The organism is Castellaniella caeni NBRC 101664 (assembly GCF_001592225.1).
GTDB classification, from domain to species: domain Bacteria; phylum Pseudomonadota; class Gammaproteobacteria; order Burkholderiales; family Burkholderiaceae_B; genus Castellaniella; species Castellaniella caeni.
The window spans coordinates 1-55,644 of record NZ_BCWN01000018.1; the positions used below are offsets into that span (position 1 = coordinate 1).

The 55,644-nt window shown below is 64.9% G+C and carries 55 protein-coding genes, 1 other RNA gene and 1 pseudogene (1 of these 57 only partly in view); 30 read left to right on the top strand and 27 right to left on the bottom strand.

What is annotated here, in order from left to right:
- Positions 1-84 precede the first annotated feature (84 nt).
- Positions 85-573 (bottom strand): Lrp/AsnC family transcriptional regulator, encoded by a 489-nt coding sequence (locus tag CCA01S_RS11270; protein WP_373278671.1) that lies wholly within the window; start codon positions 571-573, stop codon positions 85-87.
- A gap of 139 nt (positions 574-712) precedes the next feature.
- Between CCA01S_RS11270 and hppD the strand changes: the two genes are divergently transcribed.
- Both hppD and CCA01S_RS11280 read left to right on the top strand, forming a co-directional pair.
- The gene (gene hppD / locus CCA01S_RS11275) at positions 713-1,816 is read left to right on the top strand and encodes a 4-hydroxyphenylpyruvate dioxygenase (protein ID WP_066458504.1); all 1,104 of its coding nucleotides are present in this window, start codon (positions 713-715) and stop codon (positions 1,814-1,816) included.
- A 201-nt stretch (positions 1,817-2,017) separates the two neighbouring features.
- On the top strand, positions 2,018-2,995 hold the full coding sequence (locus CCA01S_RS11280) for a nucleoside recognition domain-containing protein (protein WP_066458659.1): 978 nt from the start codon (positions 2,018-2,020) through the stop codon (positions 2,993-2,995).
- A 91-nt stretch (positions 2,996-3,086) separates the two neighbouring features.
- On the opposite strand, the gene msrA is transcribed toward CCA01S_RS11280, so the two are convergent.
- Positions 3,087-3,617 carry a peptide-methionine (S)-S-oxide reductase MsrA gene (gene msrA, locus CCA01S_RS11285; protein ID WP_232305086.1) on the bottom strand — a complete coding sequence of 177 codons (531 nt, stop codon included), beginning with the start codon at positions 3,615-3,617 and terminating at the stop codon, positions 3,087-3,089.
- A 72-nt stretch (positions 3,618-3,689) separates the two neighbouring features.
- Positions 3,690-4,019, bottom strand: a complete 330-nt coding sequence (locus tag CCA01S_RS11290; RefSeq protein ID WP_066458661.1) for a c-type cytochrome — start codon at positions 4,017-4,019, stop codon at positions 3,690-3,692.
- A gap of 285 nt (positions 4,020-4,304) precedes the next feature.
- Between CCA01S_RS11290 and lgt the strand changes: the two genes are divergently transcribed.
- Positions 4,305-5,099 carry a prolipoprotein diacylglyceryl transferase gene (gene lgt, locus CCA01S_RS11295; RefSeq protein ID WP_066458509.1) on the top strand — a complete coding sequence of 265 codons (795 nt, stop codon included), beginning with the start codon at positions 4,305-4,307 and terminating at the stop codon, positions 5,097-5,099.
- On the opposite strand, the gene CCA01S_RS11300 is transcribed toward lgt, so the two are convergent.
- The 5 genes from CCA01S_RS11300 to CCA01S_RS11320 form a co-directional block, all read right to left on the bottom strand.
- A complete protein-coding gene (locus CCA01S_RS11300; RefSeq protein ID WP_066458512.1) occupies positions 5,038-5,784 on the bottom strand; it encodes an SIMPL domain-containing protein in 747 nt (248 codons plus the stop codon). The genes lgt and CCA01S_RS11300 overlap by 62 nt on opposite strands.
- Before the next feature lie 214 nt (positions 5,785-5,998).
- Positions 5,999-6,180: non-coding RNA, 6S RNA (gene ssrS / locus CCA01S_RS11305), on the bottom strand.
- A 48-nt stretch (positions 6,181-6,228) separates the two neighbouring features.
- The gene (locus tag CCA01S_RS11310) at positions 6,229-6,537 is read right to left on the bottom strand and encodes a cell division protein ZapA (RefSeq protein ID WP_066458515.1); all 309 of its coding nucleotides are present in this window, start codon (positions 6,535-6,537) and stop codon (positions 6,229-6,231) included.
- Between the two features lie 3 nt (positions 6,538-6,540).
- Entirely contained in the window at positions 6,541-6,942 is a 402-nt protein-coding gene (locus CCA01S_RS11315) for a hypothetical protein (protein WP_066458518.1), read from the bottom strand.
- 15 nt (positions 6,943-6,957) lie between these two features.
- Positions 6,958-7,539 carry an RNA pyrophosphohydrolase gene (locus CCA01S_RS11320; protein WP_066458521.1) on the bottom strand — a complete coding sequence of 194 codons (582 nt, stop codon included), beginning with the start codon at positions 7,537-7,539 and terminating at the stop codon, positions 6,958-6,960.
- Between the two features lie 67 nt (positions 7,540-7,606).
- Between CCA01S_RS11320 and CCA01S_RS11325 the strand changes: the two genes are divergently transcribed.
- From CCA01S_RS11325 to CCA01S_RS11365, 9 genes are all read left to right on the top strand, one after another.
- Positions 7,607-9,340 (top strand): proline--tRNA ligase, encoded by a 1,734-nt coding sequence (locus CCA01S_RS11325; RefSeq protein WP_066458524.1) that lies wholly within the window; start codon positions 7,607-7,609, stop codon positions 9,338-9,340.
- Positions 9,341-9,406: 66 nt separating this feature from the next.
- On the top strand, positions 9,407-9,832 hold the full coding sequence (ybgC, locus tag CCA01S_RS11330; protein WP_066458526.1) for a tol-pal system-associated acyl-CoA thioesterase: 426 nt from the start codon (positions 9,407-9,409) through the stop codon (positions 9,830-9,832).
- A 2-nt stretch (positions 9,833-9,834) separates the two neighbouring features.
- Entirely contained in the window at positions 9,835-10,509 is a 675-nt protein-coding gene (tolQ, locus tag CCA01S_RS11335) for a protein TolQ (protein WP_066458529.1), read from the top strand.
- A 1-nt stretch (position 10,510) separates the two neighbouring features.
- A complete protein-coding gene (tolR, locus tag CCA01S_RS11340) occupies positions 10,511-10,945 on the top strand; it encodes a protein TolR (RefSeq protein WP_066458532.1) in 435 nt (144 codons plus the stop codon).
- Positions 10,946-10,973: 28 nt separating this feature from the next.
- Positions 10,974-12,131: a cell envelope integrity protein TolA gene (gene tolA / locus CCA01S_RS11345; protein ID WP_066458537.1), complete on the top strand. Its 1,158-nt coding sequence runs from the start codon at positions 10,974-10,976 to the stop codon at positions 12,129-12,131.
- Positions 12,132-12,144: 13 nt separating this feature from the next.
- The gene (gene tolB / locus CCA01S_RS11350; protein ID WP_066458540.1) at positions 12,145-13,452 is read left to right on the top strand and encodes a Tol-Pal system beta propeller repeat protein TolB; all 1,308 of its coding nucleotides are present in this window, start codon (positions 12,145-12,147) and stop codon (positions 13,450-13,452) included.
- Positions 13,453-13,489: 37 nt separating this feature from the next.
- Complete coding sequence (gene pal, locus CCA01S_RS11355) at positions 13,490-13,984, top strand: peptidoglycan-associated lipoprotein Pal (RefSeq protein ID WP_066458543.1); 495 nt, start codon at positions 13,490-13,492, stop codon at positions 13,982-13,984.
- A gap of 92 nt (positions 13,985-14,076) precedes the next feature.
- Positions 14,077-14,763, top strand: a complete 687-nt coding sequence (ybgF, locus tag CCA01S_RS11360) for a tol-pal system protein YbgF (protein ID WP_066458549.1) — start codon at positions 14,077-14,079, stop codon at positions 14,761-14,763.
- On the top strand, positions 14,760-15,608 hold the full coding sequence (locus CCA01S_RS11365; RefSeq protein WP_232305090.1) for an alpha/beta fold hydrolase: 849 nt from the start codon (positions 14,760-14,762) through the stop codon (positions 15,606-15,608). The genes ybgF and CCA01S_RS11365 overlap by 4 nt, the downstream gene beginning before the upstream one ends.
- Before the next feature lie 89 nt (positions 15,609-15,697).
- On the opposite strand, the gene CCA01S_RS11370 is transcribed toward CCA01S_RS11365, so the two are convergent.
- The gene (locus CCA01S_RS11370; RefSeq protein WP_180984205.1) at positions 15,698-16,219 is read right to left on the bottom strand and encodes a copper chaperone PCu(A)C; all 522 of its coding nucleotides are present in this window, start codon (positions 16,217-16,219) and stop codon (positions 15,698-15,700) included.
- A 96-nt stretch (positions 16,220-16,315) separates the two neighbouring features.
- On the opposite strand from CCA01S_RS11370, the gene CCA01S_RS11375 reads away from it, so the two are divergent.
- Positions 16,316-16,774, top strand: coding sequence for a PaaI family thioesterase (locus CCA01S_RS11375; RefSeq protein WP_066458559.1), 459 nt, complete (start codon positions 16,316-16,318; stop codon positions 16,772-16,774).
- A 38-nt stretch (positions 16,775-16,812) separates the two neighbouring features.
- Here CCA01S_RS11375 and CCA01S_RS11380 read toward each other — a convergent pair whose 3' ends face one another.
- The 7 genes from CCA01S_RS11380 to ahpC all read right to left on the bottom strand — a co-directional run bounded on the left by CCA01S_RS11380 (position 16,813) and on the right by ahpC (position 25,049).
- On the bottom strand, positions 16,813-17,895 hold the full coding sequence (locus CCA01S_RS11380) for a BMP family ABC transporter substrate-binding protein (RefSeq protein ID WP_066458561.1): 1,083 nt from the start codon (positions 17,893-17,895) through the stop codon (positions 16,813-16,815).
- Positions 17,896-17,972: 77 nt separating this feature from the next.
- Positions 17,973-18,890, bottom strand: a complete 918-nt coding sequence (locus CCA01S_RS11385; protein WP_066458563.1) for an ABC transporter permease — start codon at positions 18,888-18,890, stop codon at positions 17,973-17,975.
- Between the two features lie 31 nt (positions 18,891-18,921).
- A complete protein-coding gene (locus CCA01S_RS11390) occupies positions 18,922-19,992 on the bottom strand; it encodes an ABC transporter permease (RefSeq protein WP_066458667.1) in 1,071 nt (356 codons plus the stop codon).
- Positions 19,985-21,562 carry an ABC transporter ATP-binding protein gene (locus CCA01S_RS11395; RefSeq protein ID WP_066458565.1) on the bottom strand — a complete coding sequence of 526 codons (1,578 nt, stop codon included), beginning with the start codon at positions 21,560-21,562 and terminating at the stop codon, positions 19,985-19,987. Before CCA01S_RS11395 ends, CCA01S_RS11390 begins: the two co-directional genes overlap by 8 nt.
- A gap of 275 nt (positions 21,563-21,837) precedes the next feature.
- Positions 21,838-22,473 (bottom strand): leucine efflux protein LeuE, encoded by a 636-nt coding sequence (gene leuE / locus CCA01S_RS11400; protein ID WP_066458567.1) that lies wholly within the window; start codon positions 22,471-22,473, stop codon positions 21,838-21,840.
- Positions 22,474-22,686: 213 nt separating this feature from the next.
- On the bottom strand, positions 22,687-24,261 hold the full coding sequence (gene ahpF / locus CCA01S_RS11405) for an alkyl hydroperoxide reductase subunit F (protein WP_066458569.1): 1,575 nt from the start codon (positions 24,259-24,261) through the stop codon (positions 22,687-22,689).
- 224 nt (positions 24,262-24,485) lie between these two features.
- Entirely contained in the window at positions 24,486-25,049 is a 564-nt protein-coding gene (gene ahpC / locus CCA01S_RS11410) for an alkyl hydroperoxide reductase subunit C (RefSeq protein ID WP_066458571.1), read from the bottom strand.
- Positions 25,050-25,412: 363 nt separating this feature from the next.
- Between ahpC and CCA01S_RS11415 the strand changes: the two genes are divergently transcribed.
- Both CCA01S_RS11415 and CCA01S_RS11420 read left to right on the top strand, forming a co-directional pair.
- Positions 25,413-27,059, top strand: coding sequence for a methyl-accepting chemotaxis protein (locus tag CCA01S_RS11415; RefSeq protein ID WP_066458573.1), 1,647 nt, complete (start codon positions 25,413-25,415; stop codon positions 27,057-27,059).
- 54 nt (positions 27,060-27,113) lie between these two features.
- Complete coding sequence (locus tag CCA01S_RS11420) at positions 27,114-28,853, top strand: phosphoethanolamine transferase (RefSeq protein WP_066458575.1); 1,740 nt, start codon at positions 27,114-27,116, stop codon at positions 28,851-28,853.
- Positions 28,854-28,859: 6 nt separating this feature from the next.
- On the opposite strand, the pseudogene CCA01S_RS16110 reads toward CCA01S_RS11420, so the two are convergent.
- Positions 28,860-29,129: pseudogene (locus CCA01S_RS16110) on the bottom strand (MBL fold metallo-hydrolase); the annotation flags it as partial.
- Here CCA01S_RS16110 and CCA01S_RS11425 point away from each other — a divergent pair.
- The 9 genes from CCA01S_RS11425 (at position 29,110) to CCA01S_RS11460 (ending at position 41,775) form a co-directional block, all read left to right on the top strand.
- A complete protein-coding gene (locus tag CCA01S_RS11425; protein WP_157076533.1) occupies positions 29,110-29,490 on the top strand; it encodes a YeeE/YedE family protein in 381 nt (126 codons plus the stop codon). The pseudogene CCA01S_RS16110 and the gene CCA01S_RS11425 overlap by 20 nt on opposite strands.
- Before the next feature lie 172 nt (positions 29,491-29,662).
- Positions 29,663-30,265 (top strand): GbsR/MarR family transcriptional regulator, encoded by a 603-nt coding sequence (locus CCA01S_RS11430; RefSeq protein WP_157076534.1) that lies wholly within the window; start codon positions 29,663-29,665, stop codon positions 30,263-30,265.
- Positions 30,262-31,833, top strand: a complete 1,572-nt coding sequence (locus CCA01S_RS11435) for a cytochrome ubiquinol oxidase subunit I (protein ID WP_066458580.1) — start codon at positions 30,262-30,264, stop codon at positions 31,831-31,833. The genes CCA01S_RS11430 and CCA01S_RS11435 overlap by 4 nt, the downstream gene beginning before the upstream one ends.
- A 13-nt stretch (positions 31,834-31,846) precedes the next feature.
- The gene (gene cydB, locus CCA01S_RS11440; protein ID WP_066458583.1) at positions 31,847-32,998 is read left to right on the top strand and encodes a cytochrome d ubiquinol oxidase subunit II; all 1,152 of its coding nucleotides are present in this window, start codon (positions 31,847-31,849) and stop codon (positions 32,996-32,998) included.
- 41 nt (positions 32,999-33,039) lie between these two features.
- Positions 33,040-33,150, top strand: coding sequence for a cytochrome bd-I oxidase subunit CydX (cydX, locus tag CCA01S_RS15325; protein ID WP_084386708.1), 111 nt, complete (start codon positions 33,040-33,042; stop codon positions 33,148-33,150).
- Between the two features lie 3 nt (positions 33,151-33,153).
- Positions 33,154-34,947, top strand: a complete 1,794-nt coding sequence (gene cydD, locus CCA01S_RS11445) for a thiol reductant ABC exporter subunit CydD (RefSeq protein ID WP_084386709.1) — start codon at positions 33,154-33,156, stop codon at positions 34,945-34,947.
- The gene (gene cydC, locus CCA01S_RS11450; RefSeq protein ID WP_066458586.1) at positions 34,934-36,589 is read left to right on the top strand and encodes a thiol reductant ABC exporter subunit CydC; all 1,656 of its coding nucleotides are present in this window, start codon (positions 34,934-34,936) and stop codon (positions 36,587-36,589) included. The genes cydD and cydC overlap by 14 nt, the downstream gene beginning before the upstream one ends.
- 627 nt (positions 36,590-37,216) lie before the next feature.
- A complete protein-coding gene (locus CCA01S_RS11455; RefSeq protein WP_066458589.1) occupies positions 37,217-38,134 on the top strand; it encodes a hypothetical protein in 918 nt (305 codons plus the stop codon).
- Positions 38,131-41,775, top strand: a complete 3,645-nt coding sequence (locus CCA01S_RS11460; RefSeq protein ID WP_232305092.1) for a DEAD/DEAH box helicase — start codon at positions 38,131-38,133, stop codon at positions 41,773-41,775. The genes CCA01S_RS11455 and CCA01S_RS11460 overlap by 4 nt, the downstream gene beginning before the upstream one ends.
- Before the next feature lie 57 nt (positions 41,776-41,832).
- Here the strand turns inward: CCA01S_RS11460 and CCA01S_RS16310 are convergent, their stop codons facing one another.
- Positions 41,833-42,123: a helix-turn-helix domain-containing protein gene (locus CCA01S_RS16310; protein ID WP_084386710.1), complete on the bottom strand. Its 291-nt coding sequence runs from the start codon at positions 42,121-42,123 to the stop codon at positions 41,833-41,835.
- Between the two features lie 426 nt (positions 42,124-42,549).
- Between CCA01S_RS16310 and CCA01S_RS11465 the strand changes: the two genes are divergently transcribed.
- The 4 genes from CCA01S_RS11465 (at position 42,550) to pyrF (ending at position 45,974) form a co-directional block, all read left to right on the top strand.
- Positions 42,550-42,837 (top strand): co-chaperone GroES, encoded by a 288-nt coding sequence (locus CCA01S_RS11465; RefSeq protein ID WP_066458595.1) that lies wholly within the window; start codon positions 42,550-42,552, stop codon positions 42,835-42,837.
- A 34-nt stretch (positions 42,838-42,871) separates the two neighbouring features.
- Positions 42,872-44,518, top strand: coding sequence for a chaperonin GroEL (gene groL, locus CCA01S_RS11470; protein ID WP_066458598.1), 1,647 nt, complete (start codon positions 42,872-42,874; stop codon positions 44,516-44,518).
- A 178-nt stretch (positions 44,519-44,696) separates the two neighbouring features.
- Entirely contained in the window at positions 44,697-45,086 is a 390-nt protein-coding gene (locus CCA01S_RS11475) for a diacylglycerol kinase (protein WP_439951506.1), read from the top strand.
- A gap of 57 nt (positions 45,087-45,143) precedes the next feature.
- Positions 45,144-45,974 (top strand): orotidine-5'-phosphate decarboxylase, encoded by an 831-nt coding sequence (pyrF, locus tag CCA01S_RS11480; protein ID WP_066458600.1) that lies wholly within the window; start codon positions 45,144-45,146, stop codon positions 45,972-45,974.
- A 142-nt stretch (positions 45,975-46,116) separates the two neighbouring features.
- Here pyrF and CCA01S_RS11485 read toward each other — a convergent pair whose 3' ends face one another.
- The 7 genes from CCA01S_RS11485 to ftsY all read right to left on the bottom strand — a co-directional run bounded on the left by CCA01S_RS11485 (position 46,117) and on the right by ftsY (position 51,809).
- A complete protein-coding gene (locus CCA01S_RS11485; protein WP_084386711.1) occupies positions 46,117-46,680 on the bottom strand; it encodes a CinA family protein in 564 nt (187 codons plus the stop codon).
- Positions 46,677-47,210, bottom strand: a complete 534-nt coding sequence (locus CCA01S_RS11490; protein ID WP_066458602.1) for a phosphatidylglycerophosphatase A family protein — start codon at positions 47,208-47,210, stop codon at positions 46,677-46,679. The genes CCA01S_RS11485 and CCA01S_RS11490 overlap by 4 nt, the downstream gene beginning before the upstream one ends.
- Complete coding sequence (gene thiL, locus CCA01S_RS11495) at positions 47,207-48,184, bottom strand: thiamine-phosphate kinase (RefSeq protein WP_066458604.1); 978 nt, start codon at positions 48,182-48,184, stop codon at positions 47,207-47,209. The genes CCA01S_RS11490 and thiL overlap by 4 nt, the downstream gene beginning before the upstream one ends.
- A gap of 12 nt (positions 48,185-48,196) precedes the next feature.
- A complete protein-coding gene (gene nusB / locus CCA01S_RS11500) occupies positions 48,197-48,679 on the bottom strand; it encodes a transcription antitermination factor NusB (protein ID WP_066458606.1) in 483 nt (160 codons plus the stop codon).
- Positions 48,672-49,196 (bottom strand): 6,7-dimethyl-8-ribityllumazine synthase, encoded by a 525-nt coding sequence (gene ribH / locus CCA01S_RS11505; RefSeq protein WP_066458609.1) that lies wholly within the window; start codon positions 49,194-49,196, stop codon positions 48,672-48,674. Before ribH ends, nusB begins: the two co-directional genes overlap by 8 nt.
- Before the next feature lie 15 nt (positions 49,197-49,211).
- The gene (gene ribBA / locus CCA01S_RS11510; protein WP_066458612.1) at positions 49,212-50,396 is read right to left on the bottom strand and encodes a bifunctional 3,4-dihydroxy-2-butanone-4-phosphate synthase/GTP cyclohydrolase II; all 1,185 of its coding nucleotides are present in this window, start codon (positions 50,394-50,396) and stop codon (positions 49,212-49,214) included.
- 87 nt (positions 50,397-50,483) lie between these two features.
- Positions 50,484-51,809, bottom strand: a complete 1,326-nt coding sequence (ftsY, locus tag CCA01S_RS11515) for a signal recognition particle-docking protein FtsY (protein WP_084386712.1) — start codon at positions 51,807-51,809, stop codon at positions 50,484-50,486.
- Positions 51,810-51,870: 61 nt separating this feature from the next.
- Here ftsY and CCA01S_RS11520 point away from each other — a divergent pair, with 61 nt between their 5' ends.
- Positions 51,871-52,497 (top strand): RsmD family RNA methyltransferase, encoded by a 627-nt coding sequence (locus CCA01S_RS11520; protein ID WP_066458615.1) that lies wholly within the window; start codon positions 51,871-51,873, stop codon positions 52,495-52,497.
- Complete coding sequence (gene coaD / locus CCA01S_RS11525) at positions 52,494-52,994, top strand: pantetheine-phosphate adenylyltransferase (RefSeq protein WP_066458624.1); 501 nt, start codon at positions 52,494-52,496, stop codon at positions 52,992-52,994. The genes CCA01S_RS11520 and coaD overlap by 4 nt, the downstream gene beginning before the upstream one ends.
- Positions 52,995-53,114: 120 nt before the next feature.
- On the opposite strand, the gene CCA01S_RS11530 is transcribed toward coaD, so the two are convergent.
- Complete coding sequence (locus CCA01S_RS11530; RefSeq protein ID WP_084386713.1) at positions 53,115-53,573, bottom strand: MOSC N-terminal beta barrel domain-containing protein; 459 nt, start codon at positions 53,571-53,573, stop codon at positions 53,115-53,117.
- A 19-nt stretch (positions 53,574-53,592) separates the two neighbouring features.
- Positions 53,593-55,644, bottom strand: partial view of an AsmA family protein gene (locus tag CCA01S_RS11535; protein ID WP_066458628.1) — the 3' portion only. It continues 555 nt past the right edge of the window; only the last 2,052 of its 2,607 coding nucleotides appear in the window; its start codon lies beyond the right edge, outside the window — the gene reads right to left on this strand; it ends in the stop codon at positions 53,593-53,595.

The window sequence follows — 55,644 nt, forward strand, 5'->3', positions numbered from 1 at the left end:
GGCCCGCCGGTGCAGGCCAGAACGCCGCACTGTTTCGACTAGAACACCGCACCGACACAAACCGGAACCGGCATCGCCAGACACCTACTTGATCTGCACCGGCAACTCAGTGGTTTCCTTGATGGACTGCAGTGCGAAACTGCTGCGAATGTCGATGACCGCCGGATGGCGCATCAGCGTATCCATCGCAAAGCGCGAGAAAGCAGCCAGATCGTTGACATGGACACGCAGCAGATAATCCATGTCGCCGGACATGGCATAGCACTGAATGACTTCAGCCCAGCCCTGCACGTCCCGCGCAAAGCCGGACATGGCACCGTGCTCGGCCCGATGCGACTTGTCGAGGCGCACGAAGACATACGCCAGCAGGCCCAACCCCAGTTTTTCCGGATCTGCCAGCGCCACATAGCGGCGGATGTAGCCCTGCTCTTCGAGGCGCTTGACCCGGCGCAGACACGGACTGGGCGACAGGGAAACCCGCTGCGCCAAGTCTTGGTTGCTGATGCGGCCATCTCGCTGAAGGTGCATCAGAATCAGGCGATCGGTACGATCGAGGTCCTCGTCTGGCAGCATATTGTCTTTAGGGGCCATAAATAGAACATTGATTGCGTCAGAATAGGCGATTACGCCGACCATTGGCAATCTACTTGCTGGTGGTTTTCCCTACAATTTCTCAGGAGAACAGCGAAAAGAACGCACCAAGGAGACCATCATGAGCACAGCTTTCGAGCCCTGGGACAACCCCCTGGGCACCGCCGGGTTCGAATTTGTCGAGTACACGGCGCCAGACCCCGCCGCCCTGGGCCGCGTCTTCGAAGCGCTGGGCTTTCGCGCCATCGCCCGCCACCGCAAGAAAAACGTCACCCTCTATCGCCAGGGCGCCATCAACTTCCTGGTCAATGCCGAGCCCAACTCTTTTGCTCAGCGTTTCGCCCGGCAGCACGGCCCATCCATCTGCGCCATCGGGCTGCGTGTGCAGGACGCCGCCAGCGCCTACCGCCTGGCGCTCGAACGCGGGGCCTGGGGCTTCGATTCGCGCAGCGGCCCCATGGAACTCAACATCCCGGCCATCAAGGGCATTGGTGACTCGCTAATCTACCTGGTGGATCGTTGGCGCGGCAAGTACGGCCATGGCGGCATCGGTGACATCGGCATCTACGACGTCGATTTCGAGCCACTGGATCACCGCACGGCACACGCCGACCTGCGCCCCAAGGGGGCCGGGCTGCTGCAAATCGACCACCTGACGCACAACGTACACCGTGGCCGCATGCAAGAATGGGCCGAATTCTACGAACGCATCTTCAACTTCAGGGAAATCCGCTACTTCGACATCGAGGGGCAGATGACGGGGGTCAAGTCCAAGGCCATGACCTCGCCGTGCGGCCTGATCCGCATCCCCATCAATGAAGAAGGCAGCGAGACGCCGGGCCAGATTCAAGAATATCTCGACGCCTACCATGGCGAAGGCATCCAGCACATCGCACTGGCAAGCGGCGACATCTACGCCACGGTCGAGGCCCTGCGAGGCCGCGTGCAATTTCTCGACACGCCCGATACCTATTACGAGCTGCTGGACAAACGCCTGCCCGGCCACGGCGAAGACACTGCCCGCCTGCGGCGCAACCGCATCCTGCTGGATGGCGCACCCGACGGCGGCCTGCTGCTGCAGATTTTCACCGCCAACCAGATCGGGCCTATTTTCTTCGAGCTCATTCAGCGCAAGGGCAACGACGGCTTTGGCGAAGGCAACTTCAAGGCGCTGTTCGAGTCCATCGAGCTCGACCAGATCCGGCGCGGCGTCCTGAAAGCCTGAAACCCCGCCGCGGACGATGCCCGGCGGCGGCGCTGGCCTGCCGGACGGACTCGCGGTGCGACAACACAGCGCGGCAGACCCGGCGACGCCACGCCCGCGCCTGCGTACAATCAACCCATGTGCCGATCCGGTTTCTTCACCGGGTCGGCATCCCTGCTTTTGCGCCTATCGCCACGTCCGCCCTTTCACCCGCTCGCCGCCATGCTTCTCGCCTACCTGAACACCATCCGCCAGCGCAGCACGCGCATGTTTCTCACGATCGCGCGCATCATGGTGCCCGTGATGGTGATCGTATATGCCGCCGACCGCTTCGGCCTGGTGCGCCTGGCGGGCGAAGCCCTGGCTCCCGCCATGGCGGTGCTGGGGCTGCCCCCGCAGGCCGGCATCATCTGGGCCACTACGGTGCTCACCAACATTTACGGCGGCATGGCCTCGATGGCGGCTCTGTCCAGCGGGTTGCAGATGACGACCGCACAGGTCAGCGCACTGGGCATCATGATGCTCTTTGCCCACAACGTGCCCACCGAGCAGGCCATCGTGCACCGCGCCGGGGCCAGTGCGCTGGTCACGGGCGCCCTGCGCTTTACCATGGCGCTTGTGGTGGGCGCCCTCGTGGCCTGGATCTGCCAGACGCTGGGCTGGCTGCAAGCGCCCGTCTCCTTTGCCTGGATGGGCCAGGATGCGGGGCTGACCCAGGGGCCGCCCGACCTGCTGCCCTGGCTGTGGGCCACCCTCAAATCGCTGCTGATGGTGTTCGGGGTGATCGTCGGCCTGGTCGTGTTCCTCGACCTGCTGGAGCGCCTGGGCGTCACGCGGCTGATCACGCGCCTGCTGACGCCCGTGCTGCGGCTCTCGGGGCTGGAAGAGCGGGCTGCCCCCCTGACCACGGTGGGGGTGCTGCTCGGGCTGGCGTATGGCGGCGCCCTCATCATCGATGCCGCGGAACGTGAAAACTACAGCCGCCGCACGCGCCTGCTGGCCCTGTCCTGGCTATCGCTCAGCCACTCGCTGATCGAAGACACCCTGCTGATCCTGGCGCTGGGCGCCAACCTCTGGGTGATCCTGGTGCTGCGTGTGCTGCTCACCCTGGGCGTGCTGGCGCTGATGGCGGCGCTGACCCAGCCAGGCACCTACTGGGGGCGCCGCCTGACAGCGGTCGGCAGCCCCCAACGCGGCTGACACCCCGCAGCCACGCCCACCGCGCGACACACAGCGCACGGCAGGCGGGCAGGTGACAGGTGACAGGTGACAGGCAGGATGCCACGGCCCGTCAGGCGTCCGGCCTGAGCAGCTGCGCGTAGTGCCGCCGAAACTTGGCCATCTTGGGTGAAATGACGAACTGACAATAGCCTTGTTGCGGGTTGCGGCGGTAGTAATCCTGATGCAGAGCCTCGGCGGGCCAGAAGGGGCCCGCCGCTTCGATCCGGGTGCAGATCGGGGCATCGAAATGCGCCTGCGCGGCGGCACGCACCTGCTCTGCCGTTTGCCGCTGTGCGTCGTTCAGGTAAAAGATGACGGACGCATACTGCGGGCCAACGTCATGCCCCTGGCGATCGGGTGTGGTGGGATCGTGCGTGCCGAAGAACACCTGCAGCAGCGTTTCGTAGCTGAGCTGCCGCGGGTCGAAGTCGAGCTGTACGACCTCGACGTGTCCCGTATCCTGGCGGCAGACCTGCTCGTAGCTGGGATGATCCACGTGCCCGCCACAAAACCCGGGCCGCACATCGGACACACCACGCAGCGCCCGGAAAACGGGTTCGAGACACCAGAAGCATCCACCACCCAAAATTGCCTGTTCCATTGCGCACCTCTTCATTGCCAGACACATCGATCGACCACCGAGGGCCTGGCCGTTAGCCATCCACACAGACTATCAAGGCTGCGGGGTCTTCGCCAGGGTCAAAATCCAATGCGCCAGACGCAGGGCGTCGGTATCGGACAGCCGCGTCTGCGCCGGCATGGGGATGGCCCCCCACTGGCCACGGCTGCCCTGGCGCATGGCGTCGGCCAAATGCCGGGCCGCCCCAGGCCGACCCGCGAAGCGCTGGGCGATCGCCCGAAACGGAGGCCCCACACGCCGCGCCTCGACCTGATGGCACCCCAGACACTGGCGCTGGGTGGCCAGCGCCTGGCCGTCAGCCACGGCAGAAGCCCCCGCAGCCGGGGCCGTCACCAGCCAGACGGGCAACACCAGAGCGGCCATGAACACCCCCATCCGCAAACGCTGGCGATCTTTTCGCACGAAACATTCCCTTTGTCTGAAGATTTTTGCGGCGCGGCGCACTGCCGTGAGCCAGGCGCGCGGGCACAAGCACCGGCCGCCTCGCGCCGCAGCGGGACGACCCAGCGGCGAGACGACCCTTGCAGTGGGACACCCCTGCGGCAGGACGCCACACGACAGGACGACCTGCGGCGCTGCGAACCAGATACCGGCGTCACCCCCGATCACGGTATTATCCATGATCGTCTGTCCTCTGGATGTCCGCTCATGCCATTTCCCCACATCGACCCCATTGCCCTGCAGATCGGCCCGCTGGCCATCCATTGGTATGGTCTGATGTACCTGGCCGGCTTCGGTCTGGCCTGGCTGCTGGGGCGCTGGCGCATCCACCACTATCCGGGCGAACTCACGCTGCGCGACCTGGAAGACATCATCTTCTACGGCGTGCTGGGGGTGGTGCTGGGCGGGCGCCTGGGCTACGTGCTGTTCTACAAATTCGACGACTACCTGGCCCACCCGCTGTCGATCTTCGAGGTCTGGCAAGGCGGCATGTCGTTTCACGGCGGGCTGCTGGGCGTCATCCTGGCCATGCTGTTCTTTGCCCGCAAGCGCGGCCAGCACCTGCTGGCCATCGGCGACTTCATCGCGCCGCTCATTCCGCTGGGGCTGGCTGCGGGGCGCCTGGGCAATTTCATCAACGGCGAACTGTGGGGACGCCCCACCGACCTGCCCTGGGGCATGATCTTCCCAGGCGCACACGACAACACCCCCCGTCATCCCTCGCAGCTGTACGAAATGGGGCTCGAGGGCTTCGCCCTGTTTGCCCTGATCTGGTGGTTCGCCCGCAAGCCCCGCCCCATGGGGCAGGTCAGCGCGGTCTTCCTGATGGGCTACGGCACATTCCGCTTCCTGGTGGAATTCACCCGCGAACCGGACGACTTCCTGGGGCTGCTGGCGGGCGGCCTGTCGATGGGCCAGCTGCTGTCCATCCCCATGGTGCTCATTGGGCTGTATCTGTTCGTGTGGGCAGCAAGACGATCGTCCCGCGCACCGACACGCTGAGCGTCTCGCGCCCCCCTTCCACCGGCGCCGCCACGGCGGCATCCGCCACCATGGCGCGCATCATGCGCGGCGCGGGCATGGGCGGCACGTCGCCCGCCCCGCCAAGATCAAGCGACTTGAGCTGGTAGCGCTCGTAGCCCAGGGCCTTGACCAGCGCCCCGGCGCGAGCGCGAAAGGCGGCCACCGACTGCTCCAGCAGCTTCTGTTCTTCGGCCACCCGGCGTTCACGCGACACGGAAAAGGCCATGCCCGCAATGGGCATGCGATCCGCCAGCTGGGCGGCCAGCTGCGAGACGGCGGCAAAATTCCTGGACTGCAGCAGAATCTCGGCCTGGCCGCGCCACTGGGCGATCTTGCCCTCTTGGTTGCTGGTGGGCCAGATGCGATAGGCGCCGCTGGACACTTCGATGCCCGCCTGATCCTTGGCCTGCTTCATGACGGAATCGAGCCGTGTGTTCAGCTGCCGGGACACCTCGGCCTGCGACGCCGCCGCGACCTCGGCGGCCAGCGTCACCTGGACGGTATCCTGCGACACCTCGGCGCTGGCCTGAGCCGACAGGCTGGCCTGCGCGGCGGAGTCTTCCGCGGGCGCATGCGCCTGCGCGGCCCACGGGGCAAGCAGCAAGCCGCCAGCCAGCAGTCCGGCAAGCACGGGTTTCATCAGAAAGCGGGTACGACGCGTCATCTCTGGACATCCGGGGATATGAAAACCACGTCAGTCTAACAACAAGCGCCTGCGGCGACGCCCCGCAAAACGTTGTGAAATGTTGCCCACCGGACACGGCCAGCGCGTTCAGGGCCCGGCATGCATCATCCAACACCGCAGCCCACGGACATTGCCTGCCTGCAACAGGCACAAAACAAAAGGCCCACCGCGCAAATACGGTGGGCCTTGCTAAAAACGCCCCGCCTGTGCCGTCAAGGCCGGCATCCCGGAACCGGAGGTTCACGGTGGTCGCCATCAGCCAGATTTCGGGCTATCCAAGTGAAGGAAGCTCTCCCCTCTGTCAATCCGGCAACCTATGCCAAATAGCATTGGTTCAAGGAATGTATGGCCTGGTCACGAACACGGCAGGGACTTAAACAGCTGGATGCCGCAAACAGGCCCCCAGAATAAGTCGGTCAAACACTAAACGGCATTGGCATTGGGTAGAACTTGGTCGAGCATGCCGTTCATGGACTCGATTTTACCCCTGAAATCGCCAACGGCAATATCGCTGAGCGGACCATTGGGTGCGCGCAGGGTCAGCAGCTCGTTGGCGATCTGGATGGCGGCCATGACGGCGATGCGCTCGTTGCTGACGACTTTGCCCGAACCCTTGATGGCCAGCATGCGCTGATCGACCTGGCGCACCGCCGCGAGCAGGGCATCTTTTTCTTGCGCCGGGCAGGCGAGCGAGTAGTCGCGCCCCAGGATGGATACATCGACACGTTCCATGGATCAGGCCTCCGCGCCGGGCAGGCGCTCGAGTATGAGTTCGATTTGCTGCTGCGCCCCGGCCGCCGCCGCTCGCAGGCGGTTGCGTTCGGTTTCGACCTGCGTGAGGCGCTGCTGCATGGACTGCGCGTGCTCTTGGTGGTCGCGCAGCTGCGTTTCGAGCGCGCGACGTTCGTCGGCGGTTTCATCGCGCACGGACTGCAGTTCTTGCTCGTGGCGCGACATGCGTTCGGACATGCGCGTGAACTCTTCGTATTCGTGGATTTGCTGCGACTTGAGCGCCTGGCATTCTTGCTCGAGCTGCTGGATGCGCGCCTGGAGCGCCAGCCGTTCGGCCTGCAGGCCCTGCGTGAGCTGCACGACCTTGTGGATGCGTTGCGATAGGGCGTCGAGATCTTCGAGCATGCGAGCTGACCTATATCAGGAAGAGGACGGAGTCGTACGGGCATCTGACGGTGTGGCGGGGTTCTGGGCGGCCTGCCCCGACGCGCGCACACCCCGATGCCGCAAATAGCGGTTCTCGCGGCCATGGCGAAACAGCAGGCCGGAGAGCTCGTTCAGCGCCAGAGTATAAACCTCGCGCTTGAACTCGATGACGGCTTCGAGCGGCACCCAGTAGGCGTTCCAGCGCCAGGCATCGAACTCGGGCGTGTCGCTTGCCCGCAGGGAAACATCAGTGTCACGCCCCACCATGCGCAGCAGAAACCAGATTTGCTTCTGCCCCTTGTAATGACCACGCAACTCGCGACGAACGTAGTGTTCGGGCACGGTATAGCGCAGCCAGTCTCGTGTCCGCCCCAGGATGCGGACGTGCTCGGCACGCAGGCCGGTTTCTTCGTGAAGCTCTCGGTACATGGCCTGCACGGGGGTTTCGCCGTGCTTGATGCCGCCCTGAGGGAACTGCCACGCGTGCTCCCGGATGCGCTTGCCCCAGAAAACCTCATTTTTCTGGTTCACGAGAATGATGCCGACATTGGGGCGGTAGCCTTCGCGATCCAACATGGGGCCACCTCGGTTATGAATTCAATACAATTACTGTCGATTATACGTACCCAGCGGAATCCCTACCATGTACGCCAGCCAGTATCACCTGAACACCCTGAAAGAAGCGCCCGCCGAGGCCGAAGTCGTCAGCCACCAGCTGATGACCCGCGCCGGCATGATCCGCAAGATCGCGGGCGGCGTCTACACCTACATGCCCATGGGCCTGAAGGTGCTGCGCAAGATTGAAGCCATCGTACGCGAAGAAATGAACCGCGCGGGCGCCATTGAAATCCTGATGCCGGTGGTGCAGCCCGCCGAACTCTGGCAGGAATCCGGGCGCTGGGAACAGTACGGCGCCGAACTGCTGCGCATCAAGGATCGCCACCAGCGCGACTTCGTGCTGCAGCCCACGTCCGAAGAGGTCGTCACCGACATCGCGCGCAACGAGATCCACAGCTGGCGCCAGCTGCCGGTCAACTTCTACCACATCCAGACCAAGTTCCGCGACGAGCGCCGACCACGCTTTGGCCTGATGCGCGGGCGCGAATTCACCATGAAAGACGCCTACTCGTTCGATCGCGACGAGGCGGGCGCACTGGCCAGCTATGACAAGATGTACGCCGCCTACCAGCGCATCTTCACCCGCCTGGGCCTCACCTTCCGCGCCGTGGCCGCCGACACCGGCTCGATCGGTGGCTCGCGCAGCCACGAGTTCCAGGTGATCGCCGACACCGGCGAAGACCTGATCGTCTACAACCCGGATTCCGACTACGCGGCCAACATCGAGCTGGCCGACGCCCCCTGCCTGCTGCCCGCGCGCGAAGCGGCCCGCGAAGCGCTGACGAAGCGCGCCACCCCCGAGGCCCCCAAGTGCGAAATCGTGGCCGAACAGCTGGGCCTGCCGCTGTCGCGCACCGTCAAGTCCGTGGTGCTCGCCACCGACCCCGAAGAAGGCCCGGCGCGCCTCTGGCTGCTGCTCATCCGCGGCGACCACGAAACCAACGAGGTCAAGGTCGGCAAGCTGCCCGGCTTCGAGCACGGCTACCGCCTGGCCAGCGAGGCGGAGATCGATTCCGTCTTTCACTGCACGCCGGGCTACCTCGGGCCCGTCGGCCTGAGCCCCGACGCCATCACGATCATCGCCGACCGCACCGTGGCGCACATGGGCGACTTCGTCTGCGGCGCCAACGAGGCAGGCTACCACCTCACCGGCGTCAACTGGGGGCGCGACCTGCCCGAACCCGGCCTGGTGGCCGACCTGCGCAACGTGGTGGCGGGCGACCCCGCCCCCGAAGGCGGCACGCTGGCCATTCAGCGCGGCATCGAAGTGGGCCATGTGTTCTTCCTGGGCGACAAATACTCCAAAGCGCTCAACGCCAGCTTCCTGGAAACCGACGGCAAGCCCGCCATTTTGCAGATGGGCTGCTACGGCATCGGCATCAGCCGCATCGCCGCGGCCGCCATCGAACAGAACCACGATGCGCGCGGCATGATCTGGCCGCGCGCCATCGCCCCCTTTGAAGTGGTGCTGTGCCCCATCGGCATCGGCAAAAGTGAAACCGTGCGTAACGCCGCGGAAACCCTGTACCAGGCGCTGCGGGCCGCCGGGGTGGACGTCATCCTGGACGACCGCGATGCCCGGCCCGGCATCATGTTCGCCGATTGGGAACTCATCGGCGTGCCCGTGCGGGTGACGCTGGGCGAGCGCGGCCTGAAAGAAGGAATTGTTGAAGTTCAGTCACGATCGGATACGCAAGCCCGGCGCATCGCCCCCGACGACGCCGTGGCCGCCATCCTGAGCGCCCTGGACGCACTGTAGGTATCCACCGCCACCGGCCCGCGCTCAGCCGGGTCGGCCTGGCATGTCACACGGCTTAACGAAAAAATGACCCTGGCAACCAGCAACGCTACCGGCGAACTGGCCGTTCGCGTATATTACGAGGACACTGATACGGGTGGTGTCGTCTATTACGCGAACTACCTCAAATTTTTCGAGCGCGCCCGCACAGAATGGCTGCGCGCGCTTGGAATGGACCAACGCCAACTTGCAGCTCAGGAACAGATGATGTTTGTGGTCAGACACGCGGAGATTGCCTACCGGCAGCCAGCCCGCCTCGACGATCTGATCCACATCCGCACCACGGTCGCCGACCTGCGGGCCTCAACGCTGGTATTCCACCAACAGGCACTGCGCGACGGGGAACTGCTGGCCAGCGCCAACGTCCAAGTCTGCACGGTGCATGCCACCACCTTCAAACCCATTCGTCTATCCCCTTCCATCCGGGATCTCTTGAACAAGGCCCTTCGTTAACCATGCAAGCCTCCAGCGATTTGTCGTTGCTCTCCCTCATCGGCAACGCCAGTATTCCCGTGCAGATCGTCATGCTGATCCTGCTCGGCGCCTCAGTCCTTTCGTGGACCTACATCTTCAGCAAGCGCGCGGCGCTGCGGCGTGCCGACGAACAGACCCGCCGCTTCGAAGACGACTTCTGGGCGGGCGGCGACCTCACCGTCTTGCAGCAGGCCATCGCCAGTCGCCGCAACGAACACGGGGCGCTGGCACGCATCTTCGACGCGGGCATGACCGAATTCGTCAAGGCACGGCGCTCGTCCAGCCGGGGCGACACCCTGCTCGACGCGCCGCGCCGCGCCATGAAGGCGGCCTTCCAGCGCGAAATGGACAGCCTCGAGTCGCACCTCAACTTCCTCGCTTCCACGGGTTCCGTCAGCCCCTACATCGGCCTGCTGGGCACCGTCTGGGGGATCATGCATGCCTTCATGGGCCTGTCCACCATGCAACAGGCCACGCTCGCCGCCGTGGCTCCCGGCATCGCCGAGGCCCTGATCGCAACGGCCATCGGCCTGTTTGCCGCCATCCCCGCCGTGCTGGCCTACAACCGCTACACCAATCAGATCGACCGCCTGTCGATCCGCTTCGAGAGCTTCGTGGAAGAGTTCCTGAACATTCTGCAACGCCAGGTGCATTGAAATGACGTCCCTAGGAGGCCGCCGCAACCGGCGGATGAAAAACGACATCAACGTCGTGCCGTACATCGATGTGATGCTGGTGCTGCTGGTGATCTTCATGGTCACCGCGCCCATGATCACCCCGGGCCAGATCGAGCTGCCCTCGGTGGGGACGGCGTCGGACGTGCCCACCCAGCCCATCGAAGTCCAGATCGACGCCGAGGGCGCGCTTTCCTTGCGCGTGCGCGAAGGCGGCGCCTCCTTCCACCCGGTGGACAAGGCCAGCCTGCTGGCCGAGGTGCGTTCGGCGGCCACGCCCGACACGCCGGTCGTGATCTCCGCGGACGGCAAGGTGCCCTACAACTCGGTCATGCAGGTCATGGATCAGCTGCGCGCGGGCGGCATCGCCAAGCTGGGCCTGCTGGTCAACCAGGACGGCTCGGGGAGCCGCCAGTGAGCCTTCTTCCACACCCGGTTCGCGCCTCATGAAATTTCTTGATCGCTGGATGTCTTCCAAAGACGGATCGGACGAACGCGACGACCGACAGGGCCTGATCCTGTCCGTCGCGGCGCACGGCCTGCTGATCCTGCTGATGGTCTTCGGCTTTTCCTCCATCCCCAACCAGTCCGGCCCGGTGCAGGTCGAGCTCTGGGCCAAGGGGACGGTCTCCGAGGCCGCGTCGCCCGAAGAACAGACCGAAGAGGCCGCGCCGCCCGAACCCGAGGAAAAACCGCAGCCTGAGCCCAAGCCCGCGCCCGAGCCACCCAAGCCCGACGACAGCGCCCAGAAAGCCGCCGAGGCCGAAGCCGCTTTGCAGGCCCAGAAGGCGGCGGCCGCACAGGCCCAGGCCGCCGCCGCAGCCAAGGCGCAGGCCGATGCCGAAATTGCCCTGGCCAAGGAACGCAAGGCCCGCGAGGAAGCCGAGAAGCTGGCCGCCGAGCAGGCGGCCAAGGCCAAGGCGCAGCAAGCAGCCGCAGTCAAGGCAGCCCAGGAAAAGGCCGCCAAGGAAGCCGCCGACAAGGCGGCTGCCGAGAAAGCCGCTGCCGATAAGGCCGCCAAGGACAAGGCGGCGAAGGAACAAGCCGCCAAAGAAGCCGCCGATAAAGCCGCCAAGGAAAAGGCCGCCAAAGAAGCGGCTGACAAGGCGGCCGCCGAGAAAGCCGCCGCCGACAAGGCCGCCAAAGAGAAGGCTGCCAAGGCCGCTGCCGAAAAAGCCGCCGCGGACAAGGCCGCCAAGGAAAAAGCCGCCAAAGAGGCCGCCGCCAAGCGCGACGCCCTGAAGGCCGCCATGCGCGGCGCAGCCATGGAGGCCGCCGGCATCCCCACGGGCAACGCCGACCGCAATCAGCGCGGGGGCGGGGGCGGCAACGACGGCTACGCGAACCAGGTGCGCGCCTGCGTCAAGCCCGGCGTCACCTACAGCGTGCCGCCTCGGACGGGCAGTGGCAATCCGACGGCCAGCTTCCGCACGCGCCTGTCGTCCAACGGCGCCGTCGAGGGCGTCCAGCTGACTCGCTCATCGGGTGATACCGGCTTCGACAATGCCGTGCAAAAGGGCATCGAGAAGTGCAACCCATTCCCCAAACCGCCAAGTGGTCGGTATCCATCGTATATTGACGTGGATTACCGCATGTACGACTAAGGAGATCGTTACCATGACCGTATTCACAGCCTCCAGCTTCATCGGACGCCTCTGGCGGCGTACGGCGGCAGCTGGCCTGGGCATTGCTCTGGCGGCCGCGACAGCCACGTCCGCGCACGCCCAGCTGCGTGTCGACATTTCAGGCGTGGGCGCCACGCAGTACCCCATCGCCATCGCCGACTTCGCCGGCATCGCCAGTGCCACCTCGACGCCCGACGTCGTGCGCGCCGACCTCACCCGCTCGGGTCAGTTTCGCCTGATTGGCACCAACGGCGCGCATCCCGACGTACAAAGCCCGGTCGACTACGCCAGCTGGCAAGGCCGCGGGGCCGACTACCTGGCCTACGGCACGGTGTCGCAGGCGGGCAGCCAGTACACCGTCAGCTATCGGCTGGCCGACAATGTGCGCAAGACCGAACTCGACCAGGCCACCTTCACCGGCACCGAAGCCGAAATGCGCCGGATCGCCCACAAAATCGCCGACCGCATCTATGAAAAAATCACCGGCGTGCGCGGCGTTTTCTCCACGCGCATCGCCTATGTGTTGCAAACCGGCAACGGCTATGAGTTACAAATTGCTGACGCCGACGGGCAGAACCCCCAGGTGATGTTGCGCTCGAAACAGTCCATCATCTCGCCCGCCTGGTCGCCCGACGGCAGCAAGCTGGCCTACGTCAGCTTCGAATCCGGCAAGTCGGTGGTCTACGTCCAGACCCTGGCCACGGGCCAGCGCCAACCGGTATCCAACTACAAGGGCAACAACAGCGCCCCGGCCTGGTCCCCAGACGGCAGCCACCTCGCCATTGTGCTTTCCATGGACGGCATTTCGCAGATCTACACCATCAGTTCCAACGGCTCCGATCTGCGCCGCGTGATGCGCTCGCCGCTCATCGACACCGAGCCCTTCTACACCCCGGACGGCCAGTCGCTGGTCTTCACCAGCGACCGCGGCGGCAGCCCGCAAATCTACGAAGTCCCGGTTTCCGGGGGCGAAGCGCGCCGCCTAACCTTTTCTGGAAGTTACAATATCTCACCCAGGGTCTCGCCGGATGGACAGCAACTGGTGTACGTTACTCGCAGAAACGGTGCTTTCAGGATTGCAAGCCTGGCCTTGGGTTCAGGCGCCGAACAGATCCTGACGGACGGCCCGGACGATCAGTCTCCCAGCTATGCCCCCAACGGCATGCAAGTGCTTTACAGTTCGATTCAAGGCGGACGTAGCGTACTGGCGGTGACTTCGATCGACGGTCGTGTCCGCCAGACGCTGTCGGTGCTCAACGGCAAGGTCCGCGAGCCCGCCTGGGGCCCTTTCACCAACTGATTTTTTTCGTGTGACTCTTTCTTCTAAAGGACTTTAAATGAGCTCGCGCATCACCAGGACTCTGACCATAGCCGCTTTCGCCGCCTCGCTGGCAGCTTGCAGCTCCGTGCCGCTGGATCAAAACGGCGCCAACGGCGCCGGCTCGGATTCGGCGTCCTCTGGGCAAATCATGGATCCGTTCAATCCGCAAAGCCCGCTCGCGCAACAACGCTCGGTCTACTTCGACTTCGACAGCTACAGCATCCCCGAGCAATATCGCAGCGTCGTCGAAATGCATGCCAACTATCTGACCAGCCACCAAAGCCAGAAAGTCCGCATCGAAGGCAACACCGACGCCCGCGGCAGCTCCGAATATAATCTGGCTCTGGGCCAGCGCCGTTCGGACGCCGTGGCACGTGCAATGAAGCTGCTGGGCGTCAACGCCAACCAGATGGAAGCCATCAGCTACGGTAAAGAGCGTCCCAAGGCCACGGGTAACACCGAAGCCGACTACGCCGAAAACCGTCGTGCCGACATCGACTATCAGCGCTGATCCGCTCGCTTGATTGTCACGACGCCGTAGCGTTCAACGCTACGGCGTTTTCATTTGCCGCCGGGCCTACTTCAGACAGAAGGAACCTCTCCATGCATGCACTGACTCACCGCCTGAACATCCTGTCAGCCACGACCCTGATCGCGCTCACACTGGCCGCTCCCGCCGCTCACGCCTTTGCCGACGACGACGCCCGCCGCGCCATTCTCGAGCTGCGCACCCAGCTGCAGCAGATGCAATCGCAAAACCAGCAGGCACGCCTGCAGCTGGCCGACCAGATGGATCTCCTTTCACAGGAAATCGCCACCCTGCGCGGCCGCGTCGAAGAGCTCAGCCAGCAGGCGCGCCTGGCCGGCAACGCCCAGGCAGGCGGCAACGCGCCGCAGCAGGCCGCACAGGCGGGCGACCCGCAGCAGCAGGCGGCCTACGAGGCTGCGGCGGATCAATACCGCAACGGCAAGTACAAAGAAGCCGCCTCGGCCTTCGCCACGTTCGTACAGTCGTACCCAGACAGCGAACTGGCCAACGACGCCCAGTTCTACCTGGGCAGCAGCCAGTACGCCTCGAAAGATTTCAAGAACTCCATCCAGACCATGCAGTCGCTGGTGAAAAACCACCCGGATGATGCGCGCGCACCCGACGCCCTGCTGGTGGTCGCCGCCGACCAGATCGAACTGAACGACATGAAGGGCGCCAAGGCCAGCCTGCAGCGCATCGTCAAAGACTATCCCAAGAGCCCCGCCGCGGAAACGGCCAAGAGCCGTCTGAAGCTGCTGTGACGCATACTCGCACCGAACTGCCGCCCGACGCCCTGGCGCTGGACGGCGGCATCCTGCACTACACGCAGGCCGGGGCGGGCGCACCCCTGCTGCTCATTCACGGTTCGCTGTGCGATTACCGCTACTGGCGCTGGCAGATACCGGCCTTGGCCGAGCACTACCACGTGCTGGCTGCCAGCCTGCGCGGCTGCTGGCCCGAGCCCGGCGCACACCCGCAAGCCGGCTACCGTATCCAGGCCCAGGCGCAAGACCTGATCGGGCTGTTGCGCGCACAGCCCGGCGGACAGACGGCACACATCGTCGGCCATTCCCGTGGGGCCCAGGTGGCCATGAGCCTGGCCACCCAGGCTCCAGAACTCTGCCGCTCGCTGACGCTGGCCGACCCGGCCTTTCGCTTCGACGACGAGCCCGAAGCAGCACCCTTCTATACGCGCACCATCGAGCAGCTGCGCGCGGGCGACATCGACGGCGCCTTGCAAGGCTTCATCGACACCGTGAACGGCGAGGATACCTGGCGCCGCATGGTGGGCTGGTTCAAGGACATGGCGCGGGACAACGCCGTCACCCTGATGTCGCAGATACTGGAAGCCAACCTGGCGGTGCGGCGCCAGGACGCCGCGGCCCTGGCGTGCCCCCTGCTGCTGGTGGGCGGGGCCAATAGCCCCGCCAAGTATGGCACCCGCCAGGATCGCCTGCAGCAGCTGGTGCCGCAGGCGCAGCGGGTGCGCATCGCGCTGGCCGCCCACGGCATGAACCTGGCCAACCCGCGCGCCTTCAACCGGGCCATCCTGCAATTTGCGGCGACGGCCGACGCGCGACAACCCGCCGCGGCCCCGCTGCGCTGACGCGGTGCCGGGCCCGCCGGGGCACCGACATCGTCGGGTGCGGGCGGGCCGCCGTCTACGTGGCGCTTTTGCGGGGCGTCACGCCCCGATCAATGTTTCATGTGCTGCATGTGACCCATGCCGGACATGGCCTTGGGCGACTTGATTTCGCACTGCGCCGAGACCCGGTGGCCGTCGGCCAGCAGGAAATCGACCGCCACGTGATCGCCCACCTTGAGCCCGTCGCGCGCCTGTTCGAGCATGAGATGGTAGCTGCCCGGCTTGAAGTCGAGCTGGCCGCCCGCCGGCACGCTGACCTGATGCACCATGGACATCTTGCTCATGCCGTTTTCGTGCGTGGTCTCGTGCATCATGACGTCGGCGTAGTCGGGCGAGCTGACGCCCGTGAGCACGGCAGCCTGATCGGCCTGATTATGGAACACCAGGAACCCGCCCGAGGGCGCCGGGGCCGGAATCTGGCGAATCCAGCAATCGGAGGCGGTGACAGCCACCGATACCGGCAGCTCGGCGACGGGCGTTGCCTGCCCGGCCGCGTGTTGCGCGCTGAAGGCCGCCGACGACAGCAGCAAGCTGGCGAAGGCCCCCAGCACAGACTTCGATACCTGATTCATTTCACTACCCGTTTCACGTCGCGCCACAGCCCCCATGGCCTGGCATACACTCATCCAGGCCAGTGTACTATGGGCTTTTTCCCGTCGATTTGAGCCATGTCCAAAGTTGCTGCTGTTGCCGCCCCGACGTCGGCGGCGCCATCGCTGATTTCGGTGGCCGAGTTTCGCACGCTGCTCGACCGCCTGCACCCCTTTGCCGCCGTTCTGGGCATCGAAGTACAGGACATCGCCCACGGGCAGGCCACGCTGCGGCTGCCGCCCAATCCCGCCAACCAGCGCCTGGGCGGCATCGTGGCCGGCCCCATGCTGATGGGCCTGGCCGACCTCGCCCTCTATGCCGCCGTGGTCAGCGCCACTGGCGTGCCCGAAGCCGTCACGGCCAGCCTCACCATCCATTTTCTGCGGGGTGCCCCGGCGGGCGGCATCATCGCCCGGGCCAAGATACTGAAAACCGGCCGCATGACGGCCGGTGAAGTGTTGCTGCTGCCCGAAGCGGGCGGCGACCCCGTGGCTCAGGTGATGAGCACCTGGTCGGTGCCACGCAAGGCAAGCTGAGGCACCATCGGCACCCGGCTTGCCAGGCCTGGCGCTGCTTACTGCTTGGCCAGGGTGCCCACCACGCCTTCCACGTAGTAGTTCATCGCGTTCAGGCCCTTGTCGTCCAGGGCGCCTTCGGCCAGCACCACCTTGCCGTCGTTGGTCTTGATGGGCGCGGCAAAGACGTTGAGCGAACCGTCGGCAATGGCGTCTTCCTTGGCCTTGAGCTCGGCCTTGAGGGCGTCATCCACGGCGGGGCCGAAGCCTTCGACGTCCACCATTTTCTCTTTGAAGCCGCCCCAGACCTGATCCGGCTTCCAGGTGCCGCCCAGCACCGCTTGCGCCTCTTTGGTGAAGTAAGGCCCCCAATGGTGCGTGACGGCCCCCAGCTGGGCGTGCGGCGCGAACTTCAGCATGTCGGAGTGGTAGGCGATGGCCCATTTGCCCCGCTCTTCGGCGGCCTGCACCACGGCGGTGGAATCCGTGTGGTGCGTGATGACGTCCGCCCCCTGATCGAGCAGGGCCAGCGCGGCGTCACGTTCCTTGCCCGGATCGAACCAGCTGTTGGCCATGATGACGCGCACCGTCACCTTGGGATTCACGCTGCGCGCGCCGCGGGTAAAGGCATTGATGCCCTGCAGCACCTCGGGGATCGGGTAAGCGCCCACGTAGCCCAGCACGTTGGTCTGGGTCTTGTGGCCCGCCAGAATGCCGGCCACGTAGCGCGCCTGATAGAAGCGCGCATTGGTGGTGGCCACGTTGGGCGCCGTCTTATAGCCGGTGGAGTGTACGAACTTCACATCGGGAAACTGCCTGGCCACCTTCAGCGTAGGGTTCATGAAGCCAAACGACGTGGTGAAGATGAGCTTGTTGCCTTGCTGCGCCAGGTCGCGGATCACGCGTTCGGCATCCGCCCCCTCGGGGACGTCTTCGACGTATTGGGTCTTGACCTTGTCGCCCAGCTGCTGCTCCATGTACTTGCGGCCCAGGTCTTGCTGCCACGACCAGCCGGCTTCACCCACGGGGCTGACGTAGACGAAACCAACCTTCAGGGGTTCGGCGCCCGCCGGGCCCGCTGCCCACAGGCAGGTGGCTGCGGTGGCCGCAGCCAGTGTTTGACGAATCAGACGAGTATTCATGAGCGGGGGTCTCCAGAAAAGGCAGGAACGAAATCGAAAGGCCGAGCCCGGGCCCGGCGGTAAACCACGGGGCCGCCTCAGCTGTTGGGGTTAAAGGCGCGGCCCAGCGAAGCAGGCATGTTGATGCGTATCCAGTTCACGTTGCGAGAAATCAGAACCAGCACGAGAATCGTGGCCAGGTAAGGCAGCATGGACAGCAGCTGCGAGGCAATGGGCACACCCAGCGCCTGCAGGTGGAACGTGAGGATGGTGATGCCGCCAAACAGGTAGGCTCCCAGCAGCACGCGCAAGGGGCGCCAAGTGGCAAAGGGCGTCAGGGCCAGGGCGATCCAGCCGCGTCCGGCCACCATGTTCTCGACCCAGAGCGGCGTGTAGACCAGCGACATGAACGCCCCGGCCAGGCCGCAGCAAGCGCCGCCGAACAGCAGGGCCGCCAGGCGGATGCGGCGCACCGGATAGCCCAGCGCATGAGCCGATTCGGGCGACTCGCCCACGGCCCTGAGCACCAGGCCGGCGCGCGTGCGCGACAGAAAGAAACTGAGCAGCACGGCCAGCGCCAGGGCGCCATACACCAGCGGGTGATGCTGAAAGAACGCGGGGCCGACGAAGGGCAGATCACCCAGCACGGGAACCGACCAGCTGGAGGCCTGGATCGTGGCCCCGACGTAAGGCAGGCCGATGGAGGCCGACGCCCCGACGCCGAACAGGGACAGCGCCAGCCCGCAGGCGATCTGGTTGGCCCCCAGCCAGACCACCAGCCAGGCGAACAGGCCCGCCATCAGCGCACCGGCGGCGGCACCGGCGGCAAAGCCCAGCGTCGAGCTGCCGGTCTGCACCGTGATGGCGAAACCCAGGGCGGCGGCCACGAGCATCATGCCTTCGGAGCCCAGGTTGATGACGCCGGATTTTTCATTGACCAGCAGCCCCAGCGCGGCCAGCATGAGAGGGGTGCCCGCGTTCAGGGCGGCGGCGATCAGCGGAGCCAGTGCGTCCATGGTCGGTATCCTGTGGGGTTGAGGAGGCCGCTCATGCCCGGCGCCGCCAGCGCAGCTGCTGGCGGATGAGGACATCGCAGGCCAGCAGCGAAAACAGCAGAATGCCCTGGAAGATGCCCGTGATGGCATTGGGCATGCCCAGGCGCGTCTGGGACAGTTCGCCGCCGATGTAGAACAGCGCCATGATGAAGCCGGCAAAAACGACGCCGATGGGGTGCAGGCGGCCGACGAACGCCACGATGATGGCGGCAAAACCGTACCCCGGTGACACCGAGGGCGTCAGCTGGCCGATGGGCCCCATGATCTCGCAGGCCCCAGCCACCCCGGCCAGCGCCCCCGACCCCAGCATGCAGCCCCATAGCGCCCGGCGCGAGGAAAACCCGGCATAGCGCGCCGCCAGCGGGGCCAGCCCGCCCACCGTGAGCCGGAAGCCGGCGAACAGACGCGCCAGGAACAGCCAGGCGGCCACGGCGGCCAGCAGCGCCAGCACGATGCCCAGGTGCAGGCGGGTGCCCGGCCAGACGGGCAGCAGAAAGCCGTCGTCGAACAGGCGCGATTGCGGAAAGCCGAAGCCGTCGGGGTCGCGCATCACCCCGTGCACCAGATAGCTGAGCAGCAGCTGCGCCACATACACCAGCATGAGCGACACGAGAATCTCGTTGGCGTGGTAGCGATCGCGCAGCCAGGCCACCAGCCCGGCCCAGAACGCCCCGCCCGCGGCACCGGCCAGAATGGCCAGCGCCATCAGGAACGGCCCGCCCGCGCCCCCCTGTCCATCGTCGAACAGCAGAATGAAGGCGCCCGCCGCAATGGCGCCAACCACCAGCTGCCCCTCGGCCCCGATGTTGAAGACGTTGGCCCGAAAGCACAGCGACAAGCCCACCGCGCACAAGAGCAGCGGCGCCAGCTTGACGCCAACCTCGGCCCAGCCGTGCAAGCTGCTGACCGGCTCGATGAAGAACACCCACAAGCCCTGCAGGGGCGGCTTGCCCACTGCCAGAAACATGAGCGCGCCGCACAAGGCCGTGAGGGCCAGCGCCAGCAGGGGCGACAGCCAGGCCATGCGGCGCGACGGCACAGCGCGCGGAACGAGCTCAAGCATGCGCGGCTCCCGGCGCGGCGGGCGCGCTGGCGGCGGATCGCGCGCCCCTGGCGGACGCTGCGGATGCGGCGTCATCGGGCCACAGGCCGCTCATCCACTGGCCGATCTGTTCACGGCTGGCCTGCTCGCGGGCCACGGGCGGCGACAGGCGCCCCTTGGCCATGACCACCAGGCGGTCGGACAGTTCGAGCAGCTCGTCGAGTTCTTCGGAAATCAGCAAAATGGCGCACCCCTGGTCGCGCAAAGCCAGCAGCTCGGCCCGAATCTGCGCGGCGGCCCCGACATCCACCCCCCAGGTGGGCTGGGCGATGAGCAGCAGCCGCGGCTGGCGCACGACCTCGCGCCCGACGATGTATTTCTGCAAGTTGCCACCCGACAGACTGCCCGCGAGGGCCTGCGGGCCCGCCGCCTTGACGTGAAAGCGGCCGATGATGTCGGCGGTGATGTCCCGCACGACGCCCAGGCGTATCCAGCCATGGCGCACCGTCTGCCGTCCCTGGTGGGACAGCAGCAGATTGCGCGCGAGGCTGAGTTCGGGCACGGCCCCACGCCCCAGGCGTTCTTCGGGCACGAAGGCCAGCCCCTGCGCGCGCCGCCAGGCCGCCGAACGCCGCCCCACGGCCTGGCCTTCGTACAGCAGCGCCTCAGGCGCGGCGCGGCGGTCTTCCCCCGACAGCACCCCCATCAGTTCTTGCTGGCCGTTGCCGGACACCCCGGCCACGCCCAGGATCTCCCCCGCGTGCAGCGTGAAATCCACACCGCGCAGCGGCGTGGCGAAGGGATGGGCGGGTGCCAGGTCGAGCCCGCGCACCCGCAGGCGCACGGCCCCGGCGGGCCGGGCCTGACGCTGCTGCACGGGCAGGTCGGCGCCGATCATGAGCCGCGCCAGGCTGGCCTCGGTTTCCTGCCGTGGATCGCATACCCCCGTGACGCGGCCCGCCCGCATCACCGTGCAGCGGTGGCACAAGGTGCGGATTTCATCGAGTTTGTGGCTGATGTACAAAATGCTGCAGCCCTCGGCGGCCAGCCGCCGCAGCACCTCGAACAGGCGCGAGACGGCCTGCGGCGTGAGCACCGAGGTGGGTTCATCGAGGATGAGTAGGCGGGGCTTGCCCAGCAGGGCGCGTACGATCTCGACGCGCTGACGTTCGCCCACCGACAGGGTATGCACATGACGCTGCGGCTCGACATCCAGGCCATACTGACGCGCGGTGTGTTCGATGCGTGTGGACAATTCGGCCAGCGACGTACCCGTGGGCAGGCCCAGCGCGATGTTTTCAGCCACGGTCAGCGTATCGAACAGAGAAAAATGCTGAAACACCATCCCCAGCCCCAGGGCACGCGCCGCTGCCGGGTTGGCGATCTGCACGTCCTGGCCATCCCACTGCACTGTGCCGGCATCGGGGCGCACCACACCGTAGATGATTTTCATCAGGGTGGATTTGCCTGCGCCGTTTTCGCCCAGCACGGCGTGGATTTCACCCGCTTCGACGGTGAGATCGATCGCATCGTTGGCGCGCACGGCGGGATAAATCTTGGTGATTTGACGGAGGGCCAGTCGCGGCGGCATGCAGGTATCCTGTTCGAATCGTTCGTGAGACTGCCGGGATTCGAAAAATTCTACTCAGGATAGGAAAGACGGCCTAAAGGGGAAAAACCCCTAGGCAGGTAGGGCCAGCCTGAAGCAAATAAGCTGCCAGGCCCGCCGCAGCAGGACATACGGGGGATGGCACCGGGATCATCACGGTCGATGAATAAAGAATATTAACCGATGGTGATACGCCATGCCAAGCCGCGTAACCGCAGGCCTGGCCGCCCCATGAGCAGCCCCCGCGCAATGGTCGCTCAGCCATCCAGGGCCATGCGCCCGGCGAACCAGAGAAACAACAGCCCCACCAGGCCGCTGCCCGTACGTGCCAGGCCCTGCCGACGGCGAAAGGCCGCCGCCAGGCGCGCGCCACCGAAAATGAGCGATGACAGATAGAGCACGCTGCAGACCTGCAGGATGGCCGCCAGGATGAAGAAGGACAGGGCCGGATGGGCGTAGGCCGGATCGACGAACTGCACGAAAAAGGACAGCAGGAACAAGATGGCCTTGGGATTGAGCAAGCTGAGCACCAGGGCCTTGTGAAACGGGTTGCCCCCGGCGCTGGAAACCGTGCGCGTCTCGCCCTGGGCGGGATGCAGCGCCGACCACAGCAGGCGCACGCCCAGGTAGGTGAGGTACACCGCCCCCACGGCCTTCAGGGCGAAAAACAGCATGGGCAGCAGGCGCAGCACCGATGCCGCGCCTGCTGCCGTGAGCGTCATGAGGATGGTGTCGCCCAGAAAAACCCCGCAGGCGGCCTGGTAGCCGGCGCGCACCCCGCGCCCGGCGCCCACTGCCAGCACGAACAGCGAGTTGGGGCCCGGCAGCAGCACGATGAAAATGACGCCCGCGAGATAGGTCCAGACATCCAGAACGCCGTATTGAGACAACATGAGAGGCTCGATCAAGCAAGGCCGCCGCCGTGCGGCGCCGCAGCAAGCGGCACCCGTCCTGGCGGCGACAAGAAGGGGAGACATGCTTATTGTATCGACGCGCACGCGGCGTGTGTCGTCGTTCGCCACGCCCCAGTGTGCTGTTCGGCCTGCCGTCCGTGGCCCTGAATCAGGCCCCGGCGCCAACCAACGGCACCGGGGCCTGATTCATCCTCAAGCGGCGGCGGGCTCGCCAACCTCGACCGAACTGCGGATCAGGTGATCAAAGGCGGACAGCGCCGCCTTCGCGCCCTCGCCCGCGGCGATGATGATCTGCTTGTACGGCACGGTGGTGGCATCCCCCGCGGCAAAGACGCCGGGCACCGAGGTCTGGCCGCGCGCATCAACGATGATTTCGCCGTGCGGGCTGAGATCGAGCGCGCCCTTGAGCCATTCGGTGTTGGGCACCAGGCCGATCTGGATGAAGACACCGTCGAGCTCGACCTGGCGCGACTCGCCGCTGACCCGATCTTTGTAGCTCAGGCCCGTGACACGCTTGCCATCGCCATGGATTTCGGTCGTCTGCGCCGAGGTGAGAATCGTGACGTTGGCCAGGCTGCGCAGCTTGCGCTGCAACACGGCATCCGCGCGCAGGGCATCGCCATACTCGATGAGCGTCACGTGGCCCACGATACCCGCCAGGTCGATGGCGGCTTCCACGCCCGAATTGCCGCCGCCGATGACCGACACCCGCTTGCCCTTGAACAAGGGCCCGTCGCAGTGCGGGCAATAGGCGACCCCACGATTGCGATATTCGTTTTCGCCCGGCACGTTGATCTGCCGCCAGCGGGCGCCGGTGGACAGGATCACGGTCTTGGCCTTGAGCACCGCGCCATTGGCAAGCTCGACCTGGACAGACTTGCCCGGCACCAGGCGCGTGGCCCGCTGCAGGTTCATGATGTCCACTTCGTAGGCCTTCACGTGCTGCTCGAGCGCGACACCGAATTTGGGCCCTTCGGTTTCCAGCACCGAGATGTAGTTCTCGATGGCCATGGTATCGAGCACCTGACCGCCGAAACGCTCGGCCACGACGCCGGTGCGGATGCCCTTGCGCGCGGCATACACGGCTGCCGCGGCGCCCGCCGGGCCACCGCCCACGACCAGCACGTCGAACTCTTCGCGCGCATCGAGCGCGGCCACCTTGGCGCTGTCGTCACCGACATCCAGTTTGGCCAGCAACTCTTCGACGCCGGCGCGGCCTTGGTGAAACAACTCGCCATTGAGGAACACCGAGGGCACCGAGAGAATTTCGCGCTGACGCACTTCGTCCTGGAACAAGGCGCCATCGATGGCCACGTGGCGGATGCGCGGATTGATGACCGACATGGCGTTGAGCGCCTGCACGACGTCCGGGCAGTTCTGGCAGGACAGCGAGAAGTAGGTCTCGAACACGTAGTCGCCCGGCAAGGCGCGGATCTGCTCGATCACGGCGTCGTCCAGCTTGGGCGGATGGCCACCCACCTGCAAGAGCGCCAGCACGAGCGAAGTGAATTCGTGGCCCAGCGGCATGCCCGCAAAGCGCACGCCGATGTCGGTGCCCGCCCGGGCGATTTCAAACGAAGGGCTGCGGCCATCCGGAGCGGCGGCCTCGACGACGGAGAGCTTGTCGGACAGCCCGGCGATCTCTTCCAGAAAGGTGCGCAGTTCCTGTGATTGCGCGCTGCCGTCCAGGGCTGCACGCAACTCGACGGGCTGCGTCACCCGTTCAAGGTAGGTTCCCAATTGTCCTTTGAGGTTTGCATCCAGCATATTTACACCTTTTTGGAAAAAAACACGTCCCCGGAAAATGCCTGAAGCGCGGGTCTGGCGGCGACGCGCACCGGCTGGCGCCCGTCTGTCGAGACGCACCGGGCCTCAGCGGGGAAAAACCGGCGGCCCGCCCGAGGACGGGCCGCCGGAGTACGCCACAGCGGGGGGGACGGTCTGGCCGCCCGCGCGCCGCGGAGGTAAAGCATCGGCTTAAGACAGCGCGATCAGATCTTGCCGACCAGGTCGAGCGACGGGGTCAGGGTCTTGGCACCCTCTTCCCATTTGGCCGGGCAGACTTCGCCGGGGTGGGCGGCGATGTACTGGGCGGCCTTCACCTTGCGCAGCAGCTCGGACGCGTCGCGGCCAATGCCGTTGTCGTGGATTTCCAGCACTTTGATTTCGCCGGCAGGGTTGACGACGAAGGTGCCGCGCAGCGCCACGCCTTCTTCTTCGATCAGCACGTCGAAGTTGCGCGCCAGCAGGTGGGTGGGGTCGCCGATCATCGGGTAGTTGACCTTCTTGATGGCGTCGGACGTATCGTGCCAGGCCTTGTGGGCGAAGTGCGTGTCGGTGGACACGGAGTACACCTCGACGCCCAGCTTCTGGAATTCGGCGTAGTGGTCGGCCAGGTCTTCGAGTTCGGTCGGGCACACGAAGGTGAAGTCGGCCGGGTAGAACACGAACACAGACCACTTGCCAGCGACGGTCTGCTCGCTGACGTCAACGAACTTGCCATTGTGGTAAGCGGTGGCTTTGAAAGGCTTGATCGTGGTGTTGATCAGAGACATGAATGCTCCTTTTGAGTAGGTTCAGTAGGTGGCCTTGATGGCAACGGAACCCAGTGTAGGTAATTTCTATTGATTAGTAAAATTGATAGTTTTTATTATGTTGATTGTCTTTGACTATCACATCCACATCCACATCCACGTCTACGCCTACGCCTGCGGTACGTGGCATACCGCCTGTGACACGCGGCGGCAGATGGCGGCGGGCCGATCGCGGCCGTCCGTGTCGTCCGGGCCCCACAACCATGCGCAATTTGCATGATAGCGGGATTACACATGACGTAAAGCCCGATTACTATATCAAACAATTTATGCAAGTTATTGATATATCTAATATTTTGACGCCTCAACCATCTGGAGCGCCGCATGCGAAAAAACCTGCCCGTGACGCAGCGGGATTACGATTTCCCGGATCACGAAACCCTGCTGTCGGCCACCGATACCAAGGGGCGCATCACCTACGCCAACGCTGCGTTCGTCCGGGTCAGCGGCTTTGAATACCGCGAGCTGCTGGGCAAGGCCCACAACATCGTGCGCCACCCCGACGTGCCGCCCGAGGCCTACCAGGATCTCTGGGATACCCTCAAACTCGGGCGCTCCTGGACGGCCATCCTGAAAAACCGCCGCAAGGACGGTGACACGTATTGGGTGCGCGCCAATGTGACTCCGGTCTACCACGAAGGCACCCTCAGCGGCTACGTGTCCGTGCGCACCAAGCCTGGCGCCGATGAAATCCGCGCCACCGAGCGGATGTTTCAAGCCTACGCCCAAGGGCGGCAAAAAGTGCGCTTTCACCGCGGCCTGCTGTTTGCCACTGGCTGGCGGCGCGTGGGCAACGGGCTGCGCACGCTGTCGCTGCGTCAGCAGCTGGCCCTGACGCTGGGCGGGCTCTGGGGCGCATGGGTTTTGACCGCCGGCCAGGCCGGCATCGCGGGCACGGCATGGCTGACCAGCAGCGCAGTGGGCCTTGCGTGCATCCTCCTGGCCGGCCACCTGCTGGAACGGCGCCTCATCCGCCCCTTGCACGCCATCCAGCGACAGGCCATCCAGGCAGCCAGCGGCCAACGGGTGGACGACTGGCGCCTGACGCGCCTGGACGAGGTCGCCTCGATCCAGAAAGCGCTCAAGCAAGGCAGCCTGAATCTGCGCTCGTTCATCGACGACGTGCAAGACCAGCTGCAAGGCTTGCGCCGTACCTCCGCCGACATTGCCGAGGGCAGCCAGGGCCTCAGCCAGCAGACGGAAGCCGCTGCCCGGCAGCTGGCGGACACCGCCACCGATCTCGACCGGCTCGGCCTGCTCACCACGGACAACACCCGCCACGCCCAGGCCGCCGTGCAGCTGGCCCAGGCGTCCAGCCAATCGGCCACCGAAGCCGCCGACGTGGTGCACCAGGCGGCGGCCCGTATCGAAGACATGGACACGGCCAGCCAGCGCATCGGCGACATCGTCCAGACCATCGACGGCATCGCCTTCCAGACCAACATCCTGGCGTTGAACGCCGCCGTCGAGGCCGCCCGCGCAGGCGAGCACGGCCGGGGCTTTGCCGTGGTGGCGGGCGAAGTGCGCGCACTGGCGCAACGCAGCGCCACGGCGGCCCAGGAAATCGCCAACCTCATCCATGACGTGGTGGGCATCGCGCAAGACGGCGTGGCCCGCACGCGCGAGGCGGCGGGCGCCATGCAGCAGGTGCTGGAACACAACCGGCAGGTGGGCGAACTGGTGGCACGCATCCACACCGCGGGGCAAGAACAGGCGGACGACCTGTCACGCATCCAGCACACCTTCACGCAGCTGGGCAACCTCACCCAGGGCAATGCGGCCATGGCGGAACAATCATCAATGGTGGCGCAAAGCCTGGATGCGCAAACCCACAACCTGGCGCAGGCAGCCGGCGTCTTCCGCGAGGACAGGCCGCGGGCGCCCGAAGCGGCCCGGCGGGCGGGCGCCCGCCTGGCACAGGCCCTGCGCACGCAGGCGCCTGGCCCATCTCCCCGATTGACAGCCGGGTAGTGGACGCTGCGATACTGGACGCCCATCACCACCAGCCAACTGGCGAGGCTTCTCATGGCGCACTTCTCGAACAGTCGCGCGCCCTACTGGGCACTGGGGCTGCTGTTCGGGCTGCTGATGCTGCCCAACGGGGCGCTGCTCTGGCTTGGGTGGCCGCACTTTCCCATGACGGGACGCATCGCTCTGCCGCTTTCAGTGCTGCTCACGCTCGGCTGGTTCGCCCTGTTCGGCAGCCGCCTGTGGCTGGGCTGCCTGCTGCTGGCGCCCGCGGCGCTGCTGATGCCTCTGCAGCTGTTCTACGCGGTCAACTATGCGGCGCCCGCCTCTGTCACGGTGCTGGGCACGCTGGCCGCCTCATCCACCGCCGAATCGCAGCAATACATGGGCCGTGCGCTCGGGCCGATGATCGCGGCTTGCGGGCTGTGCCTGCTGGTGGCTCTGGCGGCGGCCTGGCTGGCCTGGCGCCATCGGCTGCGCTGGCAAGGGCGCACGCGCCGCCGCGTGCTGGCCGCCGCGTGCCTGGCGCTGCTGGCCGTCCTGGCCGCCGACTTTGCCAAGGGCAGCCCCGAAGCCGGCGCCCCTGAAAACCGCCTGACACAGACGGCCGACGCGGCCCTGCGCCGCATCGGGCAACAGCTGACGGCGGGCTACCCCAGCGGCACACCACTGCTGCTGGCCCAGTTTGGCCGCTATCAATACACGGCGCGCGCGGCAATCGATGCGCTGGCTGACTACCGCTTTGGCGCGCGTCTGAGCACGCCCACGCCCGGTCGGCAGGTCTACGTGCTGGTGGTCGGCGAAAGCAGCCAGCGCGGCCACTGGCAGCTGTTCGGCTATCCACGCGCCACCAATCCCGAGCTGAGCACCGAGCCCAACCTGGTGCCCATCAGCCGCATGGTGTCGGCCTTCACGCAGACCATGACCGCCCTGCCGGTGATGCTCACGCGCAAACCCGCCACGGCGCCGGGCACGGCCCTCTGGCCAGAGGCGTCCCTCGTGCGCGCCATGCGCGAGGCGGGGTTCGAGACCTGGTGGATTTCCAACCAATATCCGACAGGCCCCTACGACTCGACCGTCGCCGTCTATGCCAGCGAGGCCGAACACGTGCGCTGGCTGAACTACTCGGCCCTCAACCAGGGCGGCAACGTGGACGGCGCCTTGCTCGCGCCCCTGCGGCAGGCCATCGCCGGGGCCCACGGCAATCTGTTCATCGTGCTGCACATGCTGGGCAGTCACGAGGCCTACGATGCCCGGTATCCGGCTGATTTCGCGCACTTCAAACCGGTCGAATCCCAACGAGACACCCAGGTGCCCGACTGGCAACGCACCCTCAACAGCTACGACAACACCATCCGTTACACCGATTTCGTCCTGGCCCGGATCATCGACACGCTGAAGGCCAGCCACGCCATCTCGGCCCTGTGGTTCGCCTCGGATCACGGCGAAACCCTGCCCTCGCCCACCTGTGACGAACGCGGCCACGGCCACCAGAACCGGCCCGAGTATCAAATCCCGGCGCTCTTCTGGTATTCAGGCGCCTATGGTCAGGCGTTTCCCGAGCGGGTGGCCACGCTGCGCGCCCATGCCGACCAGCGCACCGCCAGCGCCAGCGTGTTTCCATCGATCCTCGACATGGCGGGCGTGCGCATCCCCGACGCCCCGACCGCCGCGCAACGCAGCCTCTTCAGCCCCGAGTGGCGCTTTCAGACGCGCTGGGTGAATCAGTTCTGGCTGACGGATTACGACCGGACACCGGTTGGCCCCGGCTGCTTTGCCTTTGAAAAGCCTTTGTAAACTCGTCAACGTGGCGTCACGCGCCTGCCGTGCCGCGATGAACTGCGCCTCGGATATGCTGTCGCGCACGTGGATATTTTCGGCGCACTGCGCGGCGGCCGTGCTTTCCCACCACGGCTGCCGACCAGCCGACGGGTAGTCGTGGCAATGCAGCAGCCGGGTGTGGGCGGGCAACGCCAGCAGCCGACGAATCGACTGATACAACACTGAGGCGCTCCCGCCAGGGAAATCCGTGCGCGCCGTCCCTACATCGGGCATGAACAGTGTGTCGCCGACCGGCATTCTGGGCGGGCTGCTGCGGACTCACCCGGCGGATGTCGCCTGGCGCCTGGCATTTCTGATCGGGCTTGCGATCACGCCAGCGCTCTTTGGTCTGTTTGGACACTGGCCGCGCGTGCCGATCAACCCTGGCTACGGCGAACTGGTGGCGGCGGGGCTTCTGGTGGGCATCGGCACACGTCTGGGTTCGGGCTGCACTTCGGGACACGGTGTGTGCGGCCTGGCACGCTTGTCCCCCCGGTCGCTTGCGGCTACCGCACTTTTCATGGCAGCCGGTTTCGCCACCGTCTACATCGCACGTCACGTGCTGTCCGAGCCAGGGTACGGCGCTGTCTGCATCGAACCTAAAGCGGGGTGAAACCCGCCGTTTACAGCCGTGACTGACCAGAGGACAGTACACCACACGTCCCCCGGTCTCATGGCGGACACCTTCGACTCGTCTTCATTGCTTGTCGCCTTAACCATAAATATAGTAGTATTTTTATCAGAAATTTCTGTTATTTCAGAAACCACAGAATTATAGACACGACATGAACCTCGGAACACAAACTGAACGCTTCATCCTGCACTTCGGCGAAATGGGAAGCCGCTGGGGTGTCAATCGCACCGTAGGGCAAATCTACGCACTGCTGTTCCTGTCTCCACGGGCGCTGCACGCCGACGAAATCGCACAGACACTGGGGTTTGCCCGGTCAAACGTCAGCACAGGTCTGCGCGAGCTGCAGTCCTGGCGCCTCGTGCGCATGACGCATCAAATGGGCGACCGTCGTGAATACTTCGATACGCCGGAAGACGTCTGGGAAATCTTCCGCATCCTCTGTGAAGAGAAATGCCGCCGGGAAATCGACCCGACGTTGACCATGCTGCGCAACGTTCTCCTCGAAAAACCGACGTCGGAAGATGACGGCTACAGCCAGCACCGCATTGCCCAGATGCTCGAACTGATGGAACTGGCGACTTCCTGGTTCAACGAAATCAACCAACTACCCCCAGAAACGCTCAAAACCCTGATGCGCATGGGCGCAAAAATCCAGAAAGCCCTGAGCATTGTCAACCGTCTGCGCGGCCGCACGCCCACAGAAGACGAATTCCCTGCCGAAGATTTTGCCGCCCCCCCGGAGAACTCACCATGATCGATCCATCCGTGGCCGATCTGTCGCGTATCCAGTTTGCCGCGACAGTCATGTACCACTTCATTTTTGTTCCATTGACATTGGGCCTGTCGTTCCTGCTCGCCATCATGGAAAGCGTCTATGTCATGACAGGGCAACACCGATGGCGGCAGATGACGGTATTCTGGGGACATCTCTTCGGGATCAATTTCGCGCTGGGGGTGGCCACCGGCATCGTCATGGAATTCCAGTTCGGCATGAACTGGTCTTACTACAGCCACTATGTGGGCGATATTTTCGGCGCCCCGCTGGCTATCGAAGGCCTGATGGCCTTTTTCCTGGAAGCCACCTTCGTGGGGCTGTTCTTTTTCGGGTGGGATCGGCTCTCGAAAGTCGGACATCTGGTCGTGACCTGGCTGGTGGCACTGGGCACGAATTTCTCAGCGCTATGGATCCTGATCGCCAACGGCTGGATGCAAAACCCCACAGGCGCAAGCTTCAACCCGGCCACGATGCGCATGGAAATGACGGATTTCGCCGCCGTTATCTTCAACCCGGTGGCGCAGGCCAAATTCGTCCATACCGTCAGCGCCGGCTACGTCATGGGGGCCGTGTTCGTCATGGCCGTCAGTGCCTGGTTCCTGCTGCGTGGCCGCCACCATGAACTGGCCAAACGGTCACTGGTGGTTGCCGCCAGCTTCGGGCTGGCCGCCTCGCTGTCGGCTGTGGTGCTGGGCGACGAGAGCGGCTATCTGACGACCGAGCATCAACAAATGAAACTTGCCGCCATCGAATCGATGTGGCAAACCGAGCCGGCACCAGCGAGTTTCAACCTGTTTGCCATTCCCGATCAGAAAAATCACACCAACCATTACGATGTGAAAATTCCCTGGGTCATGGGGCTCATCGCCACACGCTCACTGTCCACTCCACTGCTCGGGATCGATGATCTGACCAAGCGGGCCGAGGGCCGCATCAAGGACGGACTCATCGCCTATGCCGCCTTGCAGCAGGTTCGCGCGCACCCACGGGATGAGGCCGCGCTGGCGCAGTTCAAGGCACACGAGTCCAATTTGGGATATGCGCTGCTGCTCAAGCGCTATCGGCCCGACATCCTCAACGCAAGTCCGCGAGACATCAACCGGGCGGCAGAAAGCACCATCCCGCAAGTCACCCCGCTCTACTGGACCTTCCGCGTGATGGTCGTCCTGGGCTTCTACTTCATCGGTTTCTTCGCCTTTGCCTTCTGGGCAGTCTCCACCCAGCGCCTGGAACAGTCCCGGAAATTCCTTCGCCTGGCGCTCTGGACTCTGCCGCTGCCATGGATCGCAATCGAATGCGGCTGGTTCGTGGCCGAATTCGGGCGGCAGCCATGGGTCATCGAAGGCGTGTTGCCCACGTTCTACGCGGCTTCGGGCCTGACGGTATCCGACCTGGTCATCAGCCTGACGATTTTCGGGGTGCTCTACACGGCCCTTGCCATCGTCGGGGTCAAAGTGATGCTGCGCGCCATCCGCAAAGGGCCCGACGAGCCGGCGACCGAACGCCGCGAGACCAGACAGCCACAGCAGGCCATTACGGCCATCTGACGGGAGAACAACCATGGAACAGCACATTTTGTTCGATTACGCAACGCTACGCGTCATCTGGTGGGCACTGCTGGGCGTACTGCTGACGGCCTTTGCCATCATGGACGGGTTCGACCTGGGGGTCGCCAGCGTCCTGCCCCTGGTCGCACACAGCGACACTGAGCGGCGTATCACCTTGAACGTGGTCGGGCCCGTCTGGGAAGGCAATCAAGTCTGGCTTGTCGTCGGCGGCGGGGTTGTGTTCGCCGCCTGGCCCCTGCTCTACGCCATGTCGTTTTCCGGCTTCTACCTGGCGATGATGCTGCTTCTGGTCACGCTCATCCTGCGGCCAATCTGCTTCAAATACCGTAGCCAAGTGCCCGACGCGCGTTGGCGCAACACATGGGATCTGCTGCTTTTTGCCTGCGGCGTGATTGCGGCCCTGGTATTCGGGGTGGCCGTGGGCAACGTGATCGTCGGCGTGCCCTTCACCTTCGATGCCGATGTCATGCGGCCGGTCTACCAGGGCAGCCTCCTCGCCCTTTTTACGCCATTCCCACTGCTGTGCGGGCTGCTCAGCGTCTGCATGCTCGCCATGCACGGCTCGATACTGCTTGTCTGGAAGACCGAAGGCGCGGTGGCGCAGCGCGCCCGCGGCGCAGCCATGGGGTGCGGCCTGGCGCTGATCGCGCTCTTTGCCATCGGGGGAGTCTGGCTTGCACAAGGCATCGACGGCTACGCACTGACGGGGCACGTTCAGACACAGCTCGCCTCCACCCCCCTGGGGGGCAGCGTGACCATCGCCGCCGACGCCTGGCTACGCAACTACACGCGGTGGCCGCTGGCCTGGCTCGCGCCTGTTCTCGGGCTGACCGGCGCGGCGCTGGCGGTGCTTTTCGTCTGGTCAGGCAAGGCTGCGGCAGCCTTCCTTTGCTCGGCTGCCAGCATTGCCGGGATCATCTGGACATTCGGACTGAGCCTGTTTCCGTTCCTGCTGCCGTCCTCGTCCGACCCCAACATGAGCCTGACCGTGTGGAACGCCTCTTCGAGCGCAACCTCGCTATGGATCATGCTGATCGCCACCGTGGTGCTGCTGCCCATCGTATTGGCCTATACGACCTGGGTGTACCGGGTGATGCGCGGCAAAGTGACGCAACAAAGCATCCAGGACGAGCATGCATACTGACTTCCTGATGCTGTGGCCAATGTTTTATCGGAGATGACTCAATGTGGTATTTTTCATGGATTCTCGGCCTGGGACTGGCCTGCACGTTCTCCATCCTGAACGCCATGTGGTTCGAATTACGCGAGTCCGAATCGCAGCGAAAAGCGCAGTGATGTATGGCGGAGGATGCTGCCCGCCTGGCCGTGCCTGCCGCCATCCCTGAAGACAACGGTGGCACGCCGCGCCAAGGCCAGCCTGCGCGATGGCTGGCTTCACGATGGCGCCAGGCGCCGTGGCATATGGGGTGGGCCCTGGCAGCCCCCCTGTTCACGGGGCTGCTGCTGGCAATCCAGACCTGGCTTCTCGCCAATCTGCTGACGCTGGGAATCACGGCAAGGCCTGCGCCAACCGCCACATGGCCCGCCATCGTCGGCATTTTTACCTTGATTCTCGTCCGCGCGCTGGTGGACTACAGCGGTCGGCTTGCCGCAAGCCAGGCTGCAGAGCGGATCAAGCGCCAGCTGCGGGAAGCCCTGTTCGCGCGCCTGCTTGCCGCAGGCCCCCAATGGAGCCGCCAACGGGCGTCGGGCGAACTCGCCAGCGTCATGGTCGACGAGGTGGAGAGGCTCGACGGTTTCCTGGCGCGCTATCTGCCATCCGCCGTCGCGGCCGTCTGCCTGCCGCTGGCCTTCATCGGAGCGCTTTTCCCCATCGACTGGATCGTTGGAGCCGTGCTGCTCCTGAGCGTCCCCCTCATTCCATTATTCATGGCACTCGTGGGCTGGGGCGCCCAGGCAGCCAACCGTCGCCACCAGCAGCAAATGATCCGGCTCTCCGGCCTGTTTGCAGACCGCCTGCGCGGGGCCTTCACCCTGAAGCTGTTCGGCCGAGCTCAGGCGGAAGTCGAGGTCGTGCGCCGCGCCAGCAACACCCTGAGCCAACAGACCCTTGGCGTTCTGCGCATTGCGTTTCTTTCATCAGCCGTACTCGAATTTTTCGCTGCCCTGGGGGTGGCGGCCGTCGCCCTGTACATCGGTCTCAATTATCTTGGCTACCTGGATCTGCGATCGACTCCCCTGGGATTGCAGGCTGGCCTGTTCATGTTGTTCATGGTGCCGGAGATCTATGGCCCCCTACGCCGCTTTGCCGCCAACTACCATGATCGCGCAACCGCCGTAGCAGCTGTGGAGCAGATCGATGCCCTGTACGAAGGGCTTCCAGAACCAAAGGTGGGCGCAGCCCTCCCCCGCACACGGCAAGAGACGCTACCCCAACACCCAGCACCCTCTCCCGTGCTGGATCCACAGGTCATCAAGGTCCGCGGGCTCGTGGTGCACGCCCGCGGCAGGCCGCAGCCGATTCTGGATCACCTCTCACTCGACATCCAGCAGGGCGAATCCGTCGCTATCATGGGCCCCAGTGGCGCAGGAAAAACCACGTTGCTGGAATCCCTGGCCGGACTGCGTCAGCCTGATTCGGGGCGCATCAGCACGCTGGGCATGATGGTTCAGGGACAGGCGCACCCTGCCCTGGGCCACCGAATCGCCCTGCTTGGGCAACATCCGTATTTCTCGAAAGGCACGATTGCCGACAATCTCCGCCTGGTATGCCCATCGGCCAGCGACGCGGCCCTGGCGCGATCCCTGGCCCAGGCGTGTGCTGATTCATTCGTTCGAGCCTGCCCCCAGGGTATCCACACCGAACTGGGCGAACGCGGGCTGGGACTATCGGGCGGCCAGTTGCACCGCCTGGCGCTGGCCAGAGTCTTTCTGCTCGACGCCGAACTGCTGTTGCTGGACGAGCCCGTCGCCCATCTCGACCAGGCCAACCGCCAGCAAATCGTGACCAACCTGCTCGAATATGGCCGCAATCGCACGTTGCTGATTGCCACCCACGACCCCCAGGTGGCGGCACGCATGGATCGGATCATCATCCTGAACAGACACGGTGCCATCGATGCGAATCATTGAAACACTGCTCGCATACGCACGAGGGCACTATCTGCAACTGCTGGCGGCGCTGGTGCTTGCCGTTCTCAGCGCATGGGCGGGGATCGGGCTTTTCGCGGTGGCAGGCTGGTTCCTGTCCAAGACCTTCATCGTCGGCGCGTCGATCGCCTTTGATCTGTTTTCTCCCTCGGCGCTCGTCAGAGGCCTGTCCTTCCTGAGAATCAGCCTGCGCTATGCGGAACGCATTTCCGGACATACCACTACCCTGAACCTGCTGGCATCACTGCGCACCCGGGTCTTCGCACGCATACTTGCACTCAGCCCCCGGCAACTGGCCCGATACCGCGATGGCGAACTCGTCGCGCGCCTGACGAGCGACATCGATGTGCTCGACCAATCTTTCCTGACGCTAGCCATCCCAGCTCTGTCCAGCGGCATCTGCGCCATCTCTTTTGCTTACGTGGCCGGACACTGGATGCCGACACTGGCGTGGACGACGGCAGCGTGCCTGCTGGTCTGTGCATGGCTCATTCCGGCCTGGCTCGCATATGCCGTCCATCGCCAGGCAGCAACCGCACAGATTGGCGAAGGCCAGGTGCGTTCCCTGGTCCAGGCGGCGACGAACGCCCACACGGACATCGTGGCCTTTGGAACCCAGCCGCACGTGCAGCAGGCGTTTGTCCAGGCAGCGCGGGCGCTGGCAGCCGCGCAGCGCAGGCAGGCCAATGTCGGCGCGCTGGGACAGGGCCTGCAGGATGTCGGCATGGGGGCTGCCATCGTGCTTGCCCTGTGGATAGGCCTGGACGGCCTGCACGCGCACAGGCTCGACAGCGCACCGGTCTGGGTCGGCATCGTGCTTGCCACGATCAGCCTGTTCGAGGTGGCCTCGCCCCTGATGCAAGGCGCGTCACGCTTGGGGGCCATCGCCGAAGCAGCCCGCAGGGTTCAGGCTCTGTTTCATGATGAACCGTCCATTTCCTCTCCGCCCCATCCGCTGGCCCTGCCCGAATCCTCAGACATCGTGCTGCAAGCCGTGCAGCTTGCCTACCCCGGCGGGCCGCTCATTTTTGACGCGTTCGACCTTGCGCTGCCAGAGGGAACGCGCACGGCCATCGTCGGCCCGAGCGGAGCGGGCAAATCGACGCTCCTGGCGCTGCTGCTGCGCTTGATCGATCCCCTGGATGGCCGCGTGTTGCTGGGCGGTATCGATCTGCGCCAGCTTGACCTGGAGCAGCTTCATCGACGGATTGCCATCCTTTCGCAGGACTCGCCCGTCTTCATGGGAACCATTCGGGAGAACCTCCAGATCGGAGCGGCCGAGGCAAGCGAGGCACAAATGTGGCACGTGCTGGAACAGGCCCACCTGGCGGATTTCGTCCGCGGCCTGGACGACGGCCTGGACGCATGGGTGGGCGAAAGCGGCCGCACCCTGTCCGCGGGACAGGCACGCAGACTATGTCTGGCCAGAATCCTGCTGACCTCCGCCCGGGTGTGGCTGCTGGACGAGCCCACGGCAGGACTGGACATGACAACCGCCCAGGCACTGTTGCACGACCTTGCCGACGCCGCAGGCACCCGAACCGTGCTGCTCGCGACGCATGATCGCTTTCCGGATGAAATCTTCGACATGGTGCTCAGTCTGGGGGGTAAGGACGCCACGTGAACCCTCCTGGTGACGTTGGGCACGTTCCGGGTGCCTGCGGCGTGCGGCATGAAATCTCGGCGGCACCTGCTGTCGATCACCACTGAACCTTGAACTGACACCTCTTTGAGGTCAGTACGTTACGGGAAAATCGCCTTTGAGTCTCGAACAGCCTGGTCATTAAGTTCTGAACTTTCCGTACTTTCCACCGTTTAATTTTGAACTTTCCAGATTGACCCACATGCACGGCTGCTATCGGCCAGGAAGAGACATTCGGACCCAATCGGCGGTGTTGCGCTACAACCGTTCACGAGCAAAAGTTCTGCTTATTCACGAGTGCGAGAGCGCATGCCACTATTCCACCGACTCGGAGGGCCACACCGACCTCATAAGCGGCACGGTCGCTCAATTTCTCTCGAAATGTGTTAAACCATAGCTGTTTGCGAATATATTTTTCGAGTTCGATAGGCTTCCAGGTCGCCTTAAGCAAGTTGAAAGATCATCGGGTCAAGGTATGCAAGAAAAGGACAACAGCGCGACCGTCGCCAACTCGCCGGCATTAGAATCACCGAAGACCAAGGTATTCAGCCGCGAGGGGTTGTACCTGAGGTTGCATAATGATTTATTGCGCGATCCGGTGCTTGCAAGATGATCCGCTTCCGCCGTGTGACATTGCAGCCACTCAACGCGTGGCTTGTTGCCCAACCCCAGACCGGAGCGCATCCCAAATATCAACTGCGCGTGTGGCGAGAGGTCAATACCAACTTCGGGGCGGCGCTAAGCCACGAACTGGTCGCCTATGCTCAAGAAGCTCTCGACGATGCTCGGAAACGCATACGCAAGGGCTTTGAGGACAATCTCTCCCCCTTTTCGGATTCGTTCGACGATCCTGCTGCACACTATCCAGCGATGCTCAACCGCATCACATTGCAGGGCTATCTCGGCGAAACCCTCGCTGGTCTCGCGGTGGAACATTTTGGTGCCTTCGGGAAGACCGACTGGCAGGTGCCAGCCTTTCTGTTCCGCTTCCACGACCAAGAATTCCAGCATCTCGACCTCATCAATGAGCGCTTTCTTATGGGCGAGCCGCACGACCCCGATGCCGAGGCCGAAAAGCGTCCGGGGCGGACCGGTGACGACGCTCTGGCCTTCCGAGTCGACAGCGAAGGCAAGATCACCCACATCCTTGCGCTGGAGGCGAAGTGCTTGGCCACTAGCAATACCGCGATCATTGCCGATGCCCATGCCAAGCTGGCCGCAGGAACGCTGCGTCCTAGCGGCGTTCGCGAATTGATTACTTTGCTGTCGGACTATGAGACCGACGAAGCCCAGACATGGGTGGCGCGGCTGCTCGAATTTTATCGAGACGGCTTCAGGACGGCCAAGCGGCTCGACGGGCTTGCTTATACAGTTGGAAACTTCCCGATTAAGCCAAAGACCCGGTTGAGCTGGCTACCGGCCGATGCGCCGCACGCGTCCTACACAGCCGACAGGCAGCTCGATGCCATGGAATTTCAGCTCTCGGAACTCAGGAGTCTCGTCGACACTCTTTATCGGGGGGCATGATGCCAAGCGATGCCGTACTTAACATCGCAGGGCAGATCAGGACGGATCTAGCCGGCTCGGCGCTGTCGCCGCTGCAAGCGAAACTCTACAGTCAGCGTGTCCGTCGGGACATGGGCGCAGATGGTCTACCGTCGTTCAGCCCAGCAGAACTTGCGGCACGGCTCGACGAAGCGTGCTTGTTGCTGGATGCGGCCTGGCTCGAGCGATCAGTCGACAAAGATCGTGCCTGGACGTCTGCTGTGAAGCGCGCCGCCGAAGTTCTCGAATGGGTTTCGCATTCCTCCCTTAAGCCAGCCGACGCTCCGATCCACCTGCTGTCGGCGGCCGCTTACCAGGTCGCGGGTTATCCCGCTATGGCGCTCGGCCATCTGCGCATGATGCCGGCCGACGAGGCTTTTTCCACGATTCTGCGTGAATTCTTGCGCGGCGATTTTGACTCAGCACTAACTGCCGTGCAGACGTTCTGGAAGGTGCAGCACGACCTTGATGAAGACCGTGTCCTGCGAGCCCCCCTTATCAATGCGGGTGAGGAGGACGACGAGGGCGAGGACGATGACACTCGACTTGCCAATCTTGAAGTCTCGACCGTCCGCCACATCGTCATGTGCATCGGCACCATCTGTTCCTATCTGCGCACTGGCGATGCCGCGTTGGTCGACCGTGCTTTGGTCAAGCTAGATGCACTAGCGCAAAGCTACCTGCATAGCCACGATCCCTACTCCTATCTGCTGGCGCGGCTCTGCGCCGGTGCAGCCCACCGCTTCATAGATGCAAGCCTCTGGCCCCACATCGAACGGCTCACCGATGACGTGAACTCACGCACCCACGCCGCTCTGATGCAATTCGCCCGCGCGGCCTTCGTCAATCGACGCGCCTTGGTATGGCCTGCGCAACGGGCCGGCATCGATCGGCTAGCGGCCAACGACAGCTTCGTTCTCTGCACGCCAACTGGATCGGGCAAAACAACCATCGCCACCCTTGGCGCCGTACAGGGCCTCTTCGTAGCGCGCCCAAATCCGCTTCTCGCAGAGAATCTTGTACTTTACCTCGTGCCCTCGCGCGCACTAGCTGCCGAGGTCGAAGCTCGGTTCGCAGAAGATCTGCGCGACATCGCGGCGGAGCCAGTGGTTGTCACCGGACTTTATGGAGGCACGGATTGGGGGCCGACCGATGCATGGGTCCAAGTCGATCAGCCGACCGTCGTCATCTGCACGTTCGAAAAGGCCGATGCCCTGTTGCGCTATCTCGGAACGCTGTTTCTCGATCGTGTGCGCCTCGTAGTCATTGACGAAGCCCATATGGTCGAGCAGGATCCGAACCGATCAGACGCTGTCACCGATGGCACGTCTCGCGCTCTCCGACTCGAGCAGCTCAGTGCCCGTCTGCTTCGCGCGCAGGATAACAAGAACTTCCGGATCATCGCGCTCTCGGCGGTCGCCGCCAAGGCCGCGCCAGCAATTGCATCCTGGCTGTCGAGCGACGAAAACGGTGATCCGATCAGCTCGACCTATCGTAGCACCCGGCAGATGCTCGGTCGGCTTGAGGTCGCGCGGAGCGGCCGGTTCGACATCCGCTACGACTTGATGGACGGGCGTACGCTCGAGTTCGAGGATGAGCGCACTGATGATCGCCCCTATATTCCCAGCCCTTTTCCACCTGTCCCCGGCGGTGTTGATAGAGCGCTCGGAGTAGAGAAATCGCTGCGTGGACCTACGCTTTGGGCCGCCCTCCACCTCGCCGCCGAGCGATCAGACGGCACCCGACCGACCGTGATGATCTCACTAACGCAGAACGTCAGCTCCTTTGCCGAGAATTGCGCCGATCTGCTCGAAGGCTGGATCGCGGCAAAAGTCACCCTTCCGAATTACTGGTCCGTCGCCGACAGCGACTCGCACTGGCAGAGCTGCCTCGCTGCGGCCGAGGACTATTTCACAACGGCTTCCTTCGAATATCGCCTGCTGATCCAAGGAATCGCGGTTCATCACGGCCAAATGCCAGGACTCCTAGCACGACGACTCAAGGTGGCGATCGATCGCGGCAATGTCCGCGTGGTGATCGCGACCTCGACACTCTCCGAAGGGGTCAATATCCCAGTAAATACGCTGCTGATCCCGAGCGTCCATCGCTCGAACACAGTCTTCACGGTCAATGAATTCTCGAACCTCATCGGCCGTGCTGGGCGGCCGGGCGTCGCTACCGAAGGCACTGCCCTCGTCGTGCTGCCCGAGCGCGAATATCGCGGCCGCAGCCGCAATTATGTCTGGAACCGGACCTGGGAGGGTTATGACAAGCTCGTCGACGAGCTGAAAGACGCGACCGAACTTGCCTCCACCGGTGACCTATCGGTCAAGGAGGGTGCCGCGAATAGCGCGCTCGCCATTTTGCTGGAGCGGCTACGCGATGCGTGGGAGGATATGAGCGGCAGCGATGGTGACGATGATTTTGCCGAATGGCTCGAGGAAACCTCGGTAGTTGACGGGCTCGGCGATGACGACGACAGTGAGAAACTACTGGATACGCTCGACGGATTGCTAATCGCCGCGATCCAGGAGATCGAACAGATGTGCAACGCGGGTCGCAGTGCTGCCGACCTCGAAACCGAATTGTCGGCGCTGTGGCGGCGAACCTACGCCTACGTCGCGGCGTACGAGGAGGATCGCCTGGCACAGACTTGGCTCCAGCGAGGACGGGCAATAACCAGCCTCTATCCCGACCCCAATCGGCGCCGCCAGCTCTACAAGACTAGCTTGCCGCCACGCTCGGGATCGATCCTCCTGGATCGCGTCGACGACATCCGCGCGGCCTTGGTAGCCGGCATCGATTATGCCGATCGGTCGGCCGAGCAACAGTTCCAGTTCATTCGCGCGATTATCGCCTTGCTGAGCGAAGTGCCAGCGTTCCGCATCTCGACCAAGCTCGGACGGATGCGTAAGCCTTTCCGCGACTGGGAGAAATTGCTGCGCTGGTGGTTGTTTAAGACCACTCTCAAAAAGCAGCCCAAACCGAAAGAGCTTGGCCCCTGGTTCGCCTTCGTCTCCGATAATTTCATTTATCGCGGCAATTGGGGGTTGGGTAGTCTGATTGGCGTGCTGATGGATCGGGGTGACGCCGCCGGTCCAGTCGATGCGCTCACAATCGACGACTGGCCACGCAGCGGCCTGCCGTGGATCGGTTTTTGGCTCAAGGAACTGGTCAATTGGGGCACGCTCGATCCGGTCGCCGCGTTCCTTCTGGCACGCGGCAATGCTCGGAACCGCGCGCAAGCGGAAACGGACGCGCAGGCTTATTATGTGCAGCTCGACGCAGACACCGCGCCAAACGACAAGCTCGATCCTCGTCGTATCCGGGATTGGGTCAAAACACGCCAGCCGCCGGCTCCGATGCGGCGGGCATCGCGTGAAATCACACTCGACGTGCGGCTCGAGCGACCGGCACGGGACTATCTTGCACGCCAGCTCAGCGTCCTGCCACTCGTGACAGCCGATCGCCTCAGCTGGATCGATCCAGCCGGCTATACCGTCGCGCACTGCAACCGCCCGACGGATTGGGACGAACAATCCTCACGCTTCCGATTCGAGCTATTCGTAGATCTGCAGCAAGTTAGCGGCGAACCCTATCTGCCGCATCGGCGCGAAATGTAATGACCCAGTGAAAACCTGCCTACTTCTGGCAATCGCTAAAAATGGGGGGATTACCCGTCACCGCACGACGGCTATCCGACAACCGATCTGCGGCTGCGCTACTGAAGTGGCCCCCAGGGCGGAGACAAACTGTCGAAGCCTTGCAGACGCAGGTGGCAAGCGTCTGCCCTTCTCGACATGGGTGATGTAAGACGGATGGCAGCCAAGACGCGTTGCTAACTGGCCCACGGTAAGTCCCTTGGACCGTCGCAAAGCAGCCAGATCGTTTCCAAAGACGCGTAGCACGGAATCCCTTCCTCCAGAGGCTCTCAAAAGGAAATTCTGATATCCAGGAGACCAACTGCCCATTGGGGACTTCCATAGTATAAGCCATTGATTTATAACGATGAATTAAGATAGCCCATCGAATTTTTGCGCTCAAAGTACCTCGTGATTGTCCAATCTGCGGATCACCAACACAGGCAGAGACCGGCGGTACACACGCGCTTCAGGCGGAAGAAGGCACAAAAATGCCCTGGCTTCAGACCTCACCTCAACGTCATTTTTGGTCTGAAACCCTTGTCAGCAGTGGATCTATGCGTTTTTGGGAGTTCAAAACTCAGTGACGGAAGTTCAAAACTCAGTGGCGTTCGACACGACACCTGCAAATGTAACCACCCTGCCGCCCCCCTTGAAATGCCCAGAATCATCCCTATAATTAGCACTCGATGGGGTTGAGTGCTAACACCGGCACCGCCCCCGCACTTTTCAATTCTCATGAACAGGAGTTCCTCCATGGCACTGCGTCCTTTGCACGATCGCGTGATCGTCAAGCGTCTGGACAACGAGCGCACCACCGCCTCGGGTATCGTCATCCCTGACAGCGCTGCTGAAAAGCCCGATCAGGGCGAAGTCCTGGCCGTTGGCCCCGGCAAGAAGACCGAAGACGGCAAGATCATCGCCGTTGACGTCAAAGTCGGCGACAAGGTTCTGTTCGGCAAGTACGCCGGCCAGTCCGTCAAGGTGGATGGCGACGAAGTTCTCGTCATCCGCGAGGAAGAAATCCTCGCCGTGATCCAGTAAGCCACCCCACCGCTCAATACCAAGGAATTTCAACATGGCTGCAAAGCAAGTTTATTTCGGTGACGACGCCCGCACGCGCATCGTCCGTGGCGTCAACATCCTCGCCAACGCCGTCAAGACCACCATGGGCCCCAAGGGCCGCAACGTGGTGCTCGACCGCTCGTTCGGCGCCCCCACCGTCACCAAGGACGGTGTCTCGGTGGCCAAGGAAATCGAACTGAAAGACAAGTTCGAGAACATCGGCGCCCAGCTGGTCAAGGAAGTCGCTTCCAAGACCTCCGACAACGCCGGTGACGGCACCACCACCGCCACCGTGCTGGCTCAGTCGATCGTCGAAGAAGGCCTGAAATTCGTGGCCGCCGGCATCAGCCCGATGGATCTCAAGCGCGGCATCGACAAGGCCGTGGCCGCCGCCGTCGAGAGCCTGCACACGCTGTCCAAGCCCTGCACCACCAGCAAGGCCATCGCGCAAGTGGGCTCGATCTCGGCCAACAGCGACACCTCCGTCGGCGAAATCATCGCCAACGCGATGGACAAGGTCGGCAAGGAAGGCGTCATTACCGTCGAAGACGGCAAGTCGCTGGACAACGAGCTGGACGTCGTCGAAGGCATGCAATTCGACCGCGGCTACCTGTCGCCCTACTTCATCAACAACCCGGACAAGCAAGTCGCCGTCCTGGAAGACCCGTTCATCCTGATTTTCGACAAGAAGATCAGCAACATCCGCGACCTGCTGCCGGTGCTCGAACAAGTTGCCAAGTCCAGCCGTCCGCTGCTGATCGTGGCTGAAGACGTCGAAGGCGAAGCCCTGGCCACGCTGGTCGTGAACAACATCCGTGGCATCCTGAAGACCACCGCCGTCAAGGCTCCGGGCTTTGGCGACCGCCGCAAGGCCATGCTCGAAGACATCGCCATCCTCACGGGCGGCACGGTGATCTCCGAAGAAACCGGCCTGTCGCTGGAAAAAGCCACCCTCGAACTGCTGGGCCAAGCCAAGCGCATCGAAGTGGCCAAGGAAAACACCACGATCATCGACGGTGCCGGCCAGGCCGCCAACATCGAAGCGCGCGTCAAGCAAATCCGCACGCAGATCGAAGAAGCCACGTCCGACTACGACCGTGAAAAACTGCAAGAACGCGTCGCCAAACTGGCGGGCGGTGTTGCCGTGATTCGCGTCGGTGCCGCCACCGAAGTCGAAATGAAGGAAAAGAAGGCCCGCGTCGAAGACGCCCTGCACGCCACACGCGCAGCCGTCGAAGAAGGCATCGTCCCGGGCGGTGGTGTGGCCCTCATCCGCGCCAAGGCCGCCGTGGCCAAGGTCAAGGGCGACAACGCCGACCAGAACGCCGGCATCAAGCTGGTGCTGCGTGCCATCGAAGCGCCGCTGCGCACCATCGTCAGCAACGCTGGCGACGAAGCCAGCGTCATCGTCAATGCGGTTGAAAAGGGCGAAGGCAACTTCGGCTACAACGCCGCCACCGGCGAATACGGCGACCTGGTCGAACAAGGCGTGATCGACCCGACCAAGGTGACCCGCACTGCCCTGCAGAACGCGGCCTCCGTGGCCAGCCTGCTGCTGACGACCGAAGCCGCCGTGGCCGAAATCGTCGAAGACAAGCCCGCTCCCGCCATGCCCGACATGGGTGGCATGGGCGGCATGGGTGGCATGGGCGGCTTCTAAGCCTCGCGTCATCCAGCGCCCCATCCCGGGTGGTTCAGCCACCTGCCGGGGCCACGCCAGACCAGACCAGACCCCGTCACGGTTCGCCGTGGCGGGGTTTTTTTCGGGCGATTCGCCCTTTGAGGCCATGCGGCGCACGCGCCAAGTCCATTACAATGCCGCAACCCTCTGCTTCGGCATGCCCATGACCCAACCTTCCCCCTATAAAAGCACGGGCGGTCTCGCCCGCATCGCGCGCGCCTTCGGCTATTCGATGCAGGGCCTGGGGGCGGCATGGCGCCACGAGGCGGCTTTTCGCCAAGAAACTTGGCTGGCCGTGGTGCTCGTCCCCCTGGGGCTGTGGCTGGGCGAGACGGCGGGCGAGCGGCTGCTGCTGGCGGGCATGGTGGTGGGGGTCTTGATTGTCGAGCTGATCAATTCGGCCATCGAGGCCCTGGCCGACGCCATCAGCACCGACCATCATCCCTTGCTGGGGCGCGCCAAAGACATCGGCAGCGCCGCCGTGCTGCTCATGCTGTTGCTGACGGGCGCCGCCTGGGCCAGCGTGCTGATCCCGCGTTGGGCGTAACGGCTGCCAAACCCTAGTACGAGCATCAACCGAACGAGACACCAGACCATCATGCCCATGACCTTCATCGACAAGCTGAACCACGCCTGGACGAGCCAGGATTCCCTGCTGATGGTGGGGCTCGACCCCGACGTCGGGCGTTTTCCCGCCGAACTGGCCGGGCGCGCCGATGCCGTCTTTGAATTTTGCCGCCGCATCGTCGATGCCACGGCCCCCTATGCCTGTGGCTTCAAGCCGCAGATCGCCTACTTCGCGGCGCTGGGCGCCGAAGACCAGCTGCTGGATCTGTGCCGCTACATCCGCGCGCAGCACCCCGCGCTGCCCATCGTGCTGGACGCCAAGCGCGGCGACATCGGCAGCACGGCGCAGCAGTATGCCCGCGAGGCCTTCGAGCGCTATGGCGCCGACGCCGTCACGGTCAACCCCTACATGGGCCGCGATTCCGTCCAGCCGTATCTCGATTATGGCGACAAGGGCGTCATCATTCTGTGTCGCACGTCCAACGTGGGCGGCGCCGACCTTCAAGACATGCGGTTGGCCAACGGCACGCCGCTGTACCTGCACGTGGCCGACCAGGTCGCCCGCGTGTGGAACACCAACGGCCAGTGTGCCCTGGTGGTGGGGGCCACCTACCCCGAGGAAATCGCCCAGGTGCGCCGCCGGGTGGCCGACATGCCGCTGCTCATCCCCGGCATCGGCGCCCAGGGCGGCGACATCGTCGCCACCGTGCAGGCGGGGCGTACCGCCGCCAACACCGGCATGATGATCAATTCGTCGCGCGCCATCCTGTACGCCAGCCAAGGCGACAACTGGGCCGAAGCCGCCGCCAAGACGGCGCGCGCCACGCGCAGCGCCATCCGGCACGCCCTGAGCGCCAGCAACGACTGAACCGCCATCGCCTCGACGGCGTCGCCATCAAACGGCGGCGGCAACGATCAGCCTGAAGGGAAGGCGGCCTGCCACCGCCCCGCGTACCCCGTCGAAGCGGCAGGCAAGTGGAAGGCAAACTGGTGCCCGGCGGTGAGCCGGTTCAGTCGTTGGCGTCGTCGGACGATTCGGCCGGGGCGCGCGCGCCGCCAAGGTGCGAGGCGCCGCGCTTCAGGTCGTCCAGCCCGGCCTGCAGCACGAAGCGCACGGCGGCCAGGCGCACCGCTTCGCGGTCGCCGTCGAACACCTTGGTCACGGCCCGGGTGGTGATGCCCGAAGCCGCCCGGCGGGCGATGCCGAAGCACACCATGCCCACCGGCTTGCCTGGCGTGGCGCCGCCGGGCCCGGCGATGCCGGTGGTGGCCAGCGCCAGACGGGCCGCAGGCACCGCGCCCAGCACGCCGCTGGCCATCTCCATGGCGGTTTCTTCGCTGACGGCGCCATAGCGTTCGAGCGTATCGGGCGACACGCGCAGCTGCTCGATCTTGGCGACGTTGCTGTACGTGACGAAGCCGCGTTCAAACCACTGGCTCGACCCCGGGCACGAGGTGATGGCCCCGGCCACCAGCCCGCCCGTGCAGGACTCGGCGGTGGCGCTCAGCCAGCCCGCCGCCCGCAAGGCAGCCCCAAATTCGCCCGCCAGGGCGCGCAAGTCACGATCAATCATGGCAAAACCCCCAGACGGATGAGAATCGCGGCGACCAACAAGGCATAGAGCGCCGCAACGATGTCGTCAATCATGACGCCAAAACCATTCTTGAAGCGCCGATCGAACACGCTGACGGGCGGCGGCTTCAGGATATCGAAGATTCGGAACAAAACGACCCCGGCAAGCTGCGACCAGAAGCCCGCGGGCATGAGCCACAGCACCAGCCAGATGGCGACGATCTCGTCCCAGTTGATGCCGCCGTGATCGGGGATGCCCAGGGCATCGCCGCAGCGCTGGGCGACCCAGCACCCCAGGCCGAACGCCAGCAGCAGGATGACGATCATCCCGGCATCGGGCACATGGCGCAGAAACAGAAACCACAGCAGCCAGCCCGCCAGGGTGCCCCAGGTGCCGGGGGCGGGGTGGATCAGCCCCGAGCCAAAGCCAAAGGCGATGATGCGATCGGGCCGCGCAAAGACCCACGCCGCGCTGGGCCGCCGGGGATCGGGAAGCTGGGGATCGGGCGCCCGCGCGCCGGAGCGTGTCATGAAGAGCCCTTGAAATGATCGAAACCGCGATGCGCGACAGGCACGGCCAGCCCCTGGGCATCCAGCACGCGAACCGCAACGTCGCCGGCCTGCACGCGGCCCACGCGGCTGAGCGGCAAACCCAGTTGCGCCCCCAGGGCCTGGATGGGCTGACGCCGCGCCGCTGGCGCCGTGAAGCACAGCTCGTAGACGTCACCGCCCGCCAGCAGCGCATCCTGGCGCACGTCGGCGGGCAGGCCGTCGAGCACCGGATGGGCCGGCAGGGCGTCGAGCCAGAGTTCGGCGCCGCACTGGCTGGCTTCGAGAATATGGCCGAGGTCTTGCAGCAGGCCGTCGGAAATGTCGATGGCGGCGTGCGCCAGCCCCAGCAGCCCCTGGCCCAATGCCAGGCGCGGCGTGGGTTGTTCGAGAAAAGGTCGGGCGTGCTGCAGCGCCTGCGGCGCAGCGGGCAGCTGCCCCAGCAGCCAGCGCAAGGCGACGTCGGCGGCCCCCAACGTGCCCGACACCCAGATATCGTCGTCCGCCTGGGCAGCGTCGCGGCGCAAGGCGCGCTCGCCCGCCACCTCGCCCATGACGGTGACGCTGATGACCACGCCGTCAGGGTTGCGCGTCGTGTCACCGCCCACCAACGGACAGGCGGCCTGTGCGGCCAGCGCATGGAAACCGGCGGCGAAGCCCTGCAACCAATCAGCATCGACGCGTGGCAGGGAGATTGCCAGCGTGCAGGCTAGGGGCCGCGCGCCCATGGCGGCGAGGTCGGACAAGTTGACGGCCAGGGCCTTGTGGCCCAGCAGCCGGGGGTCGACGTCGGCAAAGAAGTGCTGCCCCTGCACCAGCATGTCGGTGCTGACGGCCAGCTGGCAGCCCGGCGCCAGCGGCAGCAGGGCGCAATCGTCGCCCACGCCCAGCATGCCCCGGGGCACCGGACGCTTGAAATACTGGGCAATCAGATCGAACTCACCACCGGGCGGCATGGGCGATTGGTCTTAACGGCGTGCAGTGGCCTGCACCTCGGTGGCCCGGACTTCGGCGGCCAGCTTGTCGAGCACCCCATTGACGAAACGATAGCCATCGGTGCCGCCAAACGATTTGGCCAGCTCGACCGCTTCGTTGATGGCCACCCGGTAGGGTACTTCGACATGGTGGATGAGTTCGAAGCTGCCGATGAGCAGCACGGCGTGCTCGATGGGCGAGAGTTCTTCGAGGGGCCGGTCGATATAGGGCACAAACCGCGCCCGCAGGGATTCGGCCTGATGGGTCGCCCCCTGCAGCAAGGTGTGATACCACTGGGTATCGGCCTGATCGAAACCTTCGCCATCGCGCACGTGGGCATCGATCTCGCCGAGTTCGGCCAGGCTTTGCCCGCCGCGCAGCAGCCAGGCGTACACCGCCTGCAAGGCAAATTCGCGCGCCATGCGGCGCGCACTGCGCGGGCTGGAACGCCCGTTACGCGCCTTGGATTCAGTCATCGACGTCCTCTTCGAGGCCATCGTCGTCATCATCATCGTCTTCGTCGTCATCGGATTCAGGTTCGAGCGCGGCCACCAGATTGGCCATCTCGACGGCGGCGCGGGCGCAATCACGGCCCTTGTCGGCGGCCCGCACGCGGGCTTGTTCGTCGGTGTCGGCGGTCAGCACGCCGTTGGCCACGGGAATGCCGCTTTGCAGGGCAATGCGGCTGATGGCGGCGGCGGATTCGTTGCTGACGATCTCGAAGTGGTAGGTTTCGCCACGGATGACGGCGCCCAGCGCGATGAGGGCGTCGAATTCGAAGGTGTCGGCCATGGTGGCCAGGGTGACGCCGAGTTCGAGGGCGCCGGGCACGGACACCACCATGACGTCGCGCTCGTCAACGCCCAGGGCGGCGAGTTCGTCGAGGCAGGTCTGCAGTTCGGCTTCGCCGATTTCTTCATTGAAACGGGAACGCACGATGCCGATGTGCAGGCCTTCGCCGTTCATGTCGGGGGTCATCACATAAGGGTTCATAGTCGTGATTCCAGGTTAGTTCGCGGCGTCGGATGCGCCAGGTTCGTTATGGTAACCCGTAATGGTGAGCGAAAAACCGGCCATGCTGGGCATTTTGCGCGGCCGCGCCATGAGGCGCGCCTGCCCCACCCCAAGGTCGCGCAGGATCTGCGCGCCGATGCCGAAGGTGCGCAAACCGTGGCGTTCGCCATCGACGGCGGGACGCGCCACCACGGCGTCGTCGGCGCTGCGTGCCCAGGCATCGAACTGGGCGAAGACGAGGTCGGCCTCACCGTGGCAGTTGAGCAGCACCAGCACCCCGCGCGGCGCCTGGGTGATGGCTTCGAGCGCCTGGGGGATCGTCCAGCTGTGGCTCGTGGCGCCTTCGCACAGAACGTCGAGCACGCTGGTGGGTTCGTGCACGCGTACCAGGGTTTCGGCATCGGCCTGGATGTCGCCGTGCACCAGGGCCAGATGCGGCGCGTGGGACGCGCGGTCGCGGTAGGCCACCGCGCGGAACTCACCCCAGGGGGTATTGACCGGGCGTTCGACCAGGCGTTCGACCATGGTTTCGTGCTCGCTGCGGTACTGGATGAGGCTGGCGATAGTGCCGATCTTCAAGCCATGTTCGCGCGCGAAGACCATCAGGTCGGGCAGGCGGGCCATGGTGCCGTCGGGTTTGAGGATTTCGCAGATGGCCGCCGCGGGCGTCAGCCCGGCCATGGCGGTGAGGTCGCATCCGGCTTCGGTGTGGCCCGCGCGTACCAGTACGCCGCCCGGCACGGCGCGCACCGGGAAGATGTGGCCCGGCTGCACGAGGTCGGCGGGCTTGGCGTCGCGCGCCACGGCGGCGCGGATCGTGCGCGCCCGGTCGGCGGCGGAAATACCCGTGCTCACGCCCTCGGCGGCCTCGATCGAGACCGTGAAATTGGTGCCGTAGCGCGTGCCGTTCTGGTTGGCCATGAGCGGCAGCTGCAGCTGCTTGCAGCGTTCTTGGGTGAGGGTGAGACACACCAGGCCGCGCGCGTGCGTGACCATGAAGTTGATGGCGTCGGGCGTGACGAAATCGGCGGCCATGACGAGGTCGCCCTCGTTCTCGCGGTCTTCTTCATCCACCAGAATCACCATGTGCCCGGCGCGCAGCTCGGCCACGATTTCCTGAACGGAAGCAATGTCGAACGACGATGGCTTGTCGTGCACCGTTTCGGTATCCGTATTCATCACGCGTATGTCCACATAAAAATGAGTTGCATCCATTTTAGCGACTGGCCGGGGCGCGCGCCCTCGCCGCCCCGGCGCGGGCCGCCCTCAGGCGGGCCGCTGGCCCAGCAGGGCCTCGGCGAATTCGGCGGCCACGAAGGGCTGCAGATCCTGCATGCCCTCGCCCACCCCGATCCAGTACACCGGCACCGGGCGCACGCCCTGGCTGCCCGCGGCCACGGCGGCCAGGGTGCCGCCCTTGGCGGTGCCGTCGAGCTTGGTGACCACCAGGCCGGTCAGCCCCAGCGCCGCGTCAAAGGCGCGAATCTGCGCCAGCGCGTTCTGGCCCGTATTGCCGTCCACCACCAGCAAGACCTCGTGCGGCGCGCTGGCATCGGCCTTGCCGATGACGCGTTTGATCTTCTTGAGTTCTTCCATGAGGTGCAGCTGCGTGGGCAGGCGCCCCGCCGTATCCACCAGCACGACGTCCACGGCGCGGGCGCGCCCGGCGTTGACGGCATCGAAGGCCACCGCCGCCGGGTCGCCGCCTTCCTGGGCGATGACCGTGACGCCGTTGCGCGCACCCCAGGCCACCAGCTGTTCGCGCGCCGCGGCCCGGAAGGTGTCGCCCGCCGCGAGCAGCACCGAGGCCTGGCGCGCCTGTAAGGCATGCGCCAGCTTGCCGATGGACGTGGTCTTGCCGGCCCCATTGACCCCGGCGATCATGACCACCATGGGCGCGGCCTCGCCCACCACGAAGGGCTTTTCAAGCACCTTGAGGTGTTGGGCCAAAATATCCTGCAAGGCGGCGCGCACCGCCTCGGGCTGGTCGATGCGCTGCTTGCGCACCCGCGCGCGCAGTTCGGTCAGCAGCTTTTCGGTGGCCTCGACCCCGGCATCGGCCAGGATGAGCGCCGTCTCGAGTTCTTCGAACAGCGCCTCGTCCACCTTGACGCCGACGAAGAGGCCGCCCAGGCTCTGGCCCGTGCGTGACAGCCCTTGGCGCAGGCGGCTGAGCCACGAGTTTCTGGCGGGCTCGGGCACCCGGGCATCGCTTGCCTGGTCGAGCCGCGCGAGCGGATCGGCCGGGGCGTCGAGCTGCGCCGACCAGGGGTCGGGCGGCTGCACGGCAGCGGGTGCCGCCGAGGCAGCCGGATCACCGGCGCCTCCGCGCAACGCGGCCAGGGCGTGCAAGGCCTCGTCGGGATGGGCCTGCGGGTCGGCCACTTGCGTCTGAACAGCCTGCCCGCTGACGCTGACCGGCAATTCGGCAGGCGCGATCACCGACATGTCGGCCACGATGGGCTCGTCCGCCGCGGGCGCATCGACCGGCAGTTCGGTCGGCGCCACAGGCGCGACCTCGGGCGCCTCGGCCTGGACATCGGGAGCGGCAGGCTGAGGAGGGGCTTTCTTGCGCTTAAAGAAACTGAACATAGGCTTTACACTGAACGATCCGGCGAGTGCCCGACGCCGTGCAGATCATCACGGGCCGCGCATGAAAAAACATCAGATTCGTATTGTAGGCGGTCACTACCGCCGCACCCCTATTTCCGTGCCCGAGGGCGACCACCTGCGGCCCACGCCCGACCGCGTGCGCGAGACCCTGTTCAACTGGCTCGCCCACTTCTGGGACGGCACCTTCGCCGGACGCCAGGTACTCGACCTCTTCGCGGGCTCCGGCGCGCTGGGGTTCGAGGCCGCCTCGCGGGGGGTGGCCCTGGCCCAGCTCGTCGAGCAGGCGCCCGCCGCCCTGGCGGGCCTGCGCGCCGTGCAGGCCCGCCTCAAGGCGCCCGCCATCCGCATCCACGCGGGCGACGCGCTCGCCTACCTGCGCGCGCAACCCGCCCCCGCCTTCGATCTGGTGCTGCTCGACCCGCCCTTTGGCAGCGACTGGCTCACGCGCGTCGCCCCGCTGCTGGACAAGGCCCTGCGGCCCGGCGGGCTGGTCTACCTGGAATCGGGCGCGGCCATCAACGCCCCGGAGGCCTGGCGGCCTTTGCGCGTCGGCCGCGCGGGACAGGTGCATTACGCCCTGATGCAATTTGCTGCAACGCAAGAAAATCGCAATAATGATTGGTTCAAGACCGACCCCCACTCATCCTCGCTATCGGAGAGCGCATGATCACCGCCGTCTACCCGGGCACGTTCGACCCCCTCACCCGCGGGCACGAAGACCTTGTGCGGCGCGCCGCCAGCCTGTTCGATCAAGTCGTGGTGGGGGTGGCCGTCAGCCGCAACAAGCATCCCTTCTTCACGGTGCAAGAGCGCCTCGAAATCGCCGAAGAAGTGCTGGGCCACTACCCCAACGTCCGGGTGCGCAGCTTTGGCGGCCTGCTGAAGGATTTCGTCCGCGAACAAGAGGCGCGCGTCATCGTGCGCGGCCTGCGCGCGGTCTCCGACTTCGAATACGAATTTCAGATGGCCGGCATGAACCGCCATCTGCTGCCCGAGGTCGAAACCCTGTTCATGACGCCGTCCGACCAGTATCAGTTCATCTCGGGCACGATCGTGCGCGAAATCGCCCTGATGGGCGGCGACGTCAGCAAGTTTGTCTTTCCGTCGGTCGAACGCTGGCTGCACGCCAAGGCCAAGACGCTGCGCGAACAGCAACAGGGCTGACAGCTGGCAGGATATTATGGCGCCCCCGCCCGCTGCCAGGCGCACGGCGCACCGGGCACCGGGCACCGCAGGCGATGATCACGACATGACAGCGCTCACGGCACGGCGATAGTCACGCCATCAGGACGGCCACGCCACCGTCGGCGCATCCGGGTGCACCTTCATCAGGCGGCACGGCAGGCCCAGCCACTGGGCAAACCAGGCGGCGGCCAGATCGCCCTCATCCACCACCCGCACGGCCTGCGTGCCCACGTGCGCGACGCGCTCGACGCTGTCGTCGTCCTCGATGACATCCAGGGGGATGTCCAGGCGCAGCATGCCGGGCGCGCGAATCACCAGATAGCCAAAGCGCAGGCTGAGATCGAGCGCGCCCAGCCCCGCGGCCTGCTGCGCCGTCAGCCAGCGGCCCTGCGCATCGACCACCAGCCAGCGATGGTCGCAGGCGGGGGCCGCCGCGCCGGCCTGCGCCAGGGCGGCGGCCCCCGCAATGGGCCGGACGGCAGGCGCGGACTGGGCACCGGCGGGCTGCGCGCCGGACTCGGACTGAACAGGCACAGGCTGGACGGCGGATGAACTCATGGCTAGGCTCCGAAAACGATCATTGACCCAGCAAGCCCTTGAGGGCATTGCCGATGCGTTCCACCGGGTCGGTGGAAGATGAGGGGCGGGGCGCGCCCGAGGCCGCCGGGTGCGCCTCGGTGTCGGGCACCGGCAGCACCTGGTTGAGCAGGTCGCGGCCTTTCATCAAGTCCATCAGCCCCGATTTCACCGCCTGCTGAATGCTCTGGTTGTGCACGGCGCCCCACTCGACCTGGTAGTCAGGATGCGTCCAGGCGCCGGCGATACGCACCGGCAGCGTCACCCCCAGCAGCGCACCCAGCGAACCGGCCAGCTCTTTGGGCGGGCGGGCCGCCACCTGGGCCAGCAGTCGCACGTCGAGGCTTTGATCGGGAATGTCGATGAGGGCAGGCTTGCCCGCCGTGACCCGCACCAGCGACGACACCAGCAGCAGGCGCGAGAGCGTGCCGCGCCCGTCTTTGAGGTCGAGCCGGCCATCGAGCGTGCTGAAGGGCGTCTGGCGCTGCTTGTCGAACACCGAAGGCACCGCCCCCAGCCGCCCCTTCAGCACATCGCCCAGGGTGCTGGCCGCGTCGGACAGGGTGCGACCCGCATCCACACCCAGCACCGCGCCATCGCGGATCTGCCAGGCCAGCCGCCCCGCCAGGGCGCGCTGCCACTGTTCGATGTCCTTGCCCTGCGTCTTCACGTCGATCTGGGCGGCGCCCCGCCCCGCCAGCAGGTTGCGCCCCAGCGCGGCCTGCAGCAGCGGCGCCACCGCCACCTTGTCGAGGTTCAGCTTCAGGGCAAGCGTCTGGTCGGCACTGGCCTGGAACTGGCCGTCGAGCGTACCGTCATACAGCTTGGCCGTGAGCTTGGGCAGGGAAAAGACCCCCTGGCGCACCAGAACCGGGGTAGCCAGTTGGGTGAGCTGCACATCACGGATGCGCAGATCGCCAATCTTGACATCGCCCTCGATGTCCTGCCCCTTGAGAAAGGCCAGGTCGATGGCGGTGGGCCTGGCGGGCGCAGGCGCCGCTTCGGGCTTGCGCTCTGGCGCGGCTTCGGCGGGCTTGTCGGCCTTGGTGTCGGTGGACGGCGCGGGCTTGTCCTGGGCCGGTGGTGCGGGCTTGGGCGCTTGCGGCAGCCAGTGGTTCAGATCGAATTTCTCGGCGGTCAGCGCAAAGCGGATTTGCGGATTGGCCAGGCGCGTGGCGCTGGATTTCAGGGCCGCCTGGCCGCCATCGATCACGGCGTTCAGATCGACATCCAGCGCGTCTTTCACCAGATCGAGATGCACGCCGCCGATCATGGGGAATTCGTCTGTCGCCTGGGGCCGCCTGGGGTCGCGCACGCTGACGTCGCCCTTGATGGCACTGAGCGCCCCCTTGCGCAAGCTGGTGTTCCAGCTGACCGGCGAGGTCAGTTTCAGGCGCAGCAGGCGCTCGCCCTGCGTGAGCGCGCCATCCAGATTGGCCGTGCGGAACTGCCATTCGTTGGCATTGCCGCTCAGGCCTTCCAGGCCCAGCGACACGGCCAGGGTGTCGTCACCCGTCCATTTGAAGGTGCCGGCCACAGGGTCGGCCTGGGCCGTCGTGGGGGAGATGGACAGCGCCGGCGCGTCGAGCGCGAGTTCCAGCTGATGGCCCGCGTCCTGCCCGGCGGCGCGCAGGGCGAGCTTGGCGACCTTGAGCTCTTGATTGCGCCGGTCGAGCCGCAGCTGGGCTGCGCTGAGGCTGGTTTTCAAGCCCTGCACCGGATGCGCCCCGACGATGTCGCCATTGACGGCGAGCTCGAGGTTGTTGGCCGCGAAGTTGTATTCGCTGCCCTTGTAGGCCAGGCTGCCCTTGAGTGCCGCCGTCGCCTGATCGAGATTGCCCAGGCGGCCGGTCAGCTGCACGTTGATTTTCTGTGCTGAATAACTGCGCGAGGCCGGATCGAGGCGCAGCAGCGCCTGGGCCTGCAGGCGCGCATCCTGGACGGGGTCGTCGCCGCTGACCCGCGCCTTGAGCGAAACATCAAACGGCTGGTCGTAGGTCACCCGTCCCGTATTGGCCTCGATGTCCGACAAGGTGGTGGCCAGGCCGTCTTT

Excerpts from the sequence above, each read along its gene's own strand:
- CCA01S_RS11270 (WP_373278671.1), bottom strand. The coding sequence starts at position 573 with ATGCTGCCAGACGAGGACCTCGATCGTACCGATCGCCTGATTCTGATG.
- hppD (WP_066458504.1), top strand. The coding sequence starts at position 713 with ATGAGCACAGCTTTCGAGCCCTGGGACAACCCCCTGGGCACCGCCGGG.
- CCA01S_RS11280 (WP_066458659.1), top strand. The coding sequence starts at position 2,018 with ATGCTTCTCGCCTACCTGAACACCATCCGCCAGCGCAGCACGCGCATG.
- msrA (WP_232305086.1), bottom strand. The coding sequence starts at position 3,617 with ATGGAACAGGCAATTTTGGGTGGTGGATGCTTCTGGTGTCTCGAACCC.
- CCA01S_RS11290 (WP_066458661.1), bottom strand. The coding sequence starts at position 4,019 with ATGGCCGCTCTGGTGTTGCCCGTCTGGCTGGTGACGGCCCCGGCTGCG.
- lgt (WP_066458509.1), top strand. The coding sequence starts at position 4,305 with ATGCCATTTCCCCACATCGACCCCATTGCCCTGCAGATCGGCCCGCTG.
- CCA01S_RS11300 (WP_066458512.1), bottom strand. The coding sequence starts at position 5,784 with ATGACGCGTCGTACCCGCTTTCTGATGAAACCCGTGCTTGCCGGACTG.
- CCA01S_RS11310 (WP_066458515.1), bottom strand. The coding sequence starts at position 6,537 with ATGGAACGTGTCGATGTATCCATCCTGGGGCGCGACTACTCGCTCGCC.
- CCA01S_RS11315 (WP_066458518.1), bottom strand. The coding sequence starts at position 6,942 with ATGCTCGAAGATCTCGACGCCCTATCGCAACGCATCCACAAGGTCGTG.
- CCA01S_RS11320 (WP_066458521.1), bottom strand. The coding sequence starts at position 7,539 with ATGTTGGATCGCGAAGGCTACCGCCCCAATGTCGGCATCATTCTCGTG.
- CCA01S_RS11325 (WP_066458524.1), top strand. The coding sequence starts at position 7,607 with ATGTACGCCAGCCAGTATCACCTGAACACCCTGAAAGAAGCGCCCGCC.
- ybgC (WP_066458526.1), top strand. The coding sequence starts at position 9,407 with ATGACCCTGGCAACCAGCAACGCTACCGGCGAACTGGCCGTTCGCGTA.
- tolQ (WP_066458529.1), top strand. The coding sequence starts at position 9,835 with ATGCAAGCCTCCAGCGATTTGTCGTTGCTCTCCCTCATCGGCAACGCC.
- tolR (WP_066458532.1), top strand. The coding sequence starts at position 10,511 with ATGACGTCCCTAGGAGGCCGCCGCAACCGGCGGATGAAAAACGACATC.
- tolA (WP_066458537.1), top strand. The coding sequence starts at position 10,974 with ATGAAATTTCTTGATCGCTGGATGTCTTCCAAAGACGGATCGGACGAA.
- tolB (WP_066458540.1), top strand. The coding sequence starts at position 12,145 with ATGACCGTATTCACAGCCTCCAGCTTCATCGGACGCCTCTGGCGGCGT.
- pal (WP_066458543.1), top strand. The coding sequence starts at position 13,490 with ATGAGCTCGCGCATCACCAGGACTCTGACCATAGCCGCTTTCGCCGCC.
- ybgF (WP_066458549.1), top strand. The coding sequence starts at position 14,077 with ATGCATGCACTGACTCACCGCCTGAACATCCTGTCAGCCACGACCCTG.
- CCA01S_RS11370 (WP_180984205.1), bottom strand. The coding sequence starts at position 16,219 with ATGAATCAGGTATCGAAGTCTGTGCTGGGGGCCTTCGCCAGCTTGCTG.
- CCA01S_RS11375 (WP_066458559.1), top strand. The coding sequence starts at position 16,316 with ATGTCCAAAGTTGCTGCTGTTGCCGCCCCGACGTCGGCGGCGCCATCG.
- CCA01S_RS11380 (WP_066458561.1), bottom strand. The coding sequence starts at position 17,895 with ATGAATACTCGTCTGATTCGTCAAACACTGGCTGCGGCCACCGCAGCC.
- CCA01S_RS11385 (WP_066458563.1), bottom strand. The coding sequence starts at position 18,890 with ATGGACGCACTGGCTCCGCTGATCGCCGCCGCCCTGAACGCGGGCACC.
- CCA01S_RS11390 (WP_066458667.1), bottom strand. The coding sequence starts at position 19,992 with ATGCTTGAGCTCGTTCCGCGCGCTGTGCCGTCGCGCCGCATGGCCTGG.
- CCA01S_RS11395 (WP_066458565.1), bottom strand. The coding sequence starts at position 21,562 with ATGCCGCCGCGACTGGCCCTCCGTCAAATCACCAAGATTTATCCCGCC.
- leuE (WP_066458567.1), bottom strand. The coding sequence starts at position 22,473 with ATGTTGTCTCAATACGGCGTTCTGGATGTCTGGACCTATCTCGCGGGC.
- ahpF (WP_066458569.1), bottom strand. The coding sequence starts at position 24,261 with ATGCTGGATGCAAACCTCAAAGGACAATTGGGAACCTACCTTGAACGG.
- ahpC (WP_066458571.1), bottom strand. The coding sequence starts at position 25,049 with ATGTCTCTGATCAACACCACGATCAAGCCTTTCAAAGCCACCGCTTAC.
- CCA01S_RS11415 (WP_066458573.1), top strand. The coding sequence starts at position 25,413 with ATGCGAAAAAACCTGCCCGTGACGCAGCGGGATTACGATTTCCCGGAT.
- CCA01S_RS11420 (WP_066458575.1), top strand. The coding sequence starts at position 27,114 with ATGGCGCACTTCTCGAACAGTCGCGCGCCCTACTGGGCACTGGGGCTG.
- CCA01S_RS11425 (WP_157076533.1), top strand. The coding sequence starts at position 29,110 with ATGAACAGTGTGTCGCCGACCGGCATTCTGGGCGGGCTGCTGCGGACT.
- CCA01S_RS11430 (WP_157076534.1), top strand. The coding sequence starts at position 29,663 with ATGAACCTCGGAACACAAACTGAACGCTTCATCCTGCACTTCGGCGAA.
- CCA01S_RS11435 (WP_066458580.1), top strand. The coding sequence starts at position 30,262 with ATGATCGATCCATCCGTGGCCGATCTGTCGCGTATCCAGTTTGCCGCG.
- cydB (WP_066458583.1), top strand. The coding sequence starts at position 31,847 with ATGGAACAGCACATTTTGTTCGATTACGCAACGCTACGCGTCATCTGG.
- cydX (WP_084386708.1), top strand. The coding sequence starts at position 33,040 with ATGTGGTATTTTTCATGGATTCTCGGCCTGGGACTGGCCTGCACGTTC.
- cydD (WP_084386709.1), top strand. The coding sequence starts at position 33,154 with ATGGCGGAGGATGCTGCCCGCCTGGCCGTGCCTGCCGCCATCCCTGAA.
- cydC (WP_066458586.1), top strand. The coding sequence starts at position 34,934 with ATGCGAATCATTGAAACACTGCTCGCATACGCACGAGGGCACTATCTG.
- CCA01S_RS11455 (WP_066458589.1), top strand. The coding sequence starts at position 37,217 with ATGATCCGCTTCCGCCGTGTGACATTGCAGCCACTCAACGCGTGGCTT.
- CCA01S_RS11460 (WP_232305092.1), top strand. The coding sequence starts at position 38,131 with ATGATGCCAAGCGATGCCGTACTTAACATCGCAGGGCAGATCAGGACG.
- CCA01S_RS16310 (WP_084386710.1), bottom strand. The coding sequence starts at position 42,123 with ATGGGCAGTTGGTCTCCTGGATATCAGAATTTCCTTTTGAGAGCCTCT.
- CCA01S_RS11465 (WP_066458595.1), top strand. The coding sequence starts at position 42,550 with ATGGCACTGCGTCCTTTGCACGATCGCGTGATCGTCAAGCGTCTGGAC.
- groL (WP_066458598.1), top strand. The coding sequence starts at position 42,872 with ATGGCTGCAAAGCAAGTTTATTTCGGTGACGACGCCCGCACGCGCATC.
- CCA01S_RS11475 (WP_439951506.1), top strand. The coding sequence starts at position 44,697 with ATGCCCATGACCCAACCTTCCCCCTATAAAAGCACGGGCGGTCTCGCC.
- pyrF (WP_066458600.1), top strand. The coding sequence starts at position 45,144 with ATGACCTTCATCGACAAGCTGAACCACGCCTGGACGAGCCAGGATTCC.
- CCA01S_RS11485 (WP_084386711.1), bottom strand. The coding sequence starts at position 46,680 with ATGATTGATCGTGACTTGCGCGCCCTGGCGGGCGAATTTGGGGCTGCC.
- CCA01S_RS11490 (WP_066458602.1), bottom strand. The coding sequence starts at position 47,210 with ATGACACGCTCCGGCGCGCGGGCGCCCGATCCCCAGCTTCCCGATCCC.
- thiL (WP_066458604.1), bottom strand. The coding sequence starts at position 48,184 with ATGCCGCCCGGTGGTGAGTTCGATCTGATTGCCCAGTATTTCAAGCGT.
- nusB (WP_066458606.1), bottom strand. The coding sequence starts at position 48,679 with ATGACTGAATCCAAGGCGCGTAACGGGCGTTCCAGCCCGCGCAGTGCG.
- ribH (WP_066458609.1), bottom strand. The coding sequence starts at position 49,196 with ATGAACCCTTATGTGATGACCCCCGACATGAACGGCGAAGGCCTGCAC.
- ribBA (WP_066458612.1), bottom strand. The coding sequence starts at position 50,396 with ATGAATACGGATACCGAAACGGTGCACGACAAGCCATCGTCGTTCGAC.
- ftsY (WP_084386712.1), bottom strand. The coding sequence starts at position 51,809 with ATGTTCAGTTTCTTTAAGCGCAAGAAAGCCCCTCCTCAGCCTGCCGCT.
- CCA01S_RS11520 (WP_066458615.1), top strand. The coding sequence starts at position 51,871 with ATGAAAAAACATCAGATTCGTATTGTAGGCGGTCACTACCGCCGCACC.
- coaD (WP_066458624.1), top strand. The coding sequence starts at position 52,494 with ATGATCACCGCCGTCTACCCGGGCACGTTCGACCCCCTCACCCGCGGG.
- CCA01S_RS11530 (WP_084386713.1), bottom strand. The coding sequence starts at position 53,573 with ATGAGTTCATCCGCCGTCCAGCCTGTGCCTGTTCAGTCCGAGTCCGGC.